Origin of the sequence: Arachidicoccus sp. BS20 (assembly GCF_001659705.1) — a bacterium.
GTDB lineage: Bacteria > Bacteroidota > Bacteroidia > Chitinophagales > Chitinophagaceae > Arachidicoccus.
The window spans coordinates 1,326,443-1,384,113 of sequence record NZ_CP015971.1 but is presented as its reverse complement, the minus strand read 5'-3'; the positions used below and the strand labels follow the sequence as shown (position 1 = coordinate 1,384,113).

The 57,671-nt window shown below is 40.3% G+C and carries 46 protein-coding genes; 32 read left to right on the top strand and 14 right to left on the bottom strand.

What is annotated here, in order from left to right; translation table 11 throughout:
- The first annotated feature begins 34 nt into the window (after positions 1 to 34).
- On the top strand, positions 35 to 238 hold the full coding sequence (locus A9P82_RS06135) for a dodecin family protein (RefSeq protein WP_066205429.1): 204 nt from the start codon (positions 35 to 37) through the stop codon (positions 236 to 238).
- 182 nt (positions 239 to 420) lie between these two features.
- Here A9P82_RS06135 and A9P82_RS06130 read toward each other — a convergent pair whose 3' ends face one another.
- Complete coding sequence (locus A9P82_RS06130; protein ID WP_066205427.1) at positions 421 to 1,179, bottom strand: XRE family transcriptional regulator; 759 nt, start codon at positions 1,177 to 1,179, stop codon at positions 421 to 423.
- Between the two features lie 208 nt (positions 1,180 to 1,387).
- Between A9P82_RS06130 and recA the strand changes: the two genes are divergently transcribed.
- Positions 1,388 to 2,470, top strand: a complete 1,083-nt coding sequence (recA, locus tag A9P82_RS06125; RefSeq protein ID WP_066205424.1) for a recombinase RecA — start codon at positions 1,388 to 1,390, stop codon at positions 2,468 to 2,470.
- Positions 2,471 to 2,551: 81 nt separating this feature from the next.
- Here the strand turns inward: recA and A9P82_RS06120 are convergent, their stop codons facing one another.
- The 8 genes from A9P82_RS06120 to A9P82_RS06085 form a co-directional block, all read right to left on the bottom strand.
- Complete coding sequence (locus tag A9P82_RS06120) at positions 2,552 to 3,148, bottom strand: carboxymuconolactone decarboxylase family protein (RefSeq protein ID WP_066205422.1); 597 nt, start codon at positions 3,146 to 3,148, stop codon at positions 2,552 to 2,554.
- Between the two features lie 80 nt (positions 3,149 to 3,228).
- Complete coding sequence (locus A9P82_RS06115) at positions 3,229 to 3,798, bottom strand: peroxiredoxin (RefSeq protein ID WP_066205420.1); 570 nt, start codon at positions 3,796 to 3,798, stop codon at positions 3,229 to 3,231.
- Positions 3,799 to 3,951: 153 nt separating this feature from the next.
- Positions 3,952 to 5,082, bottom strand: coding sequence for a cysteine desulfurase family protein (locus tag A9P82_RS06110; RefSeq protein WP_066205417.1), 1,131 nt, complete (start codon positions 5,080 to 5,082; stop codon positions 3,952 to 3,954).
- A gap of 128 nt (positions 5,083 to 5,210) precedes the next feature.
- The gene (glmM, locus tag A9P82_RS06105; RefSeq protein WP_066205414.1) at positions 5,211 to 6,599 is read right to left on the bottom strand and encodes a phosphoglucosamine mutase; all 1,389 of its coding nucleotides are present in this window, start codon (positions 6,597 to 6,599) and stop codon (positions 5,211 to 5,213) included.
- Between the two features lie 44 nt (positions 6,600 to 6,643).
- Positions 6,644 to 7,051 carry a T9SS type A sorting domain-containing protein gene (locus A9P82_RS06100; protein ID WP_197492255.1) on the bottom strand — a complete coding sequence of 136 codons (408 nt, stop codon included), beginning with the start codon at positions 7,049 to 7,051 and terminating at the stop codon, positions 6,644 to 6,646.
- Between the two features lie 36 nt (positions 7,052 to 7,087).
- On the bottom strand, positions 7,088 to 8,581 hold the full coding sequence (locus tag A9P82_RS06095) for a carboxypeptidase M32 (RefSeq protein ID WP_066205410.1): 1,494 nt from the start codon (positions 8,579 to 8,581) through the stop codon (positions 7,088 to 7,090).
- Between the two features lie 352 nt (positions 8,582 to 8,933).
- Positions 8,934 to 9,935, bottom strand: a complete 1,002-nt coding sequence (locus A9P82_RS06090) for an FKBP-type peptidyl-prolyl cis-trans isomerase (RefSeq protein WP_066205409.1) — start codon at positions 9,933 to 9,935, stop codon at positions 8,934 to 8,936.
- A 44-nt stretch (positions 9,936 to 9,979) separates the two neighbouring features.
- Positions 9,980 to 10,987 (bottom strand): DHH family phosphoesterase, encoded by a 1,008-nt coding sequence (locus tag A9P82_RS06085; protein WP_066205407.1) that lies wholly within the window; start codon positions 10,985 to 10,987, stop codon positions 9,980 to 9,982.
- Positions 10,988 to 11,138: 151 nt separating this feature from the next.
- Between A9P82_RS06085 and A9P82_RS06080 the strand changes: the two genes are divergently transcribed.
- Both A9P82_RS06080 and A9P82_RS06075 read left to right on the top strand, forming a co-directional pair.
- A complete protein-coding gene (locus tag A9P82_RS06080; protein WP_066205406.1) occupies positions 11,139 to 11,555 on the top strand; it encodes a nucleoside-diphosphate kinase in 417 nt (138 codons plus the stop codon).
- 370 nt (positions 11,556 to 11,925) lie between these two features.
- On the top strand, positions 11,926 to 13,200 hold the full coding sequence (locus A9P82_RS06075; protein ID WP_066209647.1) for a glycoside hydrolase family 76 protein: 1,275 nt from the start codon (positions 11,926 to 11,928) through the stop codon (positions 13,198 to 13,200).
- A 12-nt stretch (positions 13,201 to 13,212) separates the two neighbouring features.
- Here the strand turns inward: A9P82_RS06075 and A9P82_RS06070 are convergent, their stop codons facing one another.
- Both A9P82_RS06070 and A9P82_RS06065 read right to left on the bottom strand, forming a co-directional pair.
- Complete coding sequence (locus A9P82_RS06070) at positions 13,213 to 14,022, bottom strand: response regulator transcription factor (RefSeq protein WP_066205405.1); 810 nt, start codon at positions 14,020 to 14,022, stop codon at positions 13,213 to 13,215.
- Positions 14,023 to 14,073: 51 nt separating this feature from the next.
- Positions 14,074 to 17,364, bottom strand: a complete 3,291-nt coding sequence (locus A9P82_RS06065) for a ligand-binding sensor domain-containing protein (protein WP_197492254.1) — start codon at positions 17,362 to 17,364, stop codon at positions 14,074 to 14,076.
- 343 nt (positions 17,365 to 17,707) lie between these two features.
- Between A9P82_RS06065 and A9P82_RS06060 the strand changes: the two genes are divergently transcribed.
- The 14 genes from A9P82_RS06060 (at position 17,708) to A9P82_RS05990 (ending at position 33,930) form a co-directional block, all read left to right on the top strand.
- A complete protein-coding gene (locus A9P82_RS06060; protein ID WP_231891214.1) occupies positions 17,708 to 19,102 on the top strand; it encodes an IPT/TIG domain-containing protein in 1,395 nt (464 codons plus the stop codon).
- 12 nt (positions 19,103 to 19,114) lie between these two features.
- Entirely contained in the window at positions 19,115 to 22,210 is a 3,096-nt protein-coding gene (locus tag A9P82_RS06055) for a SusC/RagA family TonB-linked outer membrane protein (protein WP_066205394.1), read from the top strand.
- Positions 22,211 to 22,314: 104 nt separating this feature from the next.
- Complete coding sequence (locus tag A9P82_RS06050; RefSeq protein WP_066209645.1) at positions 22,315 to 24,363, top strand: RagB/SusD family nutrient uptake outer membrane protein; 2,049 nt, start codon at positions 22,315 to 22,317, stop codon at positions 24,361 to 24,363.
- A 33-nt stretch (positions 24,364 to 24,396) separates the two neighbouring features.
- Positions 24,397 to 25,377 carry a DUF4973 domain-containing protein gene (locus tag A9P82_RS06045; protein WP_066205392.1) on the top strand — a complete coding sequence of 327 codons (981 nt, stop codon included), beginning with the start codon at positions 24,397 to 24,399 and terminating at the stop codon, positions 25,375 to 25,377.
- A gap of 229 nt (positions 25,378 to 25,606) precedes the next feature.
- Positions 25,607 to 26,050, top strand: a complete 444-nt coding sequence (locus A9P82_RS06040; protein ID WP_066205391.1) for a DUF4488 domain-containing protein — start codon at positions 25,607 to 25,609, stop codon at positions 26,048 to 26,050.
- A 571-nt stretch (positions 26,051 to 26,621) separates the two neighbouring features.
- Positions 26,622 to 29,108: a glutaminase family protein gene (locus A9P82_RS06035; RefSeq protein WP_066205389.1), complete on the top strand. Its 2,487-nt coding sequence runs from the start codon at positions 26,622 to 26,624 to the stop codon at positions 29,106 to 29,108.
- Between the two features lie 548 nt (positions 29,109 to 29,656).
- Positions 29,657 to 30,562: an Rpn family recombination-promoting nuclease/putative transposase gene (locus tag A9P82_RS06030; RefSeq protein ID WP_066205387.1), complete on the top strand. Its 906-nt coding sequence runs from the start codon at positions 29,657 to 29,659 to the stop codon at positions 30,560 to 30,562.
- A 12-nt stretch (positions 30,563 to 30,574) separates the two neighbouring features.
- Positions 30,575 to 30,850 carry an RpnC/YadD family protein gene (locus A9P82_RS06025; RefSeq protein ID WP_066205384.1) on the top strand — a complete coding sequence of 92 codons (276 nt, stop codon included), beginning with the start codon at positions 30,575 to 30,577 and terminating at the stop codon, positions 30,848 to 30,850.
- A gap of 12 nt (positions 30,851 to 30,862) precedes the next feature.
- Positions 30,863 to 31,129: a hypothetical protein gene (locus tag A9P82_RS06020; protein ID WP_066205371.1), complete on the top strand. Its 267-nt coding sequence runs from the start codon at positions 30,863 to 30,865 to the stop codon at positions 31,127 to 31,129.
- Between the two features lie 812 nt (positions 31,130 to 31,941).
- The gene (locus A9P82_RS06010) at positions 31,942 to 32,835 is read left to right on the top strand and encodes an Rpn family recombination-promoting nuclease/putative transposase (RefSeq protein ID WP_066205381.1); all 894 of its coding nucleotides are present in this window, start codon (positions 31,942 to 31,944) and stop codon (positions 32,833 to 32,835) included.
- 12 nt (positions 32,836 to 32,847) lie between these two features.
- Positions 32,848 to 33,111, top strand: a complete 264-nt coding sequence (locus A9P82_RS06005) for an RpnC/YadD family protein (protein ID WP_066205379.1) — start codon at positions 32,848 to 32,850, stop codon at positions 33,109 to 33,111.
- Between the two features lie 12 nt (positions 33,112 to 33,123).
- Positions 33,124 to 33,375 (top strand): RpnC/YadD family protein, encoded by a 252-nt coding sequence (locus A9P82_RS06000; protein WP_066205377.1) that lies wholly within the window; start codon positions 33,124 to 33,126, stop codon positions 33,373 to 33,375.
- A 12-nt stretch (positions 33,376 to 33,387) separates the two neighbouring features.
- A complete protein-coding gene (locus tag A9P82_RS05995; RefSeq protein ID WP_066205374.1) occupies positions 33,388 to 33,651 on the top strand; it encodes an RpnC/YadD family protein in 264 nt (87 codons plus the stop codon).
- 12 nt (positions 33,652 to 33,663) lie between these two features.
- A complete protein-coding gene (locus tag A9P82_RS05990; protein WP_066205371.1) occupies positions 33,664 to 33,930 on the top strand; it encodes a hypothetical protein in 267 nt (88 codons plus the stop codon).
- Between the two features lie 677 nt (positions 33,931 to 34,607).
- Here the strand turns inward: A9P82_RS05990 and A9P82_RS05980 are convergent.
- The 3 genes from A9P82_RS05980 to A9P82_RS05970 form a co-directional block, all read right to left on the bottom strand.
- Entirely contained in the window at positions 34,608 to 35,921 is a 1,314-nt protein-coding gene (locus A9P82_RS05980; RefSeq protein WP_066205367.1) for a UDP-glucose dehydrogenase family protein, read from the bottom strand.
- Positions 35,922 to 36,015: 94 nt separating this feature from the next.
- Complete coding sequence (locus tag A9P82_RS15620) at positions 36,016 to 36,195, bottom strand: hypothetical protein (protein WP_066205364.1); 180 nt, start codon at positions 36,193 to 36,195, stop codon at positions 36,016 to 36,018.
- 19 nt (positions 36,196 to 36,214) lie between these two features.
- Positions 36,215 to 37,633 carry an undecaprenyl-phosphate glucose phosphotransferase gene (locus A9P82_RS05970; protein ID WP_066205362.1) on the bottom strand — a complete coding sequence of 473 codons (1,419 nt, stop codon included), beginning with the start codon at positions 37,631 to 37,633 and terminating at the stop codon, positions 36,215 to 36,217.
- A 916-nt stretch (positions 37,634 to 38,549) separates the two neighbouring features.
- Here A9P82_RS05970 and fcl point away from each other — a divergent pair.
- The 14 genes from fcl (at position 38,550) to A9P82_RS05895 (ending at position 57,326) form a co-directional block, all read left to right on the top strand.
- The gene (gene fcl, locus A9P82_RS05965) at positions 38,550 to 39,488 is read left to right on the top strand and encodes a GDP-L-fucose synthase (protein ID WP_066205359.1); all 939 of its coding nucleotides are present in this window, start codon (positions 38,550 to 38,552) and stop codon (positions 39,486 to 39,488) included.
- A gap of 796 nt (positions 39,489 to 40,284) precedes the next feature.
- Positions 40,285 to 41,379 (top strand): GDP-mannose 4,6-dehydratase, encoded by a 1,095-nt coding sequence (gene gmd / locus A9P82_RS05955; RefSeq protein WP_066205354.1) that lies wholly within the window; start codon positions 40,285 to 40,287, stop codon positions 41,377 to 41,379.
- A gap of 550 nt (positions 41,380 to 41,929) precedes the next feature.
- Positions 41,930 to 42,763, top strand: a complete 834-nt coding sequence (locus A9P82_RS05950) for a polysaccharide biosynthesis/export family protein (protein WP_066205351.1) — start codon at positions 41,930 to 41,932, stop codon at positions 42,761 to 42,763.
- Between the two features lie 42 nt (positions 42,764 to 42,805).
- Positions 42,806 to 45,220, top strand: a complete 2,415-nt coding sequence (locus A9P82_RS05945; RefSeq protein WP_066205350.1) for a GumC family protein — start codon at positions 42,806 to 42,808, stop codon at positions 45,218 to 45,220.
- Between the two features lie 227 nt (positions 45,221 to 45,447).
- On the top strand, positions 45,448 to 46,968 hold the full coding sequence (locus A9P82_RS05940; RefSeq protein WP_066205348.1) for a lipopolysaccharide biosynthesis protein: 1,521 nt from the start codon (positions 45,448 to 45,450) through the stop codon (positions 46,966 to 46,968).
- Between the two features lie 709 nt (positions 46,969 to 47,677).
- The gene (locus tag A9P82_RS05935; RefSeq protein WP_066205346.1) at positions 47,678 to 48,712 is read left to right on the top strand and encodes a glycosyltransferase; all 1,035 of its coding nucleotides are present in this window, start codon (positions 47,678 to 47,680) and stop codon (positions 48,710 to 48,712) included.
- Positions 48,713 to 48,723: 11 nt separating this feature from the next.
- A complete protein-coding gene (locus A9P82_RS05930; protein WP_197492253.1) occupies positions 48,724 to 49,578 on the top strand; it encodes a glycosyltransferase in 855 nt (284 codons plus the stop codon).
- Entirely contained in the window at positions 49,579 to 50,715 is a 1,137-nt protein-coding gene (locus A9P82_RS05925) for an EpsG family protein (protein WP_082915253.1), read from the top strand.
- A gap of 33 nt (positions 50,716 to 50,748) precedes the next feature.
- Positions 50,749 to 51,840, top strand: a complete 1,092-nt coding sequence (locus A9P82_RS05920; protein ID WP_066205336.1) for a glycosyltransferase family 4 protein — start codon at positions 50,749 to 50,751, stop codon at positions 51,838 to 51,840.
- Positions 51,841 to 51,903: 63 nt separating this feature from the next.
- The gene (locus tag A9P82_RS15390; RefSeq protein WP_231891212.1) at positions 51,904 to 52,353 is read left to right on the top strand and encodes a serine O-acetyltransferase; all 450 of its coding nucleotides are present in this window, start codon (positions 51,904 to 51,906) and stop codon (positions 52,351 to 52,353) included.
- Entirely contained in the window at positions 52,350 to 53,429 is a 1,080-nt protein-coding gene (locus A9P82_RS05910; RefSeq protein ID WP_066205330.1) for a glycoside hydrolase family 99-like domain-containing protein, read from the top strand. The genes A9P82_RS15390 and A9P82_RS05910 overlap by 4 nt, the downstream gene beginning before the upstream one ends.
- 117 nt (positions 53,430 to 53,546) lie before the next feature.
- On the top strand, positions 53,547 to 54,638 hold the full coding sequence (locus A9P82_RS05905) for a DUF1972 domain-containing protein (RefSeq protein WP_066205327.1): 1,092 nt from the start codon (positions 53,547 to 53,549) through the stop codon (positions 54,636 to 54,638).
- 89 nt (positions 54,639 to 54,727) lie between these two features.
- Positions 54,728 to 56,284: an MATE family efflux transporter gene (locus tag A9P82_RS05900; protein WP_066205324.1), complete on the top strand. Its 1,557-nt coding sequence runs from the start codon at positions 54,728 to 54,730 to the stop codon at positions 56,282 to 56,284.
- 142 nt (positions 56,285 to 56,426) lie between these two features.
- Positions 56,427 to 57,326, top strand: a complete 900-nt coding sequence (locus A9P82_RS05895; RefSeq protein WP_066205321.1) for a polysaccharide pyruvyl transferase family protein — start codon at positions 56,427 to 56,429, stop codon at positions 57,324 to 57,326.
- Positions 57,327 to 57,671 lie beyond the last annotated feature (345 nt).

The following is a 57,671-nucleotide window of genomic DNA, read 5'->3' as shown; positions in this document are numbered from 1 at the left end:
TGCTCCATATTTTTTAACCTAAATCAAAAACATCATGGCAGTATTAAAAGTAATTGAAGTATTGGCAAGTTCTTCCAAGAGCTGGGAAGATGCTACACAGCAAGCCGTTTCGGAAGCGTCAAAAACGGTAAAGAATATCCGTTCCGCGTATGTACAAGACCAAAGCGTGGTAGTGGTTGACGGACAAGTTTCGGAATATCGTGTTACGCTAAAACTCTCTTTCCTGATAGAACATTAAAGAAAAAGGCTGTTGTTCTATGTTGGAAACCAGGCTTTGTATTAAAAGTAGCAAAAAATATTATTTGAACTCATCTGCTAATGGGGGCATTTTATAGAGCCGGCAGTATTCTGCTTCCGCAGCGTAAATATGTCCAAATTTCAAAATAAAAAAGAGGCTGACCTTTTTAACAGCCTCTTTTATTAATTCATTTTTTTGGATAATGTTGCAACCTGCTCTTGCAGGTTATTGACCATACCGGCAAGTTGTCCTACGTCCCAGCGATTTTGAACGGAAGCTTTGGTAATAATCATTTGAGCTTTCCAAAGTTCCAATACATCTTCTTCATCAATTTGATAAGGCTCGTAAATCGGATTGTCGCTCACAAGCGTCACTTTGTTTTTTGCGCGGTTGTTTTTATTAATTCTTTTATACACTATTCCATTGCTTCGCGAAACTACGATGTAGGCATTGTTATTTTTTACATCGTCAAAGTTTTCTACTTTTTCGCCCACAATCACGCTGCCGCTCGGCGTGGGAAGCATACTGTCGCCCACAATTTCAAAAGCGCGGTAATATCCGGGTGCGAGCATGGGTAAGGTAAATGTGTTCAGTTCGTCCAGAAATTCCGTATCTGCATAGCCTGCCAGATAGCCTGCCGCTGCTTTAACCGGCACAAAAAGAATGTCGGCTGATGCGGACGCGGTCATTTTCATGGCGCGTCTTTTGTCGATATACGAGCCGCCGCCTTTGGGAACTTCCAAATCTTTCAGCAGCATATCGTCCATGCTCAGTTTAAAAAGCCGGCATACCGTTTCCAGAATTTCGATGCGGGGTTCCGCACGTTCTTCTTCGTATGCTCCGAGCAGGGAGCGTTTGATGTTGATTTTGTTGGCAAATTGCTCCTGCGTCCAGCCGCGTAATTTTCTTAAATAGCGTAAATTTTTTCCTGCGTAACTCATAAAAATATTTTTTGTGTGCTAACTGAATTAGTTGCAAGGTACTAATTATTTTAGTAATTAAAGAAATATTTTTTATAAAAAAATTTTTAGGGCAAATTTTTATCCACTAATTTATTTATCAAAAAAATACTAAAAAAATTAGTTTGTTATTCAGAATAATTATTTACTTTTGATGAATCGAACAAGTAACATTTAATCTTATATACAAATGAGCACAGCAAATCTCGAAAAATTAAAAGCGTTACGGTTGACCATTGACAAGATTGATAAGGACTTTGGCAAGGGGAGCGTAATGATGATGAACGAAAAACCAAATCGTGTAATTGAAGCTATTTCCACAGGTTCCATCGGTTTGGATACCGCGTTGGGAATCGGCGGCTTGCCGAGAGGAAGAGTTATTGAAATTTACGGACCTGAATCTTCGGGAAAAACTACGCTGGCGACACACGTAATTGCCGAAGCGCAAAAGAAAGGAGGAATGTGTGCGATTATAGATGCGGAACATGCATTTGACAGCAGTTATGCGCAAAAGCTGGGCGTGGATGTGGACAGTCTTTTGATTTCGCAGCCCGACTATGGCGAGCAGGCTTTGGAAATTGCCGATAGGTTGATTTTGTCCGGCGCGCTGGATGTTGTTGTAATAGATTCCGTTGCGGCGCTTGTTCCGAAAGGCGAGTTGGAAGGCGAAATGGGCGACAGTAAAATGGGCTTGCAGGCGCGGCTGATGAGCCAGGCGTTGCGTAAGCTTACGGCAACGATCAGTAAAACAAATACTATTTGCATCTTCATCAACCAGCTTCGTGAAAAAATAGGCGTAATGTTCGGCAACCCCGAAACCACAACCGGTGGTAATGCATTGAAGTTTTACGCTTCTGTTCGTCTGGATATTCGACGCTCGGCACAGATTAAAGACGGCGATGCTGCCATCGGGAACCGCGTTAAGGTAAAAGTAGTAAAGAACAAAGTAGCGCCGCCATTCCGCGCTACGGAGTTTGATATTATCTTCGGACAGGGCATCAGCAAAATTGGGGAAATTATCGATATGGGCGTTGAACTGGGAATTGTAGGAAAAAGCGGAAGCTGGTTCAGCTACAATGGAAGTAAGTTGGGACAAGGACGTGATGCCGTAAAACAATTATTGATGGATAATCCGGAACTGTCAAATGAAATAGAAGGGAAAATAAGAGCGAAGTTAAATGAGCAGGTAAGTCCTGCTGTCTCAGACGAAGAAGATAATGATGAGGACGAATTGCCGGAGGAAGTTGCAGAGAAAAAAACGGCGAAAAAATAATGTGGCTGTGTTTAGTAAGTATCATAAGAAAAGGCGCATTCCGGTTGTGAATGCGCCTTTCATTTTTACGGGAAAGAAAAATTATGCCGCCAAAATGGTAATTAATCCTTTAATGACTGCGCCTAACTTAACCGCTTCAAAAATTTTGTTTTCTGTTGTGCCTGTACCAATCAGTTTTGCTTCGTGAGATTTTACGCACATTTCGCAGCCATTGACAGATGATACCACAAGACTTATCAGCTCAAATAATTCTTTACCCAAAACAGGATTTACCATGACAGACATTTTGATACCTGCGGGCTGATTATTGTAAAAATCTTTTTCCAAAAAATGACGGAAACGATAGAACACATTGTTTACATTCATTAGAGAGGTTATACTTACAACTTCTGCCAGTTCTTCCTGTGTTGCGCCAGCTTCGGTTGCGAGCGTTGCAAGACTTTCGCGCAGCAAAGGAAACTTTTCGTTTACTGCTATGGAATAAGCAAGGAGTAAAGCTTCTTTCTTATTCAGGGTTTGCGAATTATTCAGCACATTGCTCACGTTAATTTTTAAATCTTTGATATAACGTGCATTGGTACTAAGCAATGTAGCCGCAGCAGGAGAGGGCGTGTAATTTTCTATTTTTAATAATGATAAAAGATTGCTGTATGTTTCATTTTCTATAACTGTATTCATAAAATTTACTTTAAAATTAAAAAGCAGGCTTTTACACCTGCCTTATTTGTAATAAAAACTCTAAACCATGAAAACTCTTTTTAGTTAAGCTCTGCTGCCAATTGCGTAGTCAAAGTTTCTTCGCCTTTGTTCCAGTTGCATGGGCATAGCTCGTCGGTTTGCAGCGCATCCAATACGCGGATAACTTCCTGAACGTTGCGACCTACGTTTAAGTCATTTACACTTACCCAACGGATGATTCCTTCATTGTCGATGATGAAGGTAGCGCGGTAAGCAATTTTTTCGTTTGCATCCAGAATGCCCAATTCTTCAGCGAGCGATTTGGAGGTATCTGCCAACATTGGGAATTTAAGGTCTCTCAAATCTTTGTGGTCGCGGCGCCAGGCAGCGTGTACAAATTCTGAATCGGTAGATGCACCGATTAATAGGGTATCACGGTCGCTGAATTCTTCAAAATTTCTGTTGAACTCGGCAATTTCCGTAGGACAAACGAAAGTGAAATCTTTGGGCCACCAAAACAATACTGTCCATTTTCCGTCAATGGTTTCGTTGCTCACATCGATAAATTCTTTTCCTTTTTCGATAGAAACGGCAGCTTTTTTGTTGAATTGCGGAAACTTTTCGCCGATAGATAAGACTCTGTTACTCATAGTTGTTATACATTTAAATGATTAGATTGAATTCTTAGCGTGGCAAAACTAACAAATACAACAGTAGGGGAGAATAGTATTTGTCTATCAATTTATTGGTTTTGTCTATGATGTTTCGCATTAATGAAACATCATAGACAAACTAAAAAAAGATTATATAATTTCTTTCAGCTTTGCTACCACTTCGTCCACTTCTTCTTTGGTGTTGTGTTTGGAAAAAGAGAACCGAACGGCAACTTCATCCGAATCGGGTTTGATAGCTGAGATTACGTGAGAGCCCTGGTTGGCGCCGCTTGTACACGCGCTTCCGCCCGAAACGCAAATGCCGTTAATGTCAAGATTGTACAAAATCATCTCGCTTTTCTCTGTTTTGGGAAAGCCTACATTCAACACTGTATATAAGCTTTTGCCCAAAGCATCGCCGTTGAAAACCACGCCCGGTATTTCGGCAACCAATTTATCGTGCATATATTTTTTCAAATCGGCAATGTAGGCGCTGTCTTTTTCGTAATTACCGGCAGCAATTTGTAAGGCTTTGGCAAAGCCCACAATGCCGTATAAATTTTCGGTTCCGGCACGCATATTTCTTTCCTGCGCGCCGCCGTTGATGAGTGGCTTTATTTTCACGTTCTCATTGACATACAAAACACCGATGCCTTTCGGTCCGTGAAATTTATGCCCTGCGGCAGAAATAAAATGCACGTACAATTCTTTCAAATTAATGGGATAGTGCCCTACGGTTTGTACGGTATCGCAATGGAAAACGGCATTGTATTTTTCGCAAAGCCCGCCTACTTTTTTAATACTTAAAAGATTGCCGATTTCGTTGTTGGCGTGCAGCAATGTTACTAATGTTTTTGCTTCACTGTTTGCCAGTAAATTTTCCAAATCGTTATAATCGATATGTCCGTTCGGCAATACTTTTACATAACTGAGTTTTGCTTCGCCTGTTTGGTGCAAATGTTCAACGGTATGCAAAGTAGCATGATGCTCAATAGGGGAAGTGATGATGTGCTTACAGCCCAAGTCGCGCACCGATGCGGTGATTGCGGTGTTGCTGCTTTCGGTACCGCCGCTTGTGAAAAATATTTCCGCAGGATGTACGCCTAATATTCCGGCTACTGTTTTGCGCGCGTTTTCAACGGCAAGTCTTGTTTCGCGCCCGTAGCTGTATATCGAAGAAGGGTTGCCGAAATGCGTGGTAAGATAAGGCATCATTGCATCCAGCACTTCCTTGTCGAGCGAAGTAGTGGCTGCATTGTCGAAATAAATTCTTTTGTTCATAACCGGGTTCCTTAATTAATTAGTGTATTACAATAAAAAAGTGTATAACAAAAGTTATACACTAAAAAATGATTTGCAAAAGTAATACTTACTATTCTATTAAAATTACCGTATAATAATTTTAGCAATCACATCACTTCTTTAATATCCTGAATGATGCGTTTTGCAATATTGTCTGCCGTAGTGGGAGAGGAGCTTTCCGCATAAATACGGATAATCGGTTCGGTGTTGCTCGTGCGCAAATGCACCCAGTCGGTATCGAACTCAATCTTTAATCCGTCTTCCGTATTGATGGGATTTTTCTTGTATTTCTTTTGAATCTGGGTAAATATTTTCTTTACGTCAATGCCGCTTTCCAGCTCGATTTTATTTTTTGAAATAAAGTAGTTGGGATATTGGCTGCGCAATTGTCTTACGCCTTTTTTACATTCTGATAATAATGATAAAAACAGCGCGATGCCAATGAGCGCATCACGACCGTAATGCAAATCGGGAACAATCACGCCGCCGTTGCCTTCGCCGCCGATAACGGCGTTTACGGCTTTCATTTTGGTTACGACATTTACTTCGCCTACAGCGCTGGGGAAATATTCGCCGCCTGCTTTTTCCGTAACATCGCGCAGCGCGCGCGTGGACGACATATTGCTGACGGTATTGCCTTTTTTGTGTTGCAGCACATAACCGGCAATGGCAACCAACGTGTATTCTTCGCCGAATAACGTTCCGTCTTCACACACGAAGCAAAGCCTGTCCACATCAGGGTCAACGGCAATGCCCAAATCTGCGCCTTTCTTTTTTACTTCATTGCAAAGCTCGTTCAGGTGTTCGGGCAAAGGTTCCGGGTTGTGGGCAAACTTTCCGTTCACTTCTTCATTTAAAACGATGATGTCGTTTTCTTCCACGCCAAGCGCTTTCAGCAGTTCGGGAACGGCAATTGCACCCGTGCTGTTGATAGCATCAACTACGATTTTGAACTTTTTCTCTTTGATAGCTTCAGGTTTAACCAAAGGATATTTTACGACGGCGTCAATGTGTTTGGAAAGAATGGTTTCGTTAATGGCGTAGCTGCCGAGCTTGTCCACCGGAACAAAATTAAAAGCTTCATTTTCTACTGTTTCCAGAATTTCTTTTCCCGCTTCCGCGCTTATAAATTCGCCGTCGGCGTTCAGCAGTTTCAATGCGTTCCATTCTTTTGGATTGTGGCTTGCCGTTAAAATAATGCCTCCTGCGGCTTCTTCGATTACGACACCCATTTCAACAGTGGGAGTAGTGCTTAAGCCTAAATCAATCACATCTAACCCGATTGCGTTCAGGGTTGAAACTACCAATCTTTGTACCATTTCCCCGCTGATTCTTCCGTCGCGACCGACCACTATTTTTGCGTTTTCAGGAGAATTTTTTTTAATCCACGTACCGTAAGCGGCTGTGAATTTTACAATGTCTAAAGGACTTAAAGTTACGCCCGGTTCTCCGCCGATAGTGCCGCGAATTCCCGATATACTCTTGATTAAAGGCATATTGAATAATTGAATAAAAAGAGGTTAGGGGTTAATTAGATTCATTAGTTTTTCACTTGGAACCTGCCGCTTTCAATAATATTGCCTGCGGTATCCCGAAGCTGATATATGTATAAGCCTCTGAAATAATTGTCCAATGATATTTTTATAAGGTTATCTTTTACGTTTAGTTCATCCATCTTTCTGCCGCTAAAACTGTATATAAGCAACCTGGATGAAGCCGGAATTGTTTTGTCAAATTTGAAATTGATATAAGACGTTGCAGGATTGGGATAGCACGTAACAAGTTTTGTTCCTGTCAAAGGATGCCCAAAAGTGTCGGAAAACAACAGGGAATCTTTGAAAGACCGTACAGTACCGGCTTTCGCGCCGCCGGAAATTGCAAGGCAAAATGCTGCAACGGCTGCAAATGAAAGAAGGTGTTTATAAATAAAATGTAGATGTCTCTTCATCGGAATCTCCATACTGATATTACAAAGCTAATACTTTTACAATAATTTCTGCGTTAAATATTCAAGAAATGCAACCGTTTGCAGCGGCTTTCCGGTAATGCTTTTGCATAGCGCTTCGCTGTCGCCGCCTGTGCGGCCTTTTGTGTGTATATTTTTTCTCAGCCAGCTTAAAATGTTTGTTACGTTTCCTTCGGAAATTTCTTTTTCTGCCGATGGGTTTTCTTCTTTCAGTTTTGCCCAAAACTGCGCCGCATAAAAGCTGCCCAGACTGTATGTGGGAAAATAACCGAAACTTCCATGGCTCCAGTGAACATCCTGCAAGCTGCCGCGGTTATCGTCGGGAACTTCGATACCAAGATTTTCTTTATATAATTCATTCCATCTTTCACGAACATTTTTTGTTGAAAGATTTCCGCCGATTAATTCTTTGTCCATGATGTAACGAATCCTGACGTGGAAATGATACGTCAGTTCATCTGACTCGGTTCTGATTAAAGAGGGCTGCACTTTGTTGATGGCGCCGTAAAATTTTTCCAAAGAAATATCTTGTAACTGCGCAGGAAAACAGGATTGCAGTTTAGGAAAATAGTATTGCCAAAACGGGAGACTTCGACCGACACAGTTTTCCCAAAAACGGCTCTGAGACTCGTGAATGCTGAGCGATGCAAATTCGCCGGAAGGCAAGCCGTAATCAGCATTCGGCAAGCCTTGCTCGTACAACGCGTGTCCTGCTTCGTGAATACAACTCCACGTCATGTTTGCAAAATCCTGTTCGTCAATTCTTGTGGTTACGCGTACATCCTGCGAAGAAAAATTGGTGGTAAAAGGATGCTCGGAAATGTCCTGCCTGCCGGCTTCAAAATCAAAGCCTAATTCTTTAATCAGGTACATTCCCCAATTCCATTGCGTGTCTTTTGGATAATGCCGGTGCAGAAAACCGGCATCTGCATTTTGCTTTGCTAAAACTTTGGAAAGTAAATCCTGCAAAGGCTTTGTCATACTTTCAAAGAGTTCGTCGAGCATTTTTACCGAGGCGCTTTTTTCATAATCTTTCAGCAGCGCATCATACGGATGTGCTGAGTAACCGAGCAAATCAGCTTCCTGTTGTTTCAAAGAAACAAGCTTGTTTAATGCAGGTTCAAAAACAGTAAAATTATTTTGCTTTCTTGCATCCATCCACGATTGGTAGGCGCGGGAAATCGTTTCGCTTAACTCGTGAACAAATGCCGACGGCAATTTCGTTTGCTTATCAAAATCTTCTTTTGATAAAATAATATTCTGCTTCTCTTTTCCGGAAAGTTCATCGCTTTTGTCCAGCAGGTTTTGCAACAAATCGCCGTAAGATTTTTCTGTAAAAAGCTGATGCGCCATTCCGCGTAAAGTCGCTAACTGTCTTGCTCTTGCGGCTGCGCCTTTTACGGGCATATAAGTTTCCCGGTCCCAGTCGAGGACGGCTGCGGCATAATTCAAATCGGCAATTTTCTGCGCGCGCTCAACGTATTGTTGATATAAATCTTTTGTATTGTTCATACTGCAAAAATAAAACCGTTTAGATTTTTATGTAATAGAATAAAAATTTAACCACACAGGTACACAGGTTTTGTTGAAAACGGAAGCATGCAAAAGGTTGTTTCAAAAAGGCTTTGGATATTTCTTCGGTATAACCGTTATGCTAAAAAATGAAAAGTCTCACAAAGATGTTCATCGAAGATGAAAATGCTATGATTTGCTGCGTGTTTGAATAGCAAACATATCTAACCTTTTAGAAATTTTAATTCTATGTATCTATGTAGTTCATATTTTAAATGGCTAAAGCCATAAAATAAAAAAGCGATGAACGTTTTGCAACATTTCATCGCTTTGTAAACCGGTTAAACAAGATTTATTTATGTGCAGGCATTGCGTGTTGCAATTTTTCCTGCAATTGTTTTTGCATTTCAGGAGTCATTGCCGGAGTTTTCGGCGCTTCGGGTTTCTTTACATCCGTTACCTCAATGTCAAACACAAGGTTGCTGTACGGCTTGATGTCGGGTCCGGCTTGCTGTGCGCCGTAAGCCAGTTTTGCAGGAATGTAGATTTTTCCTTTCGCACCCTTGCCAAAGTAAGGTAATGCTTCGTCCCAGCCCGGAATTGTCTGGTGTGAATCCACAACTACTTCGAGCGGTTTTGCATGGTGGAAAGTCGTATCAACATTAGAATCAAACGGCTTTGTGCCGCCAACAACTCTTCCTGTATAATTTACGGTTGCCTGCATTCCCGAATCGGCTTTCAGGCTAATGTCGCCGGGTGTATCCAATACTACATATACGCCGTTTTTGGTCTTGGTCGCCTTGATGTTGTTGTCTGTAATATATTTATCCAAAGCTGTGCCCGCTGCGTCCAGTTCTACCTTTTCGCGCGCCTGTTCTTTGTCGCGTTCTTTGTTTACGTCAAGTCTCGCAATGGAGTCGTTTTTGAACACATTAAGTATGCTGATGGTATATTTGATATGTTGTCCCTTTTTAATAAAGGGTGGTAAGCCCATTGGGTTTTTGGCAATGATGCTGTCCATGCTCAACATAGCAACAGCGCTGTCTCCCGATTGCATTTTCGGCATAATTTCCATGATGGACATTTTAGCTCTTGCGCCGGTGTCCAATGGTGCGTATTGCGGCATTTTGCCGTAAAAATCCGCCAGGGTTGTATCCTGTTCAGGAATGGTAACTTTGATATTAAATTTTACAATGTCGCCCACAGTGATGGAATCGCCTTTGTGTTCCGCTCCGGCAGCCTTGCCGGAAAATATCTTATATTTTATACCGGATTTTGTAGTGCTGTAATTCAGATTACAGGATGCAAGCGCAAGCAATGAAAGCCCTGCCGATGCGCATAATAGTTTTCTCATCTTTTGTATTCGATTATTTTTTAATTAAAAATTTGTGGGCAATGTTAACGCAAAGTTTCTGCATAATCTAATAAAATCTCTTTAAATTTTCTCACGGTTTCTTCCAGGGAGTCTTTTGAGTGCCCGCCTGCTGCATTTTTATGTCCGCCGCCGTTGAAATGTTTTCGTGCAAATTCATTCACATCAAAACTGCCTTTGCTGCGGAAACTCCATTTGCGTTCTTCATCCCTGTCGATTACCAGCGCGCCGAATTTAATGCCTTCGATGGACAAAAGATAATTTACCAGCCCTTCCGTATCGCCGGTTTTAGCACTGAATTTCAGCAAATCGGCTTTTGTGATTGCCATTAACGCGGCGTTGTATTCGTAAAAGACTTCCATTCTTTTGGCTAAAGAATTGCCCAGCAAATGCAGGCGGTCTTCGGTATTGACATCGTATATTTTTTCGTGGATAATGGAATGATTCAGACCTATCTCTTTAAAATAAGCCACCGCCAGATGCACCGAAGCCGTTGTGCTTGGAAAGCGGAAAGAGCCTGTGTCCGTCATCAAGCCTGTGTACAGACAAGTAGCAATGTCGAGATTGATTTTGTCGCGATTGCCGGAGCCTACGATAAAATCATATATCATTTCGCAGGTAGAACTTTTGCTTGTCAAACTGATGCCATAGTCAAAAACTTCTGTCTGCGGCTGCTCGTGGTGGTCTATTAAAATTTTCACGGCTTTTGCTTTCAGCAACGATTGTTCCATTGATTTGGTGCGGTGCAGCACATTAAAGTCCAGGCAAAAAATCCAATCGGCTGCCTCAATCATTTTGTCTGCATTGGCGGAACAATTTTCATAATTATGAACTTTCTCAACACAAGGCATCCAGTTTAAGAAGTTCGCCCAGTTGGTAGGGGAGATGACGGTAACTTCATGTTCGAACCGGATAAGAAAATGATACAACCCAAGCGCAGAACCCATGGCATCGCCGTCGGGCTTTTGGTGCATGGTAATGACGACTTTGCTTTGCTTGCCTAATAAAGGATAAAATGTTTCAATAGAATTCATAGGTTGCAAATGTAATTCTACAATTTGAAAATGAAATGATTTGAAAATTTGAAAATGAGAGAAAACAATTTATCAATTCTTCGATTTAACAATACGGCAATGCCCAAAATCATAAATAAATTCCTACTTTTGCGCGCAATTAAACAGATATATGAGCAATATTACTTTTACCATGATTAAGCCTGATGCAACCTCCAAAGGTTACACCGGCGCAATCATCGACCAGATTATCAAAGGCGGCTTTGCTATCAAAGCGATGAAGTGGACAAAACTGACTAAAGAACAAGCCGGTGCATTTTACGCGGTTCACAAGGAGCGTCCGTTTTACGGCGAGCTGGTGGATTTTATGAGCAGCGGACAAATTGTTGCGGCAATACTTGAAAAAGAAAATGCCGTTGCAGATTTCAGAGCGTTGATTGGCGCTACCAATCCTGCAGAAGCTGCAGAAGGTACTATCCGTAAGCAGTTCGCATCGTCTATCGGAGAGAATGCCGTACACGGCAGCGACAGCGACGAAAATGCTATTATCGAAGGAAACTTTTTCTTCTCTTCACTGGAAAGGTTCTAAGATAAGTCTGCCGCAGAGATGCAGACAGATTGCCGTATTTAAGCGGAAACAGTATTATAAAAAAGCGATGAACGTTCATCGCTTTTTTATTTGAAGCTTCTCTTTGAAACCTTCTCCGCGTAAGGCTGATAATACCGGAGTTTCAAATCCTTAAGAGTAATTCGTGAAGGCGCTAAACGCTGATATTGCCTTTCTGTATTTCTGTCTGTTATCGGGTAAATGGCAAAGTACAATTTTCTAATTCGTTTTTTGTTAATTTCGCAGGGGGTAATTCACCATTGATAACTTATCGATTGGTAATGCTGAATTACAAGTTTTGAATTGCTTTTTTTATCCAAATATTTAACCAGTTTATCAAAATATAATGCGAATGAAACAATACGTGGCAGTAATATATTTTGTACTCGTATGTCTCTGTACAACTGCGCAAAATAAATCCGATAGTAAAAATGAGAAAGTTCCTTCCTATACCAACACGGATACATGGACAGCATACGATGCTTTCAACCGATATTTGTTTGATAAGCAAACCCATGTTTACAAAGTGAATACGGATACGGAAGACGGCGCTCATACCAGGGCTTCTTTAGGAGCTATATGGACACAGGCAACATATTGGGATATGGCAATGAATGCTTATAAACTTGCCGTTAAGGAAAATGATGCAGACAGGCAGGCAAAGTATAAAAGTCTGGTAAATCAGATATTCCGGGGAGACAGCGTCCACTATGCGGGGTTTGACTGGAACAACCAGGACACCCAAAACGGATGGTTCATATACGACGATATTATGTGGTGGACAGGTTCTTTTGCACGTGCATACGGTATTTTCAAAGATGCCAAATATCTGGCGCTTGCCGACCAAAGTTTCTGTCGTGTATGGCACGGTTCTTATATTTTAAAAGACAGGGGGTCTTATGACAAAGTAAATGGCGGAATGTTCTGGCAATGGAACAGGAATAACCCGCCGGACAATAGCGATATCGGCAAAATGTCCTGTATTAATTTTCCTGTGGTTGTAGCGGCAGTTACGCTTTATAACAATATATCGCCCTCAGATAAACAACATAAAACCGATGATAAAACAGGGTTTAACGGCGACCCTGATTACCCGAGATGGCACAGCCGTAATACCTACCTTAAAAATGCGAAGGAAATTTACGAGTGGGGCGTAAATAACCTGTTCAATAAAAAAACAGGAAACGTTGCCGACAGCCGCCATGGAAATGGTGTGGACTGGAATGCTACCATGTACAACCAGGGCGCGTTTATAGGAGCATCCTGCCTGCTGTATAAAGCCACGGGCAGGCAATCCTACCTGGACAATGCCGTGCTGGCTGCGGATTACGCAATGAAGGTAATGTCTGCGCCGAATTATATATTCCCTTATAAAGACGGAGAAGAGCAAGGCATTTATACCGCTATTTTTGCACAGTACATGCATCTGCTGGTTTATGACTGCCACCAGACACAGTTCCTGAAGTGGGTACAACATACCATTGATGCCGGATGGAGCCATCGCGACAGCCGCAATCTTACCGGAAAAGATTATACCAAAGCGCCGGCTTCCAACGTTTCCTGTTATGATGCTTCGGGTATTCCCGCGCTCATGTTGCTGTTTCCCGCAGCGAAGAAAAGTTTATAAGATGGTTTTCAATCAGTACGGACAAGGAAGCGCAGCTGTGAATGATTTTACTTTTTCTTTATATTCCGTAGGCGTCATACTGAACTGTTTTAAAAAATGGCGACCGAACTGGCTCAATGAATTATACCCGACCTGCCCGGCAACTTCGCTGATGCGCATTTGCCCGCCGGCAATTAATTCCGCAGCTTTGTTTAACCGAATCTGGTGAATCAATTCGTTGGGTGCCATTTGAAATACCGATTTAATTTTTCTATACAAAGTCGGTCGGCTCATGTGGAGTAAATCCGCCAGCTGGTTTACGTCAAAGTCGAGGTTATTCAGATGTTCAAAAATTACATTTTGTATTTCTTCCAGAAACTGCTCGTTGCTTTTGTTGATGTCCGGTGAGTAAATATGAGACATAGGCGAGCTGGTGTAAAATTCTTTGATTAAAAACCTGTTTTGAAGAAGGTTTTCAACCTGTACTTCCAGGTGCTCGGTAGAGAAAGGTTTTTCAATATATACATCTGCACCTTTTTTCAGTCCGTCTATTTTTGACTGAAAAGTATCTTTCGCCGTTAACAGGATAACGGGTATATGGGCGAAATCGGGTCGGTTCTTTATCCATGAACAGAGTTCAAAGCCATCCATATCGGGCATCATTACATCGCTGATAACCAGATGGACATATTGGTTTTCCAGTATGGCGCAGGCTTCTTTGCCGTCCATAGCCGTAAGCGTACGGTAGTTGTTTTTAAACAAAGCCGACAGGAAGAACAAAATATCTTCATGGTCATCCACCAATAATATGGCGGGCATCTTTTTTTCAATATTAGTAAGCATTGCAGTGTAAATTTAATTCATCATAAGAATGGGTTATTGTAATAAGTAACTTCAAAGCCGCTCATCCGCCAGTTCCACTTTGTAAGCATGCGCATCCAAAGGTAATATTAATTGAAAACGGTTATATTTTTCTTCTGCATTTGAGTAGATTAATGTGCCGCCATGCATTTGGGTAAGCGAGTGGGAAACGGACAGCCCGATTCCGGAGCCTTTAACCTGTCTTTTTTTATTCCACCGGAAAAAGGGTTCAAATATTTTTTTATGAAATTCCGGCGGTATAAGTAAACCGTCGTTGTCGATTTGAACGACAAATGCTTTGTTATCAGGCATCAGGGACAGGCTGATAATGATGATAGATTCTGCGTATTTCAGTGCATTGTCCAGTAAATTGTTGATTATTTTGGCTAAGGCGGTTTCGTCCACGGCGGCAAAAATGTCTTCCGCCGGCTTTTGATATATAAGACTGATATGCTTTTGTTCCGCTACCAATTGATACGGTTCAACGAAGGAATTTAACCATTGAGATATTTCCAATGGGGTTAATTCCAGTTTAATCATATCCGTTTCGATTTTTCTGAAGTCAAGTAAATCCTGTGTGAGTACGAGCAGCCGTTTTGTATTGCGTTCCATAAGGTCGAGATAGCTTTCCAGATGCGGGAAATGTTTTTTGGACTCAAGTATTTTATCTACAGGACCTTTGATTAAGGTAAGCGGGGTGCGTATTTCATGCGCTATATGTGTAAAAAAATCGATTTTAGACCGGTATAATTCTTTTTCGTGTTGTAATTTATATAAAGCCACTTCCCGTTGATTTTTGTGAGAATGGTAACGGGTGTACATTAAGATGGCTGTGCCGATTAGCAGGCAGAGAACAATTGCATAAATTACATAAGCGAGTCCGGACTTCCAGAATGGCGGTAAAATTTTGACGGACAATACCTTTTCATTGTTGACCCAATTGCCGCTGCTGTTGGTAGAACGGATACGCAATGTATAGCTGCCCGGCGCTAAATCGGTAAAATAAATGCCCGGAGTATTATTCTGAATGGTTGTCCAGTCGGGTCGCACTTCATCGATTTTATAGGAGAATTGTAAATGCGTGGGAGCGCTGTAGCTTAATGCCGCAAAGTTTAAACTGAAAGTCGATTGCAAGTGATTTAAGGTTACCTGTTTGGCAAACAACAAAGACTTGTTCTGCCCTAAATTGGACGAACCGGCGGATGTTTGCCGATTATAAGTATGTAAATCGGTAAAATACAGCGGCGGCGTGTAATGGCTTGGATTTGCCTGGTATGGGTTGAAGCGGATTAATCCTTTTACGCTGCCGAAGTACATGAGTCCCTCGTTATCCAGATAAACTGACTGATAGTTGAACTGATTGCTCAGAAGCCCGTCATTCTTATCATATACCCGGATATTGTCATTGGAAGCATTAATTTTTACAAGCCCGTTAGAGGTGGAAAGCCACATATTGTTGAGGCTGTCGGGCATTAAGGCATATATGATATTACTTGGAAGCCCGTTTTCGTCGTTAAAAATTTTGACTGTTTTTTTATTCGTTATTCTGAATAATCCGTTTTCGGTGGCAATCCACATTCTGTTTGCTTTGTCTTCTTTTAAATAAAGAATGCGCGTAGTGCGCAGCAGGTTCATTTTTTTATTGGAATGAGCATAAACGGACAGCCGCTGCCAGCTGCCGTTCTCCAAAAAATACACGCCTCTTGTGTGCGTGCCTATCCAGACGTTGCCGGCATGGTCTTCGGTAATTGCCGAGTAAAATTCTTCTAAGGGCAATTCTTTAATGTTTTCAAATGTGCCGCTTTGCGGATAGAAATAATAAAGTCCCACAGAGGTGCAAACCAGTATCTTCCCCGATTTGGTTTTCCAGATGGCATTGATAAAATTACTTTTCAGTTGATTGCTTGCAGCGCCGGCTTGGTAATTATGCAGCAGTTTTCCCGAAATATCCAAAACATCCATGCCGTGGTTGAACGTGCCTGCATATATTTTAGCGCCGTCTACAAGCAGCCCGTGTATATTGGAATGACTTGCTCCGTCCGGTTGCTTCACTAAAATATGCTTAAACTGCATGGTGCTGAAATTAATTTTATTTAACCCTGCGTCTTCCGTTCCTATCCAGAAATTGCCCAAAGAATCTCCGGCGATTTCCCGGACAACATTTCCTGTGAATGAAGCCCGGCGGGACTGAGGGAAAAATCTTTCAAACCGGAAAGTCCGGTAAGGAAGGTAGTTGATGCCGCCAAAGTAGCTTCCTATCCATACGCCGCCCTCTTTGTCCTTGCACAGCGTGTACAACGCATTATCCGAAAGCGCGAAAGGATTTGTATAATTTTTCTGTAAATGAGATTTTACGGTTATGGAAGGAACGGTATCTTTATTCAGAACTATTGTGAATAAGCCGGCTTCTGTTGCAATCCAGTATTCATTGTCCCGGTAATGAAGAATATTTCTCACAAAAATTTCATCCCCGTCCTTTTTACTTTTTAAAAACGAATCTGTAATGGTATGCGATTGGAGGTTCATGCACAGCAATCCGGCGCGGGAACAGCCGATTAATAACCGGTTGTCGTCCGTAGCCAGAAGTGTTTCCACCGCGTTTTTTTTCAATGCCGGAAAACTGTATGAAATTATTTTATCCGAACCGGGATGCAATACCAGCAACGAACCTTGTTCAGTGCCCATCCAGATATCATGGTTCTTTGCTTCCGCAAAACAGGTAATGCTGTATTGACCGTCGAGGGAAACCGTATGAACCGATTTATCGGGAAAATAATTGAGCGCAAAAGCTTCTCCCAAAGGGGAATAAAGCGAAGGAAGTGATATCCGGAATAAATTGCCCGCATCTGCAAACCACAGCCTGCCGAGTGCATCGTCATGTACGGTACGTATATATTTTCCTTTTGTAAAAGGTAAGCCTATAAAACGTTCATAGCGGGCATCATAGAGATAAAGCCCTTTTGCGGTGCCGACCCAAAGCCTTTGCTGCCTGTCCTGAAATAGGCACGTGATAGCCTGGCTGCCTATGGAAAACGGCGTATGCGCATTGGGACGGAAAATTTTAAAAACATTGCCGTCAAAACGGTTCAGTCCGTCCGACGTGCCAAACCACAGAAAACCCTGATAATCCTGAAGGGAGCAGATGACGGAATTATTGGACAGCCCGGCTTCCACTTCATAATGGCGGAAGTTTTCCTGTTGCCCTGTGCTTGTGAGAACAGAAAAAACAAAACACAGGTTTAGGATTATCCTTAATCCCGGTACAACCCGGTTATACTTTTTTCCCGGAAACACAGCGGAGCTTATCAATTTTTTCGTTCTCAAAAAATAAGAATATATGGATGTCTTTTTTGAATATGAAAACATACTACCGTTCATTCTGTTTTTAAATGTATGCATAAATGTAACATGGGCAATCAAAATAATAATTGTTTTTAAAAAGTTAATGAAATGAATCAAATATGCTAAAATTTGAACAAAAATGACTATTCGTTAGTTTTTAAACAATGCAATTTTGTTAAAAATTTTAAAGTACTAACGAGAGTTTGTGTATGAGTATTGTTTATGACTATTCTAATAATAAAAAACCGGAGTGCCGGAAAATAAAAAAAATTAATCATTGTACATTTTTTAAGGTTAAACTATGAATTGTATAAAAAGAATATGGATGTCTCATCTGTGTGTTTTACTCCTCTTGCTGACTACCGGTTTTATAAGTTGTAAAAAAGGCTCAACAGCTACCGACGATTCTCAAGCATACAACCCGTCGGAAGAAGTCGTGGTATCGGATTTCTTCCCGAAAACGGGCGGCAGCGGGCAGCAGTTGGTCATTTACGGGAAAAATTTCGGCGACGACAAGTCCATCGTTTCTGTCAAAATAGGCGGCGTGGACGCTACGGTAATTACGGTGCATGACGATGCGATATACTGTTTGGTCCCCAACAAAGGATACACGGGAGAAATAGAAGTGAATGTTGGAGAGGAAACCAATCAGCAGACTGCCATGGCAAATGAAGCATTCGATTACCAGCGAAGAATGGTGGTAACTACGCTGGCGGGTAAAAAGGATGAAAGAGGCAATTACGATATAAAGGACGGCACTTTTGCCGATTGCGGCGGCTTCCAAAATCCTACTTGGCTGACTTTCGATCCTAAGAACCCCAATTTATTATATATGGGGCAGGACGGCAGCGACATAAGGCTGCTGAATTTCAAAGACAGTACCGTAACCACGCCCATTACAAGAGGCATGGGCGGCTGGAGTCGTATCAGAACCATCGCTTTTACGCTGGATAAAAACTACATGATTATTGCCAATGACCAGGGAGATGTGAATGGCATAAGCACTTCTATATTGTCCCGGGCAAATAATTTTAAAGACCCCCAGGTACTTACCTCATATAGGCAATGCAACGGCGCATCTGTGCACCCCGTAAACGGAGAATTGTATTTTAACAGTTTTGAAAAGGGGCAGTTTTACCGGTTTGACTTGAACCGCTATTTTGAAAACCATGATTTGGGTATCAAAGATTACCAACTGTTATACTTGATTCAGGATAATGGGTGGGAGTTTCAAATCGACATTGCACCCACCGGCGATTACGCCTACATCGTAGTCATTAATCAGAACTATATATTAAGAACCGATTATGACTGGAACAGCAAAACCTTTCTGCAACCCTACGTGGTTTGCGGCGAGGCGAGGGCAGGTAATGCCTGGGTGGACGGCGTAGGCACATCGGCAAGATTGGCCGGTCCCTATCAGGGCGTATTTGTCAAAAATCCCGATTATGCGGGCAAGAAGGATGAGTACGATTTTTACTTTACCGAGCAAAGCAATAATGATATCCGTATCCTCACGCCCGAAGGAAAAGTTACCACTTTTGCCGGCAGGGGCAGCCCAAGCCTTGATAATGATACGAAAGGCTTGGTTGACGGCGGGCTTCGTACGGAGGCAAGATTTTTCACACCGAGAGGTTTAGCTTATGACTCGACAAACCAGGTGTTTTATGTAGGCGATTGCGACAATCATTGTATCCGAAAAATTTCATTAGAAAACTAAAATATTATTGCCATGAAGAAAGCGTTAATAAGGAATGCTTTTACCTGTTGCTTGCTATTATTTACCTGTATAACTGCTTTTTCCCAAGACCGGATGACCGTTACGGGAAAAATTACCGACAGAGAAACCGGAGAGCCTTTGTCAGGGGTAAGTATTTCCGTAATCAATTCTGCCGGATTAGGTACGTTCTCTACAAAAGAAGGTTTATATACCATAAAGGTAGAAGCTTATCGTAAGTTATTATTTTCCTATATCGGTTACGATACCGTAGAAGTACTGGTAAAAGATAAAGATACCGTGAACGTATTGATGAAAAAATCAGAAGCGAAGGCTATAGACGAGGTGGTCGTTACCGGATATACCGCCCAGAAAAAAATTAATGTTACCGGAGCCGTTACATCGGTAGATATGGACGAACTACGGAAATCAGCCGCCACGGCGAGTATCGTCAATACATTAGCCGGAAATGTGCCGGGTATTCTGGCGATGCAGACTTCCGGGCAGCCGGGAAAAGACATATCCAACTTTTGGGTCAGAGGCATAGCCACTTTCGGCGCCAGCAGCAGCGCGCTGGTGCTGGTGGACGGATTTGAAAGGGATATCAATGAAGTAAATATCGATGATATTAAGACCTTTACGGTACTCAAAGACGCCTCTGCCACGGCAATGTACGGCGCTAAGGGCGCAAACGGCGTAATCCTGATAACCACGAAACACGGAACTATCGGTAAAACCAATATCAACGCCAAAGCCGAAGCCGCTTATAATACCCGTACCATTACGCCAAAATTTGTGGATGGGAATACCTATGCCAATCTACTCAATGAAGCGCAGATAACACGGGATAAGCCTGCCATTTACAGCCCGGTTGAGCTGGAAATACTACGATTAGGGCTTGACCCGGATTTGTATCCCAATGTGGACTGGTCTAAAAAGATATTGAAAGACGGGGCAATGACCAAAAACGCGAATCTCAGTTTCAGCGGAGGCGGTACTACGGCTCGTTATTATGTCTCGGGCAGTTACTTAGATGAAGAAGGTATGTATAAAACGGACGATGCAATAAAAAAGGATTATAATACCAATGCCGATTACCAAAAATGGACATACCGGTTAAACACCGATGTGAATGTAACTAAAACGACCATATTAAAATTGGGCGCTGCAGGTTCCTTAATCAAGAGAAACAGCCCGGGACTGGGCGATAACGACGTTTGGGGAGAATTGTTTGGCTATACGCCTATTCGCACGCCGATCTATTATTCAAACGGATATGTGCCGGCGGTAGGCACGGGTAATCAAACGAACCCCTGGGTAGCCGCAACCCAGACCGGGTTTAATGAAACATGGGACAACAATATTCAGACCAATGTAACGCTGGACCAGGATTTTGACTTTCTGCTTAAAGGATTAAAGTTTGAAGGAAGTTTCGGATACGATACCTATAATACCACCACCATAGAACGCCATAAATGGCCCGAACAATGGCAAGCGGAACGATTACGTGATGCGGACGGCAATCTTATTTTTAAACAATGGTCCGACCCTAGCCCACTCACACAGGCAAGCAGTTCTGACGGCAGCCGCAGGGAGTTTCTTATTGCGATGCTGAATTACAGCCATGCTATAAAATATCATAATATCGGCGTCGATGTACGGTATAACCAGGAAAGCAGCACATTTACCCAAAACATAGGGGATGACCTTAAAAAAGGCGTTCCCAAGAAAAACCAGGGGCTTGCAGGGCATGTGTATTACAACTGGAAAAGCCGGTATTATGCGGATTTTAATTTCGGATACACCGGTTCGGAAAACTTTGCGCCCGGGCATCAGTTCGGTTTCTTCCCCGCCGTTTCCGGTGCATGGAATATTGCCGAAGAAGATTTTATAAAGAATAATTTCAAATGGATCAATTTATTTAAAGTCCGTTACTCCTGGGGCAGGGTCGGCAATGATAATCTGGGAGATGACAACAGGTTCCCGTATTTATATACTATAGCCGAAGGGTTAGGCGGTTATCAATGGGCAGAATTCGGACTTGATAAAAACTACGGGGGATTAGGATACTCACAGGTTGCTTCGCCGTATGTTACGTGGGAAATAGCAAAAAAGCAAGATCTAGGATTAGACCTGTCGCTCTGGCACGATAACTTCTCCATGACGCTCGACGCCTTTAAAGAAGAGCGCACCGGCATTTATATGCAAAGAAATTTCCTGCCTAATTACATTGGCTTGACAAGCGCGCCGAGTGCCAATGTTGGCGCCGTCCGCTCCAAAGGTATCGACGGTAATTTTACGGTAAAGCACCAGTTCAACAAAGTAAACGTAACCATGCGCGGCAATATAACCTTAAGCAAAAATGAAGTACTGGACAGGGATGAGGAAGAAAGCGTATATCCTTACCAGTTGCAAAAAGGTTACCGCGTTAATCAGACCAGAGGCTTGATTGCACTGGGACTGTTTAAAGATTATAATGACATTCGCAACAGCCCGACGCAGACATACGGCGATTACCAGCCCGGCGATATTAAATATAAAGACGTCAACGGCGACGGGGTCATCAATGATGACGATATTGTTGCCGTCGGTTCAACCAGTACGCCGAATTTAGTGTACGGCGTGGGCGCTTCGGTCAGCTGGAAAGGATTTGATGTGGACGTATTGTTTCAGGGCGCCGGTAAATCCAGTTTTTTTATCTACGGAAAAACCGTGTATGCATTCAGCGAAGGCGAATGGGGCAATATACTTCAAGGCATGGTTGAACACAGATGGATATCGGCGGATATTTCCGGAGACCCGGCAACAGAAAACCCGGATGCTCCGTATCCAAGGTTAAGTTATAACGGAAATGCCAATAACTATCGTAATTCCACTTACTGGCTGCGCAACGGCGAATACTTAAGGCTCAAACATTTGGAACTCGGCTATACGCTGCCTAAAGAAATGCTCAATAAAATTCATGTGAACAGTATTCGTATCTATTGTATAGGCACTAATTTATTGACCTGGGCGCCTTTCAAATTGTGGGATCCGGAAACGGCAGATCCGAGAGGAGAAACCTATCCTTTGGCTAAGTCAGTTACTTTAGGGCTGACAATCGGTTTATAATAATAAAAAAACAGACAGATGAAATGCCCATAAACCTTTGGCATACACAAAGTGATGACGATTGGCATTCCATGTGGCAATTAAAAAGAAATAAATATAAACAGATGAAAAAAATAACAGCCGTATCCATTTTTATTATGATGGCAACGCTATTCATTTCTTGCAAAAAATATCTTAAGTCCGATCAGTATTTTAAAGACCGGCTGGATTTAGACAAATCATTTAATAATGTAGATTACATCGAAGAATGGTTAGCCAATTCCTATTCCTACCTTACCGGCGTAAATGCCGATGTGGCAAGTAAAGGGTTTGAACCGTTCAACTTTGCCGACGATATTTATTACGGCGACAGAGATGTGGACTATGACCCTACGAATGCCGGTTCTTTATCTTATAACAGGTTCAGCCTCGGCGGCTATCATGAAGGCGAGGTCAATTCCTGGAATCTGTGTTATGAAGGTATCAGAAGCGCCTCCATATTTATACAGAATATTGACGGGTCCACAGTAATAGATGATGAGCAAAAAGCGGACTATAAGGCGCAGGCACGGTTTGTACGCGCATACTATTACTGGCTTCTGTTGAGAAAATACGGTCCTGTACCGATTATTCCCGACGAAGGCGCCGATTACACGAAAAGCTATGATGAGCTCGCTTTTCCAAGAAGCACATACGAGGAATGTGCGGAATATATCGGCAAAGAAATGGTGCTTGCAGCCAAAGACCTGCCCCAAAGCCGCGGGCAATTGGCTATCGCCAGACCAACGCGGGGAGCGGCGTTGGCAACACGCGCAAAAGTATTTTTATATGCAGCCAGTCCCTTAATGAACGGCGGTAAAGTGAGTGCAGATTTTAAAACAAGGCTGGTCGATGATAAAGGCAATCCTTTGCTTTCACTTACCTATGATGAACAAAAGTGGGCAAGAGCTGCCGCGGCGGCAAAGGATGTGATGCAGTTAGGTGTTTATTCCTTATTTGTGGCGCCATACACCAGTTCGGGTACCATAACGCACCCTGCGACAATAGCGCCGCCGTATAATGCCGAATATTCGGATAAACCGTGGCCCGACGGCTGGGCAAACATAGACCCGTTTGAATCTTACCGCAGGTTGTTTGACGGAGAGTTGTCCGCCGCAGAAAACCCGGAACTGATTTTTACGCGGGGACAAAATCAATCCAGCGAAGGTATTAATGTTATGGTTGTGCACCAGTTACCGCGCATAGCTTCCGGCTGGAATACACACGGCATGACGCTGAAACAGTGCGACGCGTATTATATGAACGACGGCTCCGATGCGCCCGGTAAAGATATGGAGTACGGAGAAGGGAACGGCAGTCAAAGAGTTAGTGGTTTCGTGACCGACGAGGATGTCGCTGCCGGGAAATATAAACCGCTGGCAGCCGGCGTCTCTTTACAGTTTGCCAACAGGGAGCCGAGATTTTATGCTTCGGTAGCGTATAACGGCAGCGTGTGGCATCTCACTAATGAATCGCAGGAATACAACAGGGAAAAGCAGGTATTTTATTATCGCGGTTCGGGGAACGGTTATACCAATACCATGTTCTGGCTGAGAACCGGTATCGGCATTATGAAATATGTAAACCCGCAGGATACGTATGAAAACGGGGATTTGAATAAAGTCGTTCCGAAATATGAGCCTGCAATCCGCTATGCGGATATATTGCTGGAATATGCCGAGGCATTAAATGAATTAACCGGTTCATACAATATACCAAGCTGGGACAGCTCTCAGACATATTCCATTTCAAGAAATGTTCCGGAAATGCAAAAAGGAATCAGACCGGTCAGAATCAGGGCGGGACTGCCCGATTTTTCCGATGCCGTATATGCAAGCAATACGCAATTGCGAAAAGCCATTAAGCGTGAACGCCAGATCGAATTGATGGGAGAGCAGGAGCGTTATTACGATTTACGCAGATGGGAAGACGCTTCCACTGAATTGGTTCGTCCTATTTACGGCTATAACGTTTTGATGACCCAGGATCAAAGAGATTTATTCCATCAGCCGGTGGCGGCTTTTGCCCTTCAAAGCACCTTTGCCGACAAAATGTATTTTTGGCCGATTGAGATTGAAGAGTTGAGACGCGACAACCGTCTGACACAAAACCCGGGCTGGCAAACTTATAAATAATTAAAGCTGAACATTAAAAATAAAAAATTACGTATGAAAAAGACAGCTGTAATACTTACCCTGCTGCTGATTACCGGAAGTACAGCCTGCAATAAAGACTGGACAGCCGAGCAATATGAGCAATATGTCTCCTTCAAGGCTCCTCTGGACGGAGACGGCGTAACACCCATTCATATCCGGTACAAGCCGGACGGACTGGTTAATTATGAACTGCCGGTAATCGTCAGCGGTACAACCAATAATAAGAATGACCTTCAGGTACATATCGGGCTTGATCCCGATACGCTGCGGGCTTTTAACGACGCGAATTTTCAAAACCGGACAGACCTTTATTATAAACAGTTGTCGCAGCAGTATTATACTATTCCCGATACGGTAATTTCCATTAAAAAGAATGAGAACACCGATACTGCCACTATCGGGTTTACACTTAAAAATATTGATTTGGCAGATAAATGGATGCTGCCACTTACGATAGAACCGTCAGGGGGATATACTCCCAACCCGAGAAGAAATTACTCAAAAGCATTATTGAGAATTGTGCCGTTTAATGATTATTCGGGAGAATACAGCGGTACGGCTCTGAAGATTTACCTGAAAGGAGAAGAAAACGGCGCGGCGATAGTAAGCAGTACGATACAAACTTATGTTGTTGACGAAAATACAGTCTTCTTCTATGCCGGTACCGTAGATGAAAATAAAACCGACAGAAGAGATTATAAAATTTATGCAAAGTTTGATACCACTACAAGAGAAGTTGTGCTTACTTCGGACAATCCCGATATGAATTTTCACGTAAATCAAACGGTTAATTATTCCGTTGAAGAAATTCCGGATGAAATTCTGCCGTATCTTGTGCACAGGTATGTTACCATCAATAATATTGATTACAACTATACCGATTATACCTCTGTGGCAAATGCCACTATTGACTATACCGTACGCGGTTCACTAATCATGGAAAGAAAAATCAATACACAGATACCGGATGAAGACCAGGCAATTCAGTGGTAAAACGAGTGTCTGCAAGCGTAATAAATTGATTTAACGTAAAAAAATTAATTAATAAGCCATGAAATGCCCATATACCTTTGGCATACTCAAAGCGATGCATTATTTTGAGGTATTACTCGCGGCATTTTTATTTTATAGGATGGAGTTCGTGACACGAGAGCTTGCTCGAACTGAGCGAAGCTAATCTTCGATTTCCATCTGACAGATAAAAACATGAAAAAGTAAACAGATGAAAAGATTAGTAATTCACGGATTTCTGCTGCTCGCTTCCGTAACATACGGTTATAATGCCGGTGCGCAAAAAATAAAAATAAGCGCCAAAAATTTTGAAGGCATGTGGCAGGTAAGTATGCAGAAAAATATGCTGAAAGGCATCAACGGTACCAATGACAAATTTACACCGCCGAGAAACAGAGATTTTAAAGTATTTGATGCAAACGGAAATTTCATGCATTTTTTTTATATGAATGACCGCTACGTGCAGCTTTCGAGAGGAAAGATTAAAATTACCTCAGACTCAACTTACACGGAAGAATTAGACAAACATATAGGAGTACCGCCTTCCGTAAAAGAAGGCCATGTAGTTTTTAAATTTTTAGACGACGACACTTTCCTGATGAATTGGACATTGAACGGCGCAAACGGAGAGGAAATATATGAACGTGTAAAATAGGATAACTAAAGCAAACAATAATCAAAAATATCATCATCTAAATCACTTTTTAATGAGTAAATTTTTTGTCAGATTACCCGTCGTCGTTGCATTATTTCTTTTATTGTCCGTAATCATCACGTATGACTCCGGAGGAGCCAAATGTTTATAGCGGTACAATGATTTTATATAAACCTGCGACCCCGAAGAACAATGTCATTAAGTTAAGTTGTGTGAAGCGTCCTCGCTTCACACGATTATTCTACTGCCTCATGGCAATTTTCGGCAAGAGCCGACAGAATAATGATGTGCGGCGAGGACACCGCACATAGCAAACGTAAACATTTCTTAACTTAATGATATTGCCCGAAGGGGTCGAACGTAAAAAATACTCGAAATATCATTTAAAATATTATCATTTTGTTGAAAGAAAGCATTTAGCAAAACTATTTTAAACAGGTTCAATGTTATTCAATTATCAAAATCCGTTTATAACGGGAGTTTTAAATTAACAAGGGCGTAAGCTATTTGCAATTCGCCGGTTGTACAATCATTCATCTATTTATCATTACATAATCTATTAACAAATCTAATGACACACGTATTTTTTCCGGCAATTAAGAGAGCCAGGTTTTTATTGTTTGCTGCGGCATTGCTCTCTGTCAAAGTAAACGCGCAGCAAATTGCACCGTCGTATCCTTTGATTACGCACGATACGTATTTCAGTATTTGGTCTGCCACGGATAAGCTGAACGCATCAGTCACAAAGCATTGGACAGGAGCCAATCAATCTTTAATAGGAATCATCAAAGTGGATAACCAATACTACCGGTTTTTAGGAAAGCAGGCAGATGCGTATAAAAGTATTTTGCCCGCGGCAGATGAAAGCAATTATACCGTAAAATATACCGAACAGCAACCCGATAATAATTGGACTTCGGTAAAATATAACGATAACGGCTGGAAGTCAGGCGCAGCGCCGTTCAGCGACAATCAATCAGAAGCGAAAACGCTTTGGGCATCCAAAGATATATGGATGCGGCGGGTGTTTGAAATAACGAATCCTAATCTTGATAACCTATTATTGAAAATATATTATGACGATAATGTAGAAGTTTATTTGAACGGGCAAGATATTTATCACACAACCGGGTGGACCAATAAATTTGTTTTTCTTGATTTGAATAATGCTATAAAAAAGAACCTGAAAAAAGGTAAGAACGTCTTGGCGATTCATTGTGCAAATACGGCAGGCGGCGCTTATCTCGATGCAGGAATCGTGCAAAAAATCATATCTGCCGACAAGAAAAAAATTCGGCTTGCTTCACAAAAAGCTGTCTGCTTAACGGCGACGCAAACGAAGTATGATTTTACCGCGGGAGGGGTTGATTTGCAAGTGAAATTCATTTCGCCATTGTTGCTGAGCGATTTGAATCTTGTATCACGCCCTGTTTCTTATGTAACTTTTAATGCAACATCCAACGACGGCAAAACGCACGATGTGCAGGTTTATTTCGGCGCCTCATCGGACGTTGCGGTTAATACATCAAAGCAGGAAGTCGCTGCATCTGTTGCCAATACAAGCAATTTAAAATTGCTGAAAACAGGCACAACATCACAGCCCGTACTGCAAAAGAAAGGTGACGATCTGAGAATCGACTGGGGGTATTTTTATGTAGGCGCACCCAATGATAATACAACGCAGCAATTCATCACATCTTCCGAAACAAGCGGTATTGCTGCATTTCTGAATAACAAAGTTCAATCAACCGGTTCTGTCAAAGGAAACAGCCTCGAACTGAACACCGTTTTAAATCTCGGAAAAGTTTCATCTTCATCCAAAGAAAAATTTATCGAGCTCGGTTATGATGAACAATACATGGTTCAGTATTTTCATCACAACCTGCGCCCCTGGTGGAACAAAGACGGCAACAGCTCCATTGAACAGCAATTGGAAACCGCTTATAACGATTATAATTCGGTGGTAGAAAAATGTAACGCTTTCGATAAGCAAATGTATCAGGAAGCCGTTGCCGCAGGCGGCGAAGATTATGCAAAGCTGTGCGATTTGGCATACAGGCAAAGCGTTGCCGCACATGCGTTGGTGCAAAGCCCCAAAGGAGAAATTTTGTTTTTATCCAAAGAAAATTTCAGCAACGGTTCTATCAACACGGTGGATATAACTTATCCTTCCGCACCGATGTATTTAATGTACAACCCCGATTTACTCAAAGGAATGCTCAACGGCATTTATGAATACAGCGAAAGCGGCAAGTGGCAAAAGCCTTTCCCTGCGCACGATTTAGGTACTTATCCGTTGGCAAACGGACAAACTTACGGGGAAGATATGCCGGTGGAAGAAGCAGGCAATGTAGTCATTGCTACGGCTGCTATTGCAAAAGCCGAAGGTAATGCGAACTACGCAAAACAACATTGGAAAGAACTGAGCATTTGGGTGGATTATTTATCTAAAGCAGGACTTGACCCTACCAACCAATTATGCACGGATGACTTTGCAGGACACCTGGCACGCAACGCAAACCTTTCAGTGAAAGCCATCGTTGCCATCGGCGCCTATGGTATGATGGCAGATATGCTGGGACAAAAAGATACTGCCGAAAAATATATTGCCATGGCAAAAGACTTTGCACAAAAATGGATGCAGCTTGCCGATGCAGGCGACCATTATGCCCTTACGTTCAACGATAAAAATACCTGGAGCCAGAAGTATAATCTGGTTTGGGATAAAGTGCTGCATCTGAATATTTTCCCGCAAAGTGTTTATGAAAAGGAAGTGAAATATTATCTCACGAAGCAGAACAAATACGGTCTTCCTTTAGACAGCAGAAAAACTTATACAAAATCCGACTGGATTATGTGGACGGCAACGCTGGCGAATGATAAAGCAACGTTTGAAAAATTTGTAACGCCTGTTTACAAGTACGCAACCGAAACGCCGACCCGTGTGCCTTTGAGCGACTGGCACGAAACAACAGACGGTAAGCAAGTGGGCTTTCAGGCAAGAAGCGTCGTGGGGGGATACTTTATGAAAATGCTCGACGAAAAATTGAATAAATAAATACTGTTAATCTCATCGCTGTGATCGGTATCGTTGGTCGGGATTGTAAATCCCGACCACAGCGCTTCGGATTTCTTCTCCGCATGGTCTCCATTCATGGCTTGCGCGTTTGCTAAGGGGCTTTGCGGTTGTTGGCTTTGATTGCGCAAAGTTCCCTGCGGGGAAATGCGCGGCGAAGACGCCGCGCATAGCGTCGCTTAACTTTCTTCTCCGCATCGTTTCCTTTCATGGCTTGCGCGTTTGCTAATGGACTTTACGGTTGTAGGCATACATTGCGCAAAGTCCCCTGCGGGAGACTGTGCGGAAAATGCGCGGGGAAGACGCCGCGCATAGCGTCGCTTAACTTTCTTCTCCGTATGGTCTTCTTTCATGGCTTGCGCGTTTGCTAATGGACTTTACGGTTGTTGGCTTACATTGCGCAAAGTTCCCTGCGGGAGACCGTGCGGGGAAATAAAAAAATAAAATTACCTTTTGGCTATTAACTACCCTCCATTAACCATTAACTGTTTGATTATAGCTATCTTTGTTTGCAGGCAATTTCAACAGACATGGACAAACCCAAATATATAGACCTTCGCGCTGATTTCGCTTTTAAACGGACTTTCGGAACAGATGCCAATAAAGACCTTTTGATAGCTTTCCTTAATGAGTTGTTTCGGGGACGGAAAGTTATTCAGGATATTTACTACAACAAGAACGAACACGTAGGCGATACGGAAGAAACGGGCGGTGTAATTTTTGACCTTACCTGCACGGCAGACAACGGCGAACAATTCATTATAGAGGTGCAGCGCAGCTCGCAGCTTAATTTCAAGCGGCGGATGCTGTATTACGGCAGCAAGCTGATTGCCGACCAGGCGCCCAAGGGCAGCCGCAAAAAGTGGGACTACAAGATAAGCGAAGTATATGTGATTGCACTGATGGACGGTTTCCCGATGCCCGGCAGCGAACGAACCACCAAATATTTTCACGACGTTTGCCTCTGCGACCGGGAAACCGGCAAAGTTTTTTACGAGCATTTAGGATTTTTCTATATAGAATTGATTAATTTTACAAAGGAAGAACCGGAGTTGAAAACAGATTTGGACGGGTGGCTCTTCGTATTGAAAAATATGAGCAAATTGGATAAGATACCTTTGTACCTGCGCAAGCCGGTATTCGAGAAATTGTTCAACATTGCCGAATACAGTAAATTAAACAAGGAGGAAAAAATTATGTACGATACAAGTTTAAAACGCAAATGGGACAACGAAGCGGTGATGGAATATGCCCGCCGGGAGAGCAAAGCCGAAGGCAAAGCAGAAGGTATAGCAGAAGGTATGGAAAAAGGCAAAGCGGAAGTGGTTCGCAACCTTATCATCAAACTTGGCTTTACCGATGCACAAGCTGCCGATGTAGCAGAAGTATCTCTTGACTTTGTAAAGAAGGTACGCGCTTCCCTAAAAGAAGAATAAGAGGAAAAAATTATGTACGATACAAGTTTAAAACGCAAATGGGATAACGAAGCGGTGATGGAATATGCCCGCCGGGAGAGCAAAGCCGAAGGCAAAGCAGAAGGTATAGCAGAAGGTATAGCAGAAGGTATAGCAGAAGGTATGGAAAAGGGCATGGAAAAAGGCAAAGCGGAAGTGGTTCGCAACCTTATCATCAAACTTGGCTTTACCGATGCACAAGCTGCCGATGTAGCTGAAGTATCTCTTGACTTTGTAAAGAAGGTACGCGCTTCCCTAAAAGAAGAATAAGAGGAAAAACTTATGTACGATACAAGTTTAAAACGCAAATGGGACTGGGAAGCTGCTTTGGAATATGCCTGGAAAGAAGGCTATGAGGAAGGTTTAGCGATAGCGAAAGGAGAAATTGAAGATAAAGAAAAAAATGAAATTGTCCATAAACTCGAGGATAAAGATAAAATTGTTCATAAACTTATTACGATAGGACCGGCTGATGAAGAAGTTGCCAAATATGCCGGAGTTTCAAAGTATTTTGTAAAAAAAGTACGCGCTTCACTAAAAAAGAAATAATAATTTTAATAAATTAGTTTGCAAAAGGCTTCTTTAGGGAAGCCTTTATTTTTTTTCTCCGCATGGTCTTCTTTCATGGCTTGCGCGTTTGCTAAGGGGCTTTACGGTTGTTGGCTTGCATTGCGCAAAGTCCCCTGCGGGAGACCGTGCGGAAAATGCGCGGCGAAGACGCCGCGCATAGCGTCGCTTAACTTTCTTTTCCGCATGGTCTTCTTTCATGGCTTGCGCGTTTGCTAAGGGGCTTTGCGGTTGTTGGCTTACATTGCGCAAAGTCCCCTGCGGGGAAATGCGCGGCGAAGACGCCGCGCATAGCGTCGCTTAACTTTCTTCTCCGCATCGTTTCCTTTCATGGCTTGCGCGTTTGCTAAAGGGCTTTGCGGTTGCTGGCTTACATTGCGCAAAGTCCCCTGCGGGAGACTGTGCGGGGAAATGCGTGGCGAAGATGCCGCGCATAGCGTCCCTTAACTTTCTTCTCCGCATGGTCTCCTTTCATGGCTTGCGCGTTTGCTAATGGACTTTACGGTTGTAGGCATACATTGCGCAAAGTCCCCTGCGGGAGACTGTGCGGAAAATGCGCGGGGAAGACGCCGCGCATAGCGTCGCTTAACTTTTTTCTCCGCATGGTCTTCTTTCATGGCTTGCGCGTTTGCTAATGGACTTTACGGTTGTTGGCTTACATTGCGCAAAGTTCCCTGCGGGAGACCGTGCGGGGAAATAAAAAAATAAAATTACCTTTTGGCTATTAACTACCCTCCATTAACCATTAACTGTTTGATTATAGCTATCTTTGTTTGCAGGCAATTTCAACAGACATGGACAAACCCAAATATATAGACCTTCGCGCTGATTTCGCTTTTAAACGGACTTTCGGAACAGATGCCAATAAAGACCTTTTGATAGCTTTCCTTAATGAGTTGTTTCGGGGACGGAAAGTTATTCAGGATATTTACTACAACAAGAACGAACACGTAGGCGATACGGAAGAAACGGGCGGTGTAATTTTTGACCTTACCTGCACGGCAGACAACGGCGAACAATTCATTATAGAGGTGCAGCGCAGCTCGCAGCTTAATTTCAAGCGGCGGATGCTGTATTACGGCAGCAAGCTGATTGCCGACCAGGCGCCCAAAGGCAGCCGCAAAAAGTGGGACTACAAGATAAGCGAAGTATATGTGATTGCACTGATGGACGGTTTCCCGATGCCCGGCAGCGAACGAACCACCAAATATTTTCACGACGTTTGCCTCTGCGACCGGGAAACCGGCAAAGTTTTTTACGAGCATTTAGGATTTTTCTATATAGAATTGATTAATTTTACAAAGGAAGAACCGGAGTTGAAAACAGATTTGGACGGGTGGCTCTTCGTATTGAAAAATATGAGCAAATTGGATAAGATACCTTTGTACCTGCGCAAGCCGGTATTCGAGAAACTGTTCAACATTGCAGAATACAGTAAATTAAACAAGGAGGAAAAAATTATGTACGATACAAGTTTAAAACGCAAATGGGACAACGAAGCGGTAATGGAATATGCCCGCCGGGAGAGCAAAGCAGAAGGTATAGCAGAAGGTATGGAAAAGGGCAAAGCGGAAGTGGTTCGTAACCTTATCATCAAACTTGGCTTTACCGATGCACAAGCTGCCGATGTAGCAGAAGTATCTCTTGACTTTGTAAAGAAGGTACGCGCTTCCCTAAAAGAAGAATAAGAGGAAAAAATTATGTACGATACAAGTTTAAAACGCAAATGGGACAACGAAGCGGTGATGGAATATGCCCGCCGGGAGAGCAAAGCCGAAGGCAAAGCAGAAGGTATAGCAGAAGGTATGGAAAAGGGCATGGAAAAGGGCAAAGCTGAAGGCAAAGCGGAAGTGGTTCGCAACCTTATCATCAAACTTGGCTTTACCGATGCACAAGCTGCCGATGTAGCAGAAGTATCTCTTGACTTTGTAAAGAAGGTACGCGCTTCCCTAAAAGAAGAATAAGAGGAAAAAATTATGTACGATACAAGTTTAAAACGCAAATGGGACAACGAAGCGGTAATGGAATATGCCCGCCGGGAGAGCAAAGCAGAAGGCAAAGCAGAAGGTATAGCAGAAGGTATGGAAAAGGGCATGGAAAAAGGCAAAGCGGAAGTGGTTCGCAACCTTATCATCAAACTTGGCTTTACCGATGCACAAGCTGCCGATGTAGCAGAAGTATCTCTTGACTTTGTAAAGAAGGTACGCGCTTCCCTAAAAGAAGAATAAGAGGAAAAAATTATGTACGATACAAGTTTAAAACGCAAATGGGATAACGAAGCGGTGATGGAATATGCCCGCCGGGAGAGCAAAGCAGAAGGTATAGCAGAAGGTATAGCAGAAGGTATAGCAGAAGGTATGGAAAAGGGCATGGAAAAAGGCAAAGCGGAAGTGGTTCGCAACCTTATCATCAAACTTGGCTTTACCGATGCACAAGCTGCCGATGTAGCTGAAGTATCTCTTGACTTTGTAAAGAAGGTACGCGCTTCCCTAAAAGAAGAATAAGAGGAAAAACTTATGTACGATACAAGTTTAAAACGCAAATGGGACTGGGAAGCTGCTTTGGAATATGCCTGGAAAGAAGGCTATGAGGAAGGTTTAGCGATAGCGAAAGGAGAAATTGAAGATAAAGAAAAAAATGAAATTGTCCATAAACTCGAGGATAAAGATAAAATTGTTCATAAACTTATTACGATAGGACCGGCTGATGAAGAAGTTGCCAAATATGCCGGAGTTTCAAAGTATTTTGTAAAAAAAGTACGCGCTTCACTAAAAAAGAAATAATAATTTTAATAAATTAGTTTGCAAAAGGCTTCTTTAGGGAAGCCTTTATTTTTTTTCTCCGCATGGTCTTCTTTCATGGCTTGCGCGTTTGCTAAGGGGCTTTACGGTTGTTGGCTTGCATTGCGCAAAGTCCCCTGCGGGAGACCGTGCGGAAAATGCGCGGCGAAGACGCCGCGCATAGCGTCGCTTAACTTTCTTTTCCGCATGGTCTTCTTTCATGGCTTGCGCGTTTGCTAAGGGGCTTTGCGGTTGTTGGCTTACATTGCGCAAAGTCCCCTGCGGGGAAATGCGCGGCGAAGACGCCGCGCATAGCGTCGCTTAACTTTCTTCTCCGCATCGTTTCCTTTCATGGCTTGCGCGTTTGCTAAAGGGCTTTGCGGTTGCTGGCTTACATTGCGCAAAGCCCGCTGCGGGGAAATGCGCGGCGAAGACACCGCACATAGCGTTCCTTAACTTTTTTCTCCGCATGGTCTTCTTTCATGGCTTGCGCGTTTGCTAATGGACTTTACGGTTGTTGGCTTGCATTGCGCAAAGTCCCCTGCGGGAGACTGTGCGGGGAAATAATCTCTTTAATTATATTTCCGTGAGAAAGAAAAAGATACCCGCTGCAAAACCGGCAGCGGGTATCTTTTTCAAAAAGGCTTTAACAAGCGCCTTGCTTATGTGCGGTTGATGCCTTACTTTCCTATTCCGTAATATACAAAGCCCTCTTTGTGCAGCAGTACATCGTCATAGATGTTGCGTCCGTCAAATACGACGGCTGTTTGCATGGCAGCTTTGATATGTTTCCAGTCGGGCAGGCGGAACTCGTTCCATTCCGTCAGCAGGGCAATGGCGCTTGCCCCTTCGATGGTTTGATATACATCGTTGCACCAGGTGATGCTGTCGCCAAGTACTTTTTGGGCTTCTTCCATGGCAACCGGGTCAAATGCTTTAACCGTAGCGCCTGCAGCAAGCAGTTCGTCTATCAGCTCAAGCGATGGCGCTTCACGCATATCATCCGTATTCGGCTTAAAGGCAAGTCCCCATACGGCAATGGTCTTACCCTTCAGGTCGTTGTCGAAATGGCGGCTTATTTTCTTAAACAGAATTTTCTTCTGCCGGTTATTGATGTCTTCAACAGCCTCTAATAATTGAAGCCGGTAGCCGTTTTCTTTCCCTATGTTGACCAACGCCTTGACATCTTTCGGAAAGCAGGATCCGCCGTAGCCGACACCCGCATAAAGAAATTTTTTGCCGATACGGGGGTCTGCCCCTATGCCCGCACGTACATGGTTGACGTCTGCCCCCACGATTTCACAGAGGTTGGCAATATCGTTCATAAACGAAATACGGGTCGCCAGCATAGAGTTAGCGGCATATTTGGTCATTTCTGCCGAGGCAATGTCCATATACAGGATACGGTAGCCGTTGAGCAAAAACGGTTTGTACAGGGTGTCGATGGTCTCTTGCGCGCGGGGGCTGTCCACACCTACGACAATCCTGTCCGGGCTCATAAAGTCTTTGATGGCTGCGCCTTCTTTCAGAAACTCCGGGTTAGAAACCACGTCGAACGGTATGTCGGCGCCTCTTTCCTGCAGCGCTTCTTTAATGGCGCCGCGTACTTTCTCCGAAGAGCCCACCGGAACGGTGCTCTTCGTAATCACAATCGCGTAGCCGGTCAGGTATTTCCCCACATCTTTAGCCGCGCTCAGCACATAGCGCATATCGGCGCTGCCGTCTTCGCCCGGCGGCGTGCCCACGGCAATAAATATCGCTTCCGCGCCCGCAATATTATCCGCAAGGGAGGTGCTGAAGCTCAGTCGTCCGTTTTGTACGTTATGTTTTACAATATCGTCTAAGCCCGGTTCATAAATAGGTAAAATTCCTTTGTGTAAGTTGGCAACTTTTTTCGTGTCTATATCTATGCAGCAGACTTCAATGCCAACATCCGAGAGGCATGCGCCTGTTACAAGTCCCACATAGCCGGTACCAATTACGATTACTTTCATCTGTTTATTTTTTATTGTTTTTTAATGGTAAGATGGAATGAGCCAAAATAATTATCACTTTGTGTATGTAAAATCCTTACGGGCATTTCATCTATTATATTTTTTGTTTAAAATGTACGGCAGGCAAATGTATATAATTTATTGCTTCGCGTTTATCCTGCTGTCTTGCTTCTCTGACGGAACAGCCGCCGCCAACCCACAACCAATAACTGATAACCAATAACTGATAACCAATAACGGACAACCAATACCCAACAATATCCCAATATCTCAATATCTCAATATCCCAATAACTAATACGCCTTTTCTTCCCCCTTCGCGGTATTCCACACCGTAAGAAAAATGATTTTTAAATCCAGGAAAAACGACCAGTTCTCTAAGTAGTCTATATCGTACTGCACCCTCTTTTTCATTTCTTCGGGCGTCTTCGTTTCGCCGCGGCAGCCGTTTACCTGCGCCCAGCCGGTAATGCCGGGTTTCAGCAGGTGCCGCACCATGTAATTGTCCATCAGGTTCTTGTATTTTTTGGTATGCGCCAGCATATGTGGTCGCGGACCCACTATCGACATATCGCCGGTTAGTACATTCCAGAATTGCGGCAGCTCGTCAATGCTCGTTTTACGGATGAAGGCGCCTATCTTGGTCAGCCGTTTATCATCCTTCGTCGCTTGCAGACCGGTATGGGCATCCTTGTTTTTCCGCATGCTGCGGAACTTATAGCATTTGAAAGGCTTATTGTCCTTGCCCGACCTTAACTGCACAAACACCGCGGGTCCCCTCGATTCCAGCATGATCAGCAGCGCCATTATCGGGTACAGCCAGCTTAAGATAAATATAAGCACAAATAGGGAGAATGCAATATCGAACAGGCGTTTTACCTGCCGGTTAAGGCTGTCCTCCAGTGGCTCTTCCCGTATGGTCATCACGGGCAGTTCGCCTATTTTGGAATAGACCTTTCCCGGTCGCTGGATGATGTCCTCATAATCCAGCAGGAACTTTACCCGTATCATTTGCTTGTCGGCTTCCTTCATCAGCCGGCTGACGTTCTCTGCCGAAACCTCGCGGATGGAACAGAACACCTCGTGCACCCGGTTGGTGCGTATAAAGTCAATGCAGTTGAATACGTCCCCCTTATACAGGCTGTGCGACGGATGCCCGTTCCTCGGAAAATCCGACTGGCTGAAGATGCCCATCACATTATAATGATGAACCACGTTCACATCTGTAATGGCATTATACATTCTTTCGGCAACCTGTTTGTTGCCGATAACCACGATGTTAAGGTTCGGCTTTATTTTTTTACGCAGTTTCTTGCGCAGCCCTAACATGAATACCCGCAGGAAAACCAAAGCCAGGGCAAAGAACAGGCTGCTCAGCAAAAACAGGAAGAAATAAAAATGTCCCCGGTGCTGTGTCCTCATGGCGATGAGGAGCAGGAAAACGCAGGTACAGGTAATATAGGTAGTGTATATCCGGTAAGAATTGCGCATAATCACGGTGGAATCCATGGTGGAAAAATCATCATAGACTCTCCGCATGACCGTTAGTGTTACCCACATGAAATTAAAAAAGATGAACAGGGTCAGAAAGTTAATCGACACAATGGAATCCGCCCCTTTGAGCAGCAGGAAAGAAGCAAGCAAAGAAATGTTCAACGCTATAATGTCGAAAACGAGCATATAGGTCTGGAGTCTGGTAAAAAATTTCTGCATAGGTATAATACAATTTTTTAATAGCGCTGCAAATACAACATAAGTCTTCTACAGTGAAACCGGTTGCCGCCCTGTGAATAAAAATGTCCACCTGTTGTTTGTTGCCGGGGTTAATCTGTTAAGGGAGCCTCCGCCGCATTTGTCTTAAATTGCCTTTGCAAAATTAGCATATAATCGCTTTATCGGTCTCATTATTATTTCGTAACCACCAGCAACTAACAAGCCAAAAACGCTTTTACACCAAATTTGTTTAAAAAAATCCTAAGGAAAAGATAGAACAGCGGCTAATTATCTCCTCTACAGTTTCTGTTTTGATTCAGCCCGACAAAAATAAGCCAAATAAATAGAATCCGCAAGAAATTTTTTAACACCTGCAAAGAATTCGCTCGTCGGTAAAACACCATCCCCCATGACCTATCAACCATCCCCCATGACCTATCAACCATTACCCATTACCCATGAACCATAACCTATGACCCATGAACTACCCCCTATGACCCATGAACTACCCCCCATGAACTATGACCCATGAACCATGACCCATTACCCATGAACTACCCCCCATGAACTATGACCCATTACCCATTACCCATAACCTATGACCCATGAACTACCCCCTATGACCTATGACCCATTACCCATGACCCATGAACTATGAACCATGCCCCGTTACCTCATTGTCTTTTGTTAAATAAGACCGGAACCGCAGGATTTGCCATAATATTTCAGGAGGTGTATAAGAATAGCTTCTTTTTCTATTATACCTTTGTATGGTAATAAAATATTATCAGGTACTTCTTAAAGTAGAAATTTAATGTACGTTGCCGGTAATCGTTTTCGGTAAGGAGCAAGTGAATGACGGTAGGACTTAAGAAGGAATATAACAATATAGTTTTTAATATTTAATAGCTTTATTTTGGAAAAAGACAGTCGTATATACATCGCCGGGCATAGGGGAATGGTCGGCGGGGCTATTAAAAGAAAGCTGGAAAAAGAAGGCTATAACAACCTTGTCCTACGCACGTCTTCCGAATTGGACCTGCGCGACCAGCAGGCGGTAGCGCACTTTTTTGAACAGGAAAAACCGGAATATGTATTCCTCGCTGCTGCGAAGGTCGGCGGCATCCTGGCGAACAATACCTACCGTGCCGATTTTTTGTACGACAACCTCGCAATGGAAGCCAATATCATTCATGCGGCTTATCTCAACAAGGTAGAGAAGCTGATGTTTCTCGGCAGCAGTTGTATTTACCCTAAGCTGGCGCCGCAGCCCTTAAAGGAAGAATCGCTGTTATCCGGCTTTCTGGAAGCGACCAACGAACCCTATGCTATCGCGAAAATCGCAGGCATTAAGCTCTGCGAAGCCTACCGCGACCAGTATCAATGCAACTTTATCAGCGTGATGCCGACCAACCTGTACGGTATCGGCGACAATTATCATCCGCAGAATTCACACGTGTTGCCGGCGCTTATCCGCCGTTTTCACGAGGCAAAGGAAACCGGCGCGCCGGTGGTAACCATTTGGGGTACGGGTACGCCGCTTCGGGAGTTTTTGTTCGCCGACGACCTGGCGGACGCTTGTCTTTTCCTGATGGAAAATTATAACGAAAAACAATTTCTGAATATTGGTACGGGTTCCGACCTGAGCATTAAAGATCTGGCATACCTTGTAAAAGAGGTGGTCGGTTACGAAGGTTCAATTGATTTTGACACAACTAAGCCGGATGGTACGCCGCGAAAATTAATGGATGTGTCTAAGCTGCACGCCCTGGGCTGGAAACATACGGTGGAATTAAAAGAGGGGATAACCCTGGCATACCGGGATTTTTTAAAAAATGCCTATGCCGAACGTTGATACAATACCTTAACCCCTTTAGGGGATAAGGGCTAAGCCGTGAACGGGGCGTTATTTGAATAGAGCAATAAATGTAGTGTTAACAAGCCTCGCTGGATTTTCTGGAAAACACATACGTCGAACGCTGACGCGGTATATAAGTTCTTGTTAGGGGATAGGGGGACAAGCCCCCGGATGGTGCGTTACTTGAATAGCCGCCGGTGCAACCGGCAGGCAAATCAAATGGAAAAAAGAAAAATGCGATAACTATCGCCTGTTATTGATAAAAGTACTTAGTTTAGCGCAAAATAATAATGGAAGGGAAGAAGAGATGCTTTTGTACCGTACATTATTATGGATGACCGGAAACTAATCATGCGCTATTTGTCATTATGTAAGGCTTCGTCTTGGAATGGCAGGTAAGTAATAGACGCTCAACCGTTGTACCTGTTTATTGTTAAATGTAGTAATGCTCAGTTTATAATATAAAATTTTATAATCGGATACCGGCTGATAACCGTAATCAAAAGTTCTTTGAGCGGCATTATTGAATATGCGTTAATAAAATCAATGCGGTAAGGCATGAAAAATGGACATGTTTCTCGTCATTTCGTGGGGAGAAATCTCATTATAATGCCGGCTTATAAAATGATTTTTAGCAAATTCAATACGGTCTTGATTTTTTGGTTCTTTTTTATCAGGCAAAAAGAACAATAAAGAAATAACAAATAAAATGAACCGAACACGCCTGCATATTAAAGGAATGATAATTGCAGGTTTGTTTTGATAATTTAAAAACATAAACAATATACTACGAATGAAAACAGCTTTAATTACCGGTATCACGGGGCAGGACGGTTCTTACCTGGCAGAATTACTGTTGGAAAAAGGATACGAGGTACATGGCATCAAGCGCAGGGCGTCATCGTTTAATACCCAGCGTATTGACCATTTGTATCAGGACCGGCACGAAAGCCATGTGCACTTTAAACTGCATTACGGCGATTTAACCGACTCTACCAATATTATCCGTATTATTCAGGAAGTGCAGCCCGATGAGATTTACAATCTCGGCGCCATGAGCCACGTGAAGGTATCCTTTGATTCGCCGGAATATGTGGCAAATGTCGATGGTATCGGCACCCTGCGCATTCTCGAAGCGGTGCGTATCCTGGGATTGGAAAAGAAGACGCGTATCTACCAGGCTTCTACCTCGGAGCTGTATGGCGGCTTGGAAGAAAATAAGAATGAGAAAGGCTTTTACGACGAAAATTCGCCGTTCTACCCACGCTCGCCTTATGGTGTGGCAAAGATTTATGGTTTCTGGATTACGAAGAACTATCGCGAAGCATATAATATCTATGCATGCAACGGTATTTTGTTCAACCACGAGTCGCCCCGTAGAGGAGAGACCTTTGTTACCCGCAAAATTACCCGCGCGGTAGCGGCAATAGCGCTGGGTAAGCAGGATAAATTATACCTGGGCAATATGGATGCAAAGCGCGACTGGGGACATGCCAAAGACTATGTGGAAGCGATGTGGCGCATTTTGCAGCAGGACGTGGCGGAAGATTACGTGATAGCCACCGGCGTTACCACTACGGTACGCGATTTCGTGAAGATGGCTTTTGCCGAGTTAGGTATTGAGCTGGCGTTCGAGGGAGAACACGAAAAGGAAACGGCAAAAGTGGTAAAATGTAATAATCCGTCGTACCAGCTGGAAACAGGTAAAGCGGTCGTGTGTATCGACCCGCAATACTACCGCCCTACGGAAGTGGACTTGCTGATTGGCGACCCTGCCAAAGCAAAAACGAAATTGGGCTGGGAACCTAAATATGACTTACAGGCTTTGATAAAAGAAATGGTGCTGTCGGACGTGGAGTTATGTAAAAATCAACAGATGTCGTTGTAAGAAGATTGGACAGTTATAAAAGTTGTTAGAGGTCGGTATAGCAGGCATCAGTAGCGGGAATAGCGATTTGTTGATATCTTTTGCCGGGATTTGCAATAAAAGAATTCGCTCGTCGGTAAAACACCATCCCCATGACCTATGACCCATTACCCATGAACTATGCCCCATGATATTTAAAAAAGAATTGGAAATATTCCCGGAATACCGGAAATTCGCTTCATAAAGTATTTGTGCTGTACATTTCAGAAATTTCTTTGGAAGCTTATGGACAAAAGAAGTGTAGGGCATAGCAAGTATATCACAACTAAAACGAACCGGAAAACTGGCTGTAAATAATGCTTTCGTTAAAGTGCAATCATGGGGTGGTTAAGAAAAGTAAAAGAGGTTAAAGCTATTAACAGTTGTTCTCTTTCATAACTTTTAAAAAGTTGGCTGATTATTTGCTAATATCTGAAATAATTCTGTTATTTGCAAACGGATTAGCGTGTTCTTTTTGTTAAGTTCCGGTATCGTGTCGGTTACTATTATCTCTTGAAAAACATTGAATTAGATGAAAAAAATACATCGTGTTTTCCCTTTTTTAACACTGCTGCTGTTATTTGCCTCATGCTCCGGTTATAAAAACATTGCCTATTTCCAGAATATTACCGATAGTTCGGAAGCCTATACTAAAGGTATCGATGTACCCGTGGCGGCATACAAGCCCTTGGTCATCCAGCCCGATGATATTTTAAGGGTTACCATTTCTACCTTAGACCCGGCTGCAGATGGAGCGCTTAATTTAAGTACAGCTCCTGCGAGTAATTCAGCAGCTATGCTAGCAACAAATGTGAACACATCTGCTAATATGCGACCAGTATCTACACCTGATGGATATTTGGTAAATAAAGATGGCAATATAGAAGTGCCTGTATTGGGAGCAGTTCATGTTGCGGGGTTGACGACTGATGAAATCAAAGATACGATTACTCGAAAAGCGGCGATGTTGTATAAAGACCCTGTTGTAAATGTCCGCCTGGCAAATTTTAAGGTAACGGTGCTGGGAGAGGTTACGAGGCAGGGAACTTATATTGTCGATGGGGAGCGGGCAAACGTATTGGATGCGCTGGGGCTGGCTGGCGATTTGACCATCTATGGTAAGCGAGAAAATATAATGCTACAGCGACGTGAGCCAGATAATCAAGTAAAGGTGGTGCGTCTTGACTTAAATAATACAGCAATGATGGCTTCTCCTTATTTTTATTTAAGGCAGGGCGATGTGATTTATGTAGAGCCTACTAAGGGTAAAGCGGCAGCTACGGATGCGGCAAGAACAAGAAACTATACAATTGGTGCTGCTATCCTTTCATTAATTGTAGTTATTGCAAGTAGGGTTAATTTGTAAAAAAATCAAATTCATTTCAAAACTATATACTCCTGAATCTTTATGCAATCTCACGATATTGAACGGCAAGATGCAGATAATGCGAAGATAGATATTACAAAAATATTACAGCAAGTAAAAGCTAATTGGGTATTTTTCGCAATAAGCATTTTTTTGATGTTAGCATTGGCTTATGTTTATCTAAAGTCTACTAATCCTAAGTACAATGCAACAGCAAGTATTCTTATTAAAGACCCAAAATCTAATCTCGGTGGTAATTCCATGTCTTCTGAATTTTCTACTTTGCAAAGTTTAGGAATACTTTCAGGGCAGAGTAATGTTTATAATGAGCAGCAGATTATCCTTAGTTCTACGCTTCTGCAGGAAACTGTAAATAAACTACAGCTATATCTTTCATTTTCGAAAAGAAAAGGATTGAGAGAGGTTCCTTTATATAAGGACTCTCTGCCCTTTACAATTAATGTAAGTAATTATCATACGGATGACATAGTAGCTTTGCAAGATGACGATTTACTGCATTTTGAATTGACGATTAACAACCAAGGATACATTATTACTAATGACAATGAACAGGTTTGGAAAGGCACATGGGGTATCCCTTTAACTGCTTCTTTTGGTAGTTTGGTTTTAAATAAAGATAATTTGACTAATGCGTGGGACACCTCTCAGATTATTAAACTAAGAATAGCACCAATAAGTTCGGTCGTGAGCGATTTACAGGAGAATTTGAATGCTGAAATGCCTAATGATAATGTAACCACCTTAAATCTTACATTGCCAACTATTGTACCCGATAAGGGTATTGACATATTGAATACATTGATTGATGTATATCGGCAGGCTGGAGTGGACGATAACAATCAGGTGGCGGATAGTACTATTAAGTTTATCAACGACAGGCTAGCATCAGTAAGCACCGAGCTAAGCAATTGGGAATCCAGAATACAAGATTTTAAGCAAAAAAACAATCTAGCAGACATAACGACTCAATCACAAGCATTGATTAATTATGCAGGCACTTCTACACAAAACTTAGCAAACCAGCAGGTGCAACTAAGTGTGGTTAATTCATTGCTTAACTATATGGAATTGAATCAGGATAGCCTTCAGGTAATTCCTGCTGCTTCTTTGCTTCAGAATTCTGCAATTTCATCAAATATTGATCAATATAATGCGCTGCTTTTACAACGCCAACGCTTATTGCTAAGCTCTACCACCAATAATCCCTTGGTTAAAAATCTGGATACTCAGTTGGCGGGCATGCGTAGTGGTATGCTGTCCGAGTTGGTTTCTATGAAGCATTCTATTCAGGTAGCAATCGGACAAATGCAGCGCAACAGCAATGCGATTACTGATACCCTGCGTAAGGTACCGGCAAAAGAACGGGTTTACCTGGAGTATAGTCGTCAGCAGGAGGTGGAACAACAATTATATTTGTTTTTGTTACAGCAAAAAGAACAGACGGCTATTTCTAAATCATCCACAGTGTCTAATGTTAGGGTTATTGATTATGCGTGGGTAGCACCAAAACCTGTTTCTCCAAAAAAGCTCGTTATAGCTGTTGTAGCACTCTTTTTGGGAGTTGTCATTCCTTTTGCATATTTTATTTTATTAGATTTATTGAACACGAAAATCCGGAAAAAAGAAGATATCGAAAAAGGAACGAACGTGCCCATCCTGGCGGAAATCTTGCATAGCGGCGGCGGTATTGCCGACAAAGAAATTATCATTACGGAAACTTCCCGCGACCCGGTAGCGGAGCAGTTCCGTACCCTGCGTACCGATTTGAATTTCTTATTGCCGCAGGCAGACAATAAGGTCATAATTATTACTTCTTCTATGCCGGGCGAGGGTAAGAGTTTTGTATCGTTGAATCTGAGTGCTACGATGGCATTGTCAGGCAAAAAAACGGTGGTGTTGGAATTGGATTTGCGCAAGCCGCGTCTTTCGCAAAAATTAGGTATCCGTCCGGCAAAGGGCTACACGCACTATGCTATCGGGCAGGCGAAGCTGGAGGAAATTATCTATCCTGTTGAGAATTATGGCAACCTGTCGATTATCCCCTGTGGTCCTATTCCGCCGAACCCGGCAGAATTGATTTTATTGGACAAAACAAAGGATATGTTTACGGAATTGAGGAAGAGGTTCGATTACATCGTTATAGATACAACCCCGAATATTGTTACGGATGCGAAATTATTGGCGCAGTATGCCGATATTACCCTCTTCCTGGTAAGGGTAGGATACACGTACAAAGAGCAGGTTGCCCAAATCGGAAGATTGGGGGATGATGACAAATTCCCGCGTCTGAATATTGTGGTAAATGATATTAGTATAAAGAAATCCGGCTATGGTCAGGGTTATGGATATGGCTATGGTTATGGATACGGCTATGGGTATTTCGGCGAGGGGGATAAAAAGAAAAACAAGTGGTGGATATTTTGGAAAAATAATTAATATAAAGTAATTATCTATATTGCAATGTATTAATAATTATTATACTAACTGGTTAATTCTATATCTTAATAGAGAAAGGATGTTGTAATTTTTGAGGGAAAAAAATTGCATGGATTGTATATTTATGTACGACATATATAGCCGTACGTAATTTTCTTCCATTCTAAGATTGCCTTTCTTCCTATATTATTAAATATGTACTTGATTTTAAATAGTTAATTAATATTATGTCAACGTCTAAAACGATAGCAAAAAATACATTATTTTTATATATTAGAATGTTGCTTACTATGGGGGTTGGACTTTATACCTCTAGAGTGGTGCTAAATGTATTGGGAGTTTCCGATTTTGGAATTTATAGTGTCGTGGGTGGTGTCGTTTCTCTTTTTGCTTTTTTTAATGCGGCAATGTCATCTGCAAATCTGCGTTTTTTTGCTATTGATATAGGGAAAAAAGATTGGAATAATTTGCATAAAACATTTAATTCCTCTTTAATTATTCATGTTGGAATTGCATTTGTAGTATTAGTTATTGCAGAGACGATAGGCTTATGGTTTGTGAATTACAAACTGGTTTTGCCGACAGGTAGATTAAAGGAAGCCAATTTTGTCTTTCAATTTTCTATATTGTCAAGCATTATTAGTATTACACAGGATCCGTTTAATGCTTTAATAATAGCACGAGAGAGAATGAATGTGTTTGCTGCAATCAGCATAATTGAAGTTATTTTAGAATTAGTGAGTGTTTTTCTATTACGTATTTCTCCATTTGACAAGCTAGAAAGTTATTCTGTATTATTATTGGTTGTAATGCTAATTATTTCTAGCATATACAAAATTTATTGTCTCAAAAATTTTAAAGAATCTAAGTTTAAATATTTTAGAGATAAAGAGTTATATAAGAAGCTTGTTTCATATTCAGGCTGGACTTTATTTGGAAATATAGCATTTGTTGCAAAAGGACAGGGTATTAATATCCTTTTAAATATTTTTTTTGGTACAGTTGTAAATGCTGCTTATGGGATTATGCTACAAGTACAAAATGCTACCAATACATTTGCATTAAATTTTCAAACAGCAATAAATCCGCAGATATATAAAAGTTATGCGCATGACAATTTTATACAATTGTACAAATTAATATTTCAAGGTTCAAAATTTTCCTTCTTTGTAATCTTTATTTTACTATGTCCAATTGTTTATAATATTCATTTTATTCTTTTATGGTGGTTAAAAACACCTCCTTTATATTCGGACATTTTTATTATATTCGCTTTGGTTAATTTATCAATAGAATGTATTTCTCGTCCATTAATTACTGGAGCTTTAGCTACGGGAAAAATTAAATGGTATCAAATTGTCGTTGGCGGAATCCTTTTGCTAAATATACCGTTGACATATATTTTGTTTAGAGTAATTTCAAGGCCTATCTTGTTTTTATTTGTGACGATATTCTTGTCTCTGATTACATTAATTTTTCGCTTATTTTTTCTAAAAAAATTGATAACATTAAATGTTAAATCTTTTGTTAGAGAAGTTATTTATCCAATTTTGTTAGTAGTTGTTATAAGTGGACTATTCTTGTATGGGTTAGATTTTATATTAGGAAAATCAACTAATTTTATAAGTTTAGTCTTGACGAGTATTTTTATTGTAATAATAACGGGCAGCATAATATTTTTCGTCGGAGTCAAGAAAAATGAGAAATTTATGATATATGGTATTATAAAAAATAAATTAAGAAAATGATATTATCTATGCAAGACATGATAAAGTATAATTTATGTAGGTAGCTGTTTAACTTTCGTTTCGGAGTCTGAAAATGAGATAGTATGAATTGCTTTTTGCTAATGAAGCTAAGAGATAGTGGAGTATTGATAAATGACGGAATAAAAGTTTACCTATTTAACCTAAATCCAGAAGATATTGTGAAAGATGGGATAGTAAACATGTGTTAGAATATGACGAAAAATTGGACGCTTTCCTTAATGCGTAATAACGCAGATATTAAAGTATATTGAGAGACTAGTATCTTTTGGGTAGAATTGCTGCCTATGTTTTTGAATAATTTTTTAAGCGAACGATAACGAACTGGTTCTTTATAATTAAAGAATTCAATGGTACTCTCAAAAATTAAAAAGAAAAATAACTTTTAGTTAGAGTTATTTTGGGTGGTTGAAAAAGCAAGTTCTTTTCAGATTACTAGATGGAATTCTTGAAGTCATCGGATTAGAAGAATAATATATATTGGGCTTTCGAACAGAGTAAAATAGACGAATTATTAAATCAAATTTGATTTGTGACGGAAATAAATGAGTGTATTACAGAATGGAAAGGGAACCGAAGCATCTTTAATAAATGCTCTGAAGTGGGATTTTATATTCATCAAGTACATTTAACATTAAGGAGATTGAAATAAAAATATATTTATTGACATATTCAAACGAGTAATTAAGTTATGAAAATTGTTTTTGAGCCATATTCAAGTAGAACTAATAGGTACGTACATTTAATGATTGGGGCTTTGAGAAAATATGGACATGAAGTTTATTCTTTATCAAATATTTTTAAAAATCCCGCTTTATTTTTTAAAATAAAAGTAGTTCATCTTAATTGGTTTGAAAATTTGAATGGAGTCAAATCCATGGAAGTTCTGTACAGTTTTGCCAAGCAATATCTAAAGATTAATTTATTAATATTATTCGGGAAAGACATAATATGGACGATGCATAATAAAATTCCCCATGACCAGTCTTTTTTGAAATACAAAATGTTATTATTAAGAACTATTATTAAAAATGCAAAGAAGATAATTATTCATAGTTCTGTTTCTTATAAGATGTTGATAAATGACTTTTCTGTCCCAGAATCAAAAATTGTATATTGTCCACATCCTAATTATATTGGAGAATATGGAGAAATTTTAGAAAGTAAAACAGATGAACAATTTCTAAATCTACTTTTTATCGGTAGTGTTAAGCCATATAAAAATATTGAGTTGTTATTGGAAGTAATGAGTTCGCTTTTAGGATATCCAATAAAGCTCAAAATTGTAGGGAAAGCTTTACCTTCTTATGCACAAGAGTTACTTCAGAAGAGTGAGGGCTTAGCCAATGTCGAGCTTCGCTTAGAATTCATACAGGAAGAAAATATGAATATGGTGTTATCAGAGTGCGATTTGTTAGTATTGCCATACGATATGGCGAGCAGTTTAAACTCTGGAACAGCTATTCTCGCATTTTCATATAAAAAAAGTGTAATATGTCCTAATATTGGTACTATTATGGACATAGAAAACAAAGATTGTGTTTTTAGATATGAATATAAGGATAGAGAAGAACATAAAAAAAATTTGAGTTCAGCTATACTGAAAGCTTATGATATTTTCCGACAAGAGCAATTGGATACATATAGCGCTTCGTTATTTAAAGAAATGCTGGAAAAAAATAATATAGACATCGTTGGACACACTTTGAATATGGCATACAATTAAATATGGTCGATATGAAGTTTATTTCAGTAATCATACCTACTTACAAGGATTGGGAAAGGCTTCGCTTATGTTTGGATAGTTTGAAGTCCCAAACATATCCTCAGGAGTTTTTTGAGATAATTGTTGTTAACAATTATCCGGATGATACAGTTCCGTCAGACTTGGTTTTTGAAAAAAATGTAAAGTATTTGGTAGAGACAGCTCCTGGCTCTTACGCTGCAAGAAATTGTGGATTAAGGGTTGCCTTTGGCGAAATTATTGCTTTTACAGATTCTGATTGTATTGCAGATAAGGATTGGCTTACAAATGCTGTTACCCTTTTTCAAAATGATCCGAAAGTATCAAGAATTGCCGGTAGAATCCAACTTTTTTATAAAAATCCAGAGAAGCATAATTTGGTGGAAATTTATGAAAGCGTATATGCTTTTAGACAGGACAAAGCTGCAGATATTGGCATTAGTGTTACTGGTAATATGTTTTGCTATAGGTACTTGTTCGATAAAGATAAAGTTGGGATATTTAATGATGTTTTATTATCCGGAGGAGATTATGAATGGTCTGTAAGAGCACAACAAAAGGGATTTCAGATAATTTATGGCAATGATGTTGTCATAAATCATCCTGCAAGAAATAGTTTTAAAGAAATTGTAAATAAATCAAAAAGATTAGCAGGGAGTGTTGAAATAATAAAAAAGGTAAAGTTTTGGAAATTCATAATTCCTCCTTTACGTTCTTTGAGTTGGTCAAAAGAAAAACAGTTTCACATACGTATAATAGCCTTTCTTGTCAAATATTATTTGAATTTAGTTAGATTTGTTGAATCCTTGAAAATATTAACCGGCATTAAAAATCCTAATCGAGTATAGATGTATTACGATTATACTATATATATAATACTTTATTTAATACTATTAGTCGTTGCATTAGTATTTGATAATGATAGTTTTACTATCCGTAATAAGAAAAACGTACTTATATGGTTGGTTATTATATTTACATTATTTAGGGGACTTAGATGGAATACGGGAACAGATTGGGATGAATATCTCTCGATTTTCCGTTCCGCAAATCTTAACAATCTGTTTTCTTTTACTAGATATACTACTGGAAGTGGGGAAGATAAGCTGGAATTTGGGTATATGTTTCTTAACTACTTTATTAAGCTGTTGGGCGCTGATTATACGGTCTTTCTGTTAATAACCAATTTCATTATTTTATATTTGTATAGATTCATTTGCGTTCGGTATTCGCCCCGTCCAATTTTGGCATTTGCAATCATTTTGTTTTCCACATCGTTTTTTCCAACGCGTATCAATTTGGCAGGAGCTATAGTTATATACAGCTACCGTTACCTCATAGACAAGCAGTTGATTCGTTTCCTATTGGTCGCATTTATCGCATTATCAATGCATTATTCGAGCATTATCATTGTTCCTTTTTATTTTCTTATGAATTATAATTTAAGTGCCCTGACATCTTACATTATATTCTTGTTTACATTTGTTGCCGGCGATTTTCAGCTTCCTATTATTAATTTTATCGCCAATAAGTTTTCTTTCCTCGGACCAACGATTATTACAAGATTGAAGCTTTATACCTCATTTATACCAAAACAGCAAAATGATAAAAGCGCCTTCTTAGGAGCATTACTCTTTTTCATTTTTATTGTGATATTTTTATGGGTTAAAAAAAGATACACAAATAGGAACGATATTTCAGCAGTACAAATTCGTACAATAAATGTATTTTACAATTCATTTATAATTTATTTCGCTATAAATACGGTCTTTAAAGATTCTATGCAGGAATTTGCTAGAACCGCGAATTTCTTCCTTCCGGGATATCCGATACTTTTGTCCTATGTATTTATTGATAAACGTATCACAAAAGAAAGCAAACCGCTTATATATATAGTGTTTGTTTTGTATATGGTATATAAATTTAATTCTAATTTAGGTTTTTATCCGTCGTTACATTTCCCTTATAAATCAGTATTACATTAATAACATTGGAATTAAAACACTAAGTTTACAGTTATGACAGTTATATGCCTACATCAAAGCGCTGAATTATATGGTTCGGACAGAAGTTTCCTACAGGTAATTGAATATTTGGCACAAAGAGTAAATGTCGAGAAAATAAAAGTAGTATTACCCATGAACGGACCGCTTGTTGATAGAATAACTGCTCTGGATGTAGAGGTAAATATAGAAGACTTGTGCATCATAAGAAAAGTGTGGTTGAAGAAACTGAGGATAGATAAGATTATTTACCCTCTTTTCTTTTTGTATAAACGATATAAGGATTTTTTAAAGTATGATATTGTATATTGTAACACGTCTGTAATAATTGATTTTTATTTATTATCTCTTGTTTTGAAAAAGAAAAAAATTATTCATATCAGAGAAATTCCGGGTAAACGCTTATCTTCTTTATTTAGTTTTTTTATTAATAAAGGAAAAGTTGCGGCAATATACAATTCAAGAAGCACAGCCGCTGCATTTCCAAAAGTGCGTGATGGCAGAGTTGTATATAATGCATTTGAAGGATTCAATTTTATGAAGAATTATGATGAGAAGAAAAAAACGCTAAATCTATTAATAATAGGTAGAATAAGTAATTGGAAAGGTCAGGATTTTGTGTTGGATGCGTTAAATGAATTACAGGAAGATTATAATTTTAAACTGCGGATTGTGGGTAGTCCATTTAGTGGTAATGAATATTTGTTGACCGAGCTGAAAGATAAAAGCAGGCAATACAATTTGGATAGTAAGATTGAATTTGTAGGGTTTACAGACAAGCCCGATGAACAATATCGGTGGGCAGATGTATTGATAGTTCCAAGCAAAAAGCCAGAACCGTTTGGCAGAATTGCAATAGAGGCAATGAGTGCCGGCATTCCTGTACTTGCAGCAAATCACGGTGGACTGAAAGAAATAGTAAAGCATGAAGCTACAGGTTTCTTGTTTGAAGCTAACAACATTGATTCTTTTAATTTTTATTTAAGCAAGTATTTAGAAGATGATGGCACATTAATTGAGAGGCATGGAAAGAATGGTTTAAATGAATATGAACAGAATTACTCATTGAATAGTTTATATGAAAAATTGGATGAAGTATTTATTTAAAACTATTTAAGGTATAACGTTATGTATAATGTATTTTGCGATTGGAAAAGAAATAAGGGTAATATGAAAAGCAAGATTATATTACTATTGTTTAGGATTAATCAGATAGCTGGTTTTAATAAGTTGTTATATATTATTATGTTACCATATTTGGTATTCTATCGGATTTTGGTTGAGTGGATATTAGGTGTTGAGATACCGTGGAAAACAAAAATAGGTAAAGGACTGGTAATCCATCATGGACAGGCATTAGTAATAAATGATAAATGTGTGTTAGGAGAGAATATAACATTGAGAAATTCTACAACTATAGGTGTGAAGAAAGTAAATGGTATTAATTCAATATGCCCTATTATAGGAAATAACGTAGATATAGGTGCAAATGTTTGTATTATTGGACCAATTACGATAGGAAATAATGTTATAATAGGAGCCGGTTCGGTTGTTGTTAAGAGTTTTCCTGATAATTGTGTAATTGCGGGAAATCCTGCTAAAATAATAAGAGAATTATGATAAAATATTCAAAGTTAAAATTCATTATTGTTATCGTATTAGTGTTAGCGAGTGGATTTAAAAGTTATTCACAGGCAGACATAAGGCTTGGTGTTTTTTATTTTGATGGCTGGACAGGTAGAACCAATCATATTACCTCAAGTCTGAAAAATAATTTTACAGAAAGGCAACCTATTTGGGGATGGATTACAAGTACGCCGGCGATTATGAAAAAACAAATTGATGTGGCTGCCGATGCAGGTATTGAGTTTTTTAATTTCTGCTGGTATCCCAATAGTAAAGGTAAAAGTTTATTGGCTGACCCTAAGAACCAGGCAATGAAATTGTTTATGAAAGAACCCAATACAAGCAGGTTGAAGTTCAGCATTGTGGTTGTTAATAATGGCACTTATACAATAAATAAGAATGACTGGAATGCGTTGGAAAATTATTGGATAAGCCTAATGAAAGCGCCGAATTATCTGAAAAGTAGCAATGGGCATGCTATATTATCTTTTTTTACGTTGAAATCATTATTGATTACATTTGGAAATGAGGGTGGAGTTAAAGCGGCTTTTACTTCGTTAAGAAAGAAAGCATTAGTAAATGGAATAAGAGGCATTGATATTGCTGTATGCGATGCCGGAGATGCTGCTACCATGCAGTTAGCTGATAGATGTGGTGCTGATTATATTTCTGCGTATAATAACCACTCTTATGGTTTTGAAAAAGCCAAAGCCGCTACTGCAAATATATCTGCAATGAATACGCAAGAGCTTAAGCTTTGGACACTTAAAAAGCCTTTAAGTAGGTTAAAGCAGATTCCTACGATTACCTTAAACTGGGACCCACGACCTGCAACGGGTGCAAAGAGTAAAAAATATTTTTCGGGCTATTCCGGGCAAAGTATATATAACCAGGTAATTTCATGCAGAAAATGGATAGCTGCAAATCCTGGAGCCGTTAGTCCTGATAAACTGGTATTTATTTATGCCTGGAATGAATATGTGGAAGGAGCTTGGCTTACTCCTTCAGCCAAATTAGGGTACAGTTTGATAAATGGATTGAAAAGGGGATTGTCGGATAGCATAAATTAGTATTGCTATTTTATCCATTTCGGATAAATATAATGATTATAGAACATTGGCTTATAATAAGAGAAAATGAAAAGCTGTTGAAGCTCGTTTGTAAAAAACTAACTTTTTATACTTTCTATGAATATTGCAATCATTGGCACAAGGGGTATTCCTAATTATTATGGGGGGTTTGAACAGTTTGCGGAATACCTTTCCCTTGGTTTAATAAAACAGGGGTACAGCGTTACGGTATATAATTCACATACACATCCATATCAACAAAAAGAATGGAAAGGGGTACAGATAATACATTGTAAAGACCCGGAAGACAAATATGGTACAGCCGGTCAGTTTGTTTATGACCTTAATTGTATAAAGGATACACGTAAAAGAAATTATGATATTATTCTTCAGTTAGGCTACACCAGTAGTTCTATTTGGGGCTGGCTGCTACCGCGCAAAAAGAGTATTGTTACTACTAATATGGATGGCTTGGAGTGGAAAAGAACCAAATATTCCAAGAAAGTACAAAAATTCTTACAGTATGCTGAAAAGCTCGGCGTAAAATATAGTGATTATTTAATATCCGATTCTGTTGGCATACAGCAGTACCTTAAAAATAAATATGGAGCAGACTCGGAGTATATTCCTTATGGAGCTACGTTGTTTGTTCAGCCCGATAAGTCGGTATTGGATGAATATAATGTTGGAGTGTATCATTTCAATATGCTTATAGCAAGGCTTGAACCTGAAAATAGCATAGAGACTATTCTTGATGGGGTAGCTATGCAAAAAAATGATATGCCGTTTTTGGTGGTAGGTAAGCATGAAACAAAATATGGTGCTTATTTAAAAGACAAATTTGGGTGGGTTAGAAATATTCGCTTTCTTAATGGAATATATGATATTAATAAATTGAATAATCTGCGCCATTATTCCAATCTTTATTTTCATGGTCATACTGTTGGAGGAACAAATCCTTCACTTCTTGAAGCCATGGCATCGCAGGCATTGATTTGTGCTAATGATAATATTTTTAATAAATCTATTCTCGAAACAGATGCATATTATTTTTCAGATGCAGATGAGGTTGCCCAATTGCTTAATACCATAACGAAAAGTTCAGAGGGAGAGAAGATTTTGAATAATGAAAAGAAAATAGAGAGTACTTATGCATGGGATATCATTACGCAACAGTATATTGAACATTTTAATAAAATTATTGAGTAGGTTTCCCTTAATCTTTCTACTATACTTTAGTTAACATATTAAAATAATTGCGGAAAAGAAAATAATTTCATTTGGACATCAAATAAAATATGAAAGCAGCAAATAAAGTAATGATGAATACAAGCATTCTTTACGGAAGAATGCTTGTCACTATGATTATAACATTTTTCTCTGTCCGTATTATATTGCAGGCATTGGGAAGTAGTGATTATGGTATATATAGCCTTACGGCAGGAGTAATCGCTATGCTTTCATTTTTAAATACTGCCATGTCAACTACAACCCAACGGTATTTGTCATTCTATCAAGGCAAAAAAGATAAGCAGATGCAAGCGAAAGTTTTTACGAATAGTTTATGTTTACACATTGCCTTAGGTCTTTTTATAGTAATAGCACTTGAATTATTGGGAATGTTTTTGTTTAAGGGTTTTTTGAAGATTCCTTTGACTAGAATATATGCTGCTAAAATCATATATCACTTAATGGCTGCAACAGTATTTTTTTCCATTGTGTCGGTTCCTTTCATTGGTCTCCTTACTGCTCATGAAAATATGGTAACGGTTGCTATCGTAAACATTTTTCAGTCGGTAGCAAAGTTAGGTGTTGCCTTATTCTTACTAAAAACGGGATTTGATAAGTTAATCGTATATGGAATATTAATAGAGGTTGTGAGTATTCTTTGTCTGCTCATATATGCAGTATATTGTTTTAGGAAATACGAAGATTGTACACTAAACCAATTTTTCAAGCCAGATATACAATTAATTAAAGAACTAAGTTCATTTGCAGGATGGAACTTATTTGGAGTTTTATGCAGATTAGGGCGAATACAAGGTGTAGCTGTAATATTAAATATTTTTTTTGGTGCAATAATCAATGCTGCCTATGGAATTGCCAATCAAATATTATCTCAATTCAATTTTTTTTCAGCGACCTTACTAAGAGCTATTAATCCTCAAATAATGAAAAGTGAAGGATTGAACGATAGAAAAAGAATGTTCAGATTATCTATGATTGCCAGTAAATTTTGTTTCTTTTTGTTATCGTTAATTGCTGTTCCATGTATCTTCGAAATGAATACCTTATTAGCAATATGGTTAAAAAAGGTACCACCTGATACTGTTTTATTTTGTTGTTGGATTTTAGTTTATACCTTAATAAATCAGTTAACTATTGGGCTCCAATCAGCCATACAAGCCACAGGAAAAATTAAAATATATCAGGCAGTAGTTGGCGGAACACTGCTACTCAATTTACCGATTGCTTATCTTATTTTATATTGTGGACTTCCTGCATATTCTGTAATAATTAGTTTTAGCTGTATTGAAATTATTGGTTGTTGTTTAAGAATTTATCTTTTATATAAACTTGTTGGAATGTCTGCTAAAGAATATCTAAACAGAGTAATCATAAAAGAAGTTATTCCCTTTACGCTTAGTGTTATGTTTTGCTATTTCTTTACCTCTTTTTTTCATTTTAAATTTAGATTCATTTTAACTGGTATCTTTTCCGCTATTCTATTTTCGTTGTCTTTTTATTGTTTTAGCTTATATACCGATGAGAAAATTATAATAAACACTTTTATTAACAAGTTCTTAAAGAAAATAAGCTTGAGTAGACTTCCAGCCAAATTTTTAAAAGAATAAAAAACAAGTAGTCGAAGAGACCACTCTCCAATAAAGAGATATAGACTTTTATTTAATAAATTTGAGATACTAAAAGTAATAGATAAAAATATATGCGTTTACGATAGTTTTCAAATTTGAAATTATTCTTAAAAAATATTTTATGGAACTTCTTTATTTTAAATCTAAAAAAGGAAATTTTGGCGATGATTTAAATCCATGGTTATGGCCACAACTATTTGATATGAAAGCTAAAGAGAAGGAAGCAAAATTCTTAGGTATTGGCTCTATTTTGCATAATGGGAATCCGGATTTGATAAAGTATGCTCAATATAAAAAAATTGTATTTGGGACTGGTATTCGACCTAATAAAGATTATTCTAAGTTTGCCATCGATGCTACTTATGATATTCGCTATTTAAGAGGACCTCAGTCTTCAAAAATGCTAAATGACAAATACAAGTATATCGCAGACGCTGCATATTGTATAAGAATATTGCAAGATTTTGATTCTAAATTTTGCAATACGCCTAAAAAATACCAATTAAGTTTAATGCCATATTTTCACTCGATTGAATTTTTTGACTGGGAAAAGCTTTGTAAATCGATAGGTGCGCATTATATTTCCCCATTATCTGAAAATGGAGTCGAAGCAACATTACGTGAAATAGCCCAATCACAATTTTTAATAACAGAAGCCATGCATGGTGCAATATTAGCAGACATATTAAGAGTACCTTGGCATAGATTTGTTCTTTCTACTCCTTACACGGAAGGTGCGCGCATTTCTGAATTTAAGTGGACGGATTGGCAAGAATCAATATATGAAACTAATAACGAAATTTCTTATATTGAATTTTATAATAATAAAATCTCTACTAGTAATTTGGTTAATTCATTATTAAAAAAGAAAAAAGTTTTTATTCAGATGACGAACCTACAAAAAGTAGAGGATAGCATATTGGATAAATTGAGTAAAAAAATTAATTACTCATTATCATCTGACGATACTTTAAAAAGAATTGACTCAATGCTAGAAGAAGAAATAAATAAGTTTCATTAGAGTTACAAACACTATTAGATGAACATTCGGAATTAAGAATTGGAGTAAGCTCGCATAAATAAATGGAAGAAACTTTTAGTTGGAAATGGTTATACATTTCTGTATATTGTCTGTGTAAATCGATGGAAGTGAGTTGAAAGCTTTTGAGGGACAAAAGAGAATTTTGAGGGCAGAAACATTTTTATTTCATAAGTGAAAAAATGCTTGTATTTTTACCCAAGCAAAACAAAACTCTTTGAGGATGTGCAGTAACATCTACTGACATACTATATCCCTGATAAAATATTTGGATAATTATATGCATCTGTGGAGATTCTTTGTTTTCTTTGTCAAAGAGCCTAAATT

Bases quoted from the DNA above. Each gene is read 5' to 3' on its own strand.
- A9P82_RS06135 (WP_066205429.1), top strand. From the start codon at position 35: ATGGCAGTATTAAAAGTAATTGAAGTATTGGCAAGTTCTTCCAAGAGC.
- A9P82_RS06130 (WP_066205427.1), bottom strand. From the start codon at position 1,179: ATGAGTTACGCAGGAAAAAATTTACGCTATTTAAGAAAATTACGCGGC.
- recA (WP_066205424.1), top strand. From the start codon at position 1,388: ATGAGCACAGCAAATCTCGAAAAATTAAAAGCGTTACGGTTGACCATT.
- A9P82_RS06120 (WP_066205422.1), bottom strand. From the start codon at position 3,148: ATGAATACAGTTATAGAAAATGAAACATACAGCAATCTTTTATCATTA.
- A9P82_RS06115 (WP_066205420.1), bottom strand. From the start codon at position 3,798: ATGAGTAACAGAGTCTTATCTATCGGCGAAAAGTTTCCGCAATTCAAC.
- A9P82_RS06110 (WP_066205417.1), bottom strand. From the start codon at position 5,082: ATGAACAAAAGAATTTATTTCGACAATGCAGCCACTACTTCGCTCGAC.
- glmM (WP_066205414.1), bottom strand. From the start codon at position 6,599: ATGCCTTTAATCAAGAGTATATCGGGAATTCGCGGCACTATCGGCGGA.
- A9P82_RS06100 (WP_197492255.1), bottom strand. From the start codon at position 7,051: ATGAAGAGACATCTACATTTTATTTATAAACACCTTCTTTCATTTGCA.
- A9P82_RS06095 (WP_066205410.1), bottom strand. From the start codon at position 8,581: ATGAACAATACAAAAGATTTATATCAACAATACGTTGAGCGCGCGCAG.
- A9P82_RS06090 (WP_066205409.1), bottom strand. From the start codon at position 9,935: ATGAGAAAACTATTATGCGCATCGGCAGGGCTTTCATTGCTTGCGCTT.
- A9P82_RS06085 (WP_066205407.1), bottom strand. From the start codon at position 10,987: ATGAATTCTATTGAAACATTTTATCCTTTATTAGGCAAGCAAAGCAAA.
- A9P82_RS06080 (WP_066205406.1), top strand. From the start codon at position 11,139: ATGAGCAATATTACTTTTACCATGATTAAGCCTGATGCAACCTCCAAA.
- A9P82_RS06075 (WP_066209647.1), top strand. From the start codon at position 11,926: ATGAAACAATACGTGGCAGTAATATATTTTGTACTCGTATGTCTCTGT.
- A9P82_RS06070 (WP_066205405.1), bottom strand. From the start codon at position 14,022: ATGCTTACTAATATTGAAAAAAAGATGCCCGCCATATTATTGGTGGAT.
- A9P82_RS06060 (WP_231891214.1), top strand. From the start codon at position 17,708: ATGTCTCATCTGTGTGTTTTACTCCTCTTGCTGACTACCGGTTTTATA.
- A9P82_RS06055 (WP_066205394.1), top strand. From the start codon at position 19,115: ATGAAGAAAGCGTTAATAAGGAATGCTTTTACCTGTTGCTTGCTATTA.
- A9P82_RS06050 (WP_066209645.1), top strand. From the start codon at position 22,315: ATGAAAAAAATAACAGCCGTATCCATTTTTATTATGATGGCAACGCTA.
- A9P82_RS06045 (WP_066205392.1), top strand. From the start codon at position 24,397: ATGAAAAAGACAGCTGTAATACTTACCCTGCTGCTGATTACCGGAAGT.
- A9P82_RS06040 (WP_066205391.1), top strand. From the start codon at position 25,607: ATGAAAAGATTAGTAATTCACGGATTTCTGCTGCTCGCTTCCGTAACA.
- A9P82_RS06035 (WP_066205389.1), top strand. From the start codon at position 26,622: ATGACACACGTATTTTTTCCGGCAATTAAGAGAGCCAGGTTTTTATTG.
- A9P82_RS06030 (WP_066205387.1), top strand. From the start codon at position 29,657: ATGGACAAACCCAAATATATAGACCTTCGCGCTGATTTCGCTTTTAAA.
- A9P82_RS06025 (WP_066205384.1), top strand. From the start codon at position 30,575: ATGTACGATACAAGTTTAAAACGCAAATGGGATAACGAAGCGGTGATG.
- A9P82_RS06020 (WP_066205371.1), top strand. From the start codon at position 30,863: ATGTACGATACAAGTTTAAAACGCAAATGGGACTGGGAAGCTGCTTTG.
- A9P82_RS06010 (WP_066205381.1), top strand. From the start codon at position 31,942: ATGGACAAACCCAAATATATAGACCTTCGCGCTGATTTCGCTTTTAAA.
- A9P82_RS06005 (WP_066205379.1), top strand. From the start codon at position 32,848: ATGTACGATACAAGTTTAAAACGCAAATGGGACAACGAAGCGGTGATG.
- A9P82_RS06000 (WP_066205377.1), top strand. From the start codon at position 33,124: ATGTACGATACAAGTTTAAAACGCAAATGGGACAACGAAGCGGTAATG.
- A9P82_RS05995 (WP_066205374.1), top strand. From the start codon at position 33,388: ATGTACGATACAAGTTTAAAACGCAAATGGGATAACGAAGCGGTGATG.
- A9P82_RS05990 (WP_066205371.1), top strand. From the start codon at position 33,664: ATGTACGATACAAGTTTAAAACGCAAATGGGACTGGGAAGCTGCTTTG.
- A9P82_RS05980 (WP_066205367.1), bottom strand. From the start codon at position 35,921: ATGAAAGTAATCGTAATTGGTACCGGCTATGTGGGACTTGTAACAGGC.
- A9P82_RS05970 (WP_066205362.1), bottom strand. From the start codon at position 37,633: ATGCAGAAATTTTTTACCAGACTCCAGACCTATATGCTCGTTTTCGAC.
- gmd (WP_066205354.1), top strand. From the start codon at position 40,285: ATGAAAACAGCTTTAATTACCGGTATCACGGGGCAGGACGGTTCTTAC.
- A9P82_RS05950 (WP_066205351.1), top strand. From the start codon at position 41,930: ATGAAAAAAATACATCGTGTTTTCCCTTTTTTAACACTGCTGCTGTTA.
- A9P82_RS05945 (WP_066205350.1), top strand. From the start codon at position 42,806: ATGCAATCTCACGATATTGAACGGCAAGATGCAGATAATGCGAAGATA.
- A9P82_RS05940 (WP_066205348.1), top strand. From the start codon at position 45,448: ATGTCAACGTCTAAAACGATAGCAAAAAATACATTATTTTTATATATT.
- A9P82_RS05935 (WP_066205346.1), top strand. From the start codon at position 47,678: ATGAAAATTGTTTTTGAGCCATATTCAAGTAGAACTAATAGGTACGTA.
- A9P82_RS05930 (WP_197492253.1), top strand. From the start codon at position 48,724: ATGAAGTTTATTTCAGTAATCATACCTACTTACAAGGATTGGGAAAGG.
- A9P82_RS05925 (WP_082915253.1), top strand. From the start codon at position 49,579: ATGTATTACGATTATACTATATATATAATACTTTATTTAATACTATTA.
- A9P82_RS05920 (WP_066205336.1), top strand. From the start codon at position 50,749: ATGACAGTTATATGCCTACATCAAAGCGCTGAATTATATGGTTCGGAC.
- A9P82_RS15390 (WP_231891212.1), top strand. From the start codon at position 51,904: ATGAAAAGCAAGATTATATTACTATTGTTTAGGATTAATCAGATAGCT.
- A9P82_RS05910 (WP_066205330.1), top strand. From the start codon at position 52,350: ATGATAAAATATTCAAAGTTAAAATTCATTATTGTTATCGTATTAGTG.
- A9P82_RS05905 (WP_066205327.1), top strand. From the start codon at position 53,547: ATGAATATTGCAATCATTGGCACAAGGGGTATTCCTAATTATTATGGG.
- A9P82_RS05900 (WP_066205324.1), top strand. From the start codon at position 54,728: ATGAAAGCAGCAAATAAAGTAATGATGAATACAAGCATTCTTTACGGA.
- A9P82_RS05895 (WP_066205321.1), top strand. From the start codon at position 56,427: ATGGAACTTCTTTATTTTAAATCTAAAAAAGGAAATTTTGGCGATGAT.